At 66.9% G+C, this 55,908-nt stretch carries 53 protein-coding genes, 1 tRNA gene and 1 other RNA gene (1 of these 55 only partly in view); 26 read left to right on the forward strand and 29 right to left on the reverse strand.

Annotation, left to right across the window (positions count from 1 at the left end):
• Window positions 1-179: 179 nt before the first annotated feature.
• Complete coding sequence (locus SGR02S_RS02210) at window positions 180-1,052, reverse strand: sigma-70 family RNA polymerase sigma factor (protein ID WP_067105384.1); 873 nt, start codon at window positions 1,050-1,052, stop codon at window positions 180-182.
• Window positions 1,052-1,510: a carboxymuconolactone decarboxylase family protein gene (locus SGR02S_RS02215; protein WP_067105385.1), complete on the reverse strand. Its 459-nt coding sequence runs from the start codon at window positions 1,508-1,510 to the stop codon at window positions 1,052-1,054. The genes SGR02S_RS02210 and SGR02S_RS02215 overlap by 1 nt, the downstream gene beginning before the upstream one ends.
• A gap of 267 nt (window positions 1,511-1,777) precedes the next feature.
• Here SGR02S_RS02215 and SGR02S_RS02220 point away from each other — a divergent pair, with 267 nt between their 5' ends.
• On the forward strand, window positions 1,778-2,155 hold the full coding sequence (locus SGR02S_RS02220; protein ID WP_067105386.1) for a DoxX family protein: 378 nt from the start codon (window positions 1,778-1,780) through the stop codon (window positions 2,153-2,155).
• A 77-nt stretch (window positions 2,156-2,232) separates the two neighbouring features.
• Here the strand turns inward: SGR02S_RS02220 and SGR02S_RS02225 are convergent, their stop codons facing one another.
• The 12 genes from SGR02S_RS02225 to SGR02S_RS02275 all read right to left on the reverse strand — a co-directional run bounded on the left by SGR02S_RS02225 (window position 2,233) and on the right by SGR02S_RS02275 (window position 12,674).
• A complete protein-coding gene (locus SGR02S_RS02225; RefSeq protein ID WP_067105387.1) occupies window positions 2,233-3,207 on the reverse strand; it encodes a DUF6607 family protein in 975 nt (324 codons plus the stop codon).
• A gap of 26 nt (window positions 3,208-3,233) precedes the next feature.
• Window positions 3,234-5,504: a TonB-dependent hemoglobin/transferrin/lactoferrin family receptor gene (locus tag SGR02S_RS02230; RefSeq protein WP_255211370.1), complete on the reverse strand. Its 2,271-nt coding sequence runs from the start codon at window positions 5,502-5,504 to the stop codon at window positions 3,234-3,236.
• A 59-nt stretch (window positions 5,505-5,563) separates the two neighbouring features.
• Window positions 5,564-5,851, reverse strand: a complete 288-nt coding sequence (locus tag SGR02S_RS19890) for a hypothetical protein (protein WP_156482932.1) — start codon at window positions 5,849-5,851, stop codon at window positions 5,564-5,566.
• 132 nt (window positions 5,852-5,983) lie between these two features.
• Window positions 5,984-6,991: a PhoH family protein gene (locus SGR02S_RS02235; protein ID WP_067105388.1), complete on the reverse strand. Its 1,008-nt coding sequence runs from the start codon at window positions 6,989-6,991 to the stop codon at window positions 5,984-5,986.
• Between the two features lie 150 nt (window positions 6,992-7,141).
• Window positions 7,142-8,506 (reverse strand): tRNA (N6-isopentenyl adenosine(37)-C2)-methylthiotransferase MiaB, encoded by a 1,365-nt coding sequence (gene miaB / locus SGR02S_RS02240; RefSeq protein WP_082796903.1) that lies wholly within the window; start codon window positions 8,504-8,506, stop codon window positions 7,142-7,144.
• A 7-nt stretch (window positions 8,507-8,513) separates the two neighbouring features.
• Complete coding sequence (locus tag SGR02S_RS02245) at window positions 8,514-9,308, reverse strand: lysophospholipid acyltransferase family protein (protein WP_067105390.1); 795 nt, start codon at window positions 9,306-9,308, stop codon at window positions 8,514-8,516.
• Window positions 9,277-9,702: a Fur family transcriptional regulator gene (locus tag SGR02S_RS02250; protein ID WP_067105391.1), complete on the reverse strand. Its 426-nt coding sequence runs from the start codon at window positions 9,700-9,702 to the stop codon at window positions 9,277-9,279. The genes SGR02S_RS02245 and SGR02S_RS02250 overlap by 32 nt, the downstream gene beginning before the upstream one ends.
• A 126-nt stretch (window positions 9,703-9,828) precedes the next feature.
• Window positions 9,829-10,260, reverse strand: coding sequence for a Ros/MucR family transcriptional regulator (locus SGR02S_RS02255; protein WP_067105392.1), 432 nt, complete (start codon window positions 10,258-10,260; stop codon window positions 9,829-9,831).
• 110 nt (window positions 10,261-10,370) lie between these two features.
• The gene (locus tag SGR02S_RS02260) at window positions 10,371-10,847 is read right to left on the reverse strand and encodes a GNAT family N-acetyltransferase (protein WP_067105393.1); all 477 of its coding nucleotides are present in this window, start codon (window positions 10,845-10,847) and stop codon (window positions 10,371-10,373) included.
• Window positions 10,844-11,461 (reverse strand): tRNA (adenosine(37)-N6)-threonylcarbamoyltransferase complex dimerization subunit type 1 TsaB, encoded by a 618-nt coding sequence (gene tsaB, locus SGR02S_RS02265; protein ID WP_067105394.1) that lies wholly within the window; start codon window positions 11,459-11,461, stop codon window positions 10,844-10,846. Before tsaB ends, SGR02S_RS02260 begins: the two co-directional genes overlap by 4 nt.
• Window positions 11,462-11,476: 15 nt before the next feature.
• Complete coding sequence (locus SGR02S_RS02270; protein WP_067105395.1) at window positions 11,477-12,070, reverse strand: malonic semialdehyde reductase; 594 nt, start codon at window positions 12,068-12,070, stop codon at window positions 11,477-11,479.
• Between the two features lie 22 nt (window positions 12,071-12,092).
• On the reverse strand, window positions 12,093-12,674 hold the full coding sequence (locus SGR02S_RS02275) for a NifU family protein (RefSeq protein ID WP_067105461.1): 582 nt from the start codon (window positions 12,672-12,674) through the stop codon (window positions 12,093-12,095).
• 61 nt (window positions 12,675-12,735) lie between these two features.
• Between SGR02S_RS02275 and SGR02S_RS02280 the strand changes: the two genes are divergently transcribed.
• The 3 genes from SGR02S_RS02280 (at window position 12,736) to SGR02S_RS02290 (ending at window position 16,558) form a co-directional block, all read left to right on the forward strand.
• Window positions 12,736-13,608 (forward strand): hypothetical protein, encoded by an 873-nt coding sequence (locus SGR02S_RS02280; protein ID WP_067105396.1) that lies wholly within the window; start codon window positions 12,736-12,738, stop codon window positions 13,606-13,608.
• A 22-nt stretch (window positions 13,609-13,630) separates the two neighbouring features.
• Window positions 13,631-13,706, forward strand: a tRNA-Thr gene (locus SGR02S_RS02285).
• 59 nt (window positions 13,707-13,765) lie between these two features.
• A complete protein-coding gene (locus SGR02S_RS02290; protein WP_082796904.1) occupies window positions 13,766-16,558 on the forward strand; it encodes a M14 family metallopeptidase in 2,793 nt (930 codons plus the stop codon).
• An 18-nt stretch (window positions 16,559-16,576) separates the two neighbouring features.
• Here SGR02S_RS02290 and SGR02S_RS02295 read toward each other — a convergent pair whose 3' ends face one another.
• Entirely contained in the window at window positions 16,577-17,155 is a 579-nt protein-coding gene (locus tag SGR02S_RS02295) for a TetR/AcrR family transcriptional regulator (RefSeq protein WP_169799619.1), read from the reverse strand.
• Window positions 17,156-17,309: 154 nt separating this feature from the next.
• On the opposite strand from SGR02S_RS02295, the gene SGR02S_RS02300 reads away from it, so the two are divergent.
• The 4 genes from SGR02S_RS02300 (at window position 17,310) to SGR02S_RS02315 (ending at window position 24,022) form a co-directional block, all read left to right on the forward strand.
• Entirely contained in the window at window positions 17,310-18,497 is a 1,188-nt protein-coding gene (locus SGR02S_RS02300; protein ID WP_255211371.1) for an efflux RND transporter periplasmic adaptor subunit, read from the forward strand.
• A complete protein-coding gene (locus SGR02S_RS02305) occupies window positions 18,494-21,694 on the forward strand; it encodes an efflux RND transporter permease subunit (protein ID WP_067105399.1) in 3,201 nt (1,066 codons plus the stop codon). Before SGR02S_RS02300 ends, SGR02S_RS02305 begins: the two co-directional genes overlap by 4 nt.
• On the forward strand, window positions 21,694-23,106 hold the full coding sequence (locus SGR02S_RS02310; RefSeq protein ID WP_067105400.1) for an efflux transporter outer membrane subunit: 1,413 nt from the start codon (window positions 21,694-21,696) through the stop codon (window positions 23,104-23,106). Before SGR02S_RS02305 ends, SGR02S_RS02310 begins: the two co-directional genes overlap by 1 nt.
• A 70-nt stretch (window positions 23,107-23,176) precedes the next feature.
• Entirely contained in the window at window positions 23,177-24,022 is an 846-nt protein-coding gene (locus SGR02S_RS02315; RefSeq protein WP_067105401.1) for a hypothetical protein, read from the forward strand.
• Window positions 24,023-24,026: 4 nt separating this feature from the next.
• Here SGR02S_RS02315 and SGR02S_RS02320 read toward each other — a convergent pair whose 3' ends face one another.
• Complete coding sequence (locus SGR02S_RS02320; protein WP_067105402.1) at window positions 24,027-24,659, reverse strand: cation efflux transmembrane domain-containing protein; 633 nt, start codon at window positions 24,657-24,659, stop codon at window positions 24,027-24,029.
• A 68-nt stretch (window positions 24,660-24,727) separates the two neighbouring features.
• Between SGR02S_RS02320 and SGR02S_RS02325 the strand changes: the two genes are divergently transcribed.
• A complete protein-coding gene (locus tag SGR02S_RS02325) occupies window positions 24,728-25,141 on the forward strand; it encodes a MerR family transcriptional regulator (protein WP_067105403.1) in 414 nt (137 codons plus the stop codon).
• Window positions 25,142-25,149: 8 nt separating this feature from the next.
• Complete coding sequence (locus SGR02S_RS02330) at window positions 25,150-25,476, forward strand: YnfA family protein (protein ID WP_067105463.1); 327 nt, start codon at window positions 25,150-25,152, stop codon at window positions 25,474-25,476.
• A gap of 202 nt (window positions 25,477-25,678) precedes the next feature.
• Here SGR02S_RS02330 and ssrA read toward each other — a convergent pair.
• Window positions 25,679-26,036: a transfer-messenger RNA gene (gene ssrA, locus SGR02S_RS02335) on the reverse strand.
• 23 nt (window positions 26,037-26,059) lie between these two features.
• Window positions 26,060-26,473 (reverse strand): large conductance mechanosensitive channel protein MscL, encoded by a 414-nt coding sequence (gene mscL / locus SGR02S_RS02340; protein WP_067105404.1) that lies wholly within the window; start codon window positions 26,471-26,473, stop codon window positions 26,060-26,062.
• A gap of 123 nt (window positions 26,474-26,596) precedes the next feature.
• Between mscL and SGR02S_RS02345 the strand changes: the two genes are divergently transcribed.
• The 4 genes from SGR02S_RS02345 to SGR02S_RS02360 all read left to right on the forward strand — a co-directional run bounded on the left by SGR02S_RS02345 (window position 26,597) and on the right by SGR02S_RS02360 (window position 29,351).
• On the forward strand, window positions 26,597-27,193 hold the full coding sequence (locus SGR02S_RS02345) for a LemA family protein (protein ID WP_067105405.1): 597 nt from the start codon (window positions 26,597-26,599) through the stop codon (window positions 27,191-27,193).
• Window positions 27,194-27,308: 115 nt separating this feature from the next.
• Window positions 27,309-28,085 carry a TPM domain-containing protein gene (locus tag SGR02S_RS02350; RefSeq protein ID WP_067105464.1) on the forward strand — a complete coding sequence of 259 codons (777 nt, stop codon included), beginning with the start codon at window positions 27,309-27,311 and terminating at the stop codon, window positions 28,083-28,085.
• Between the two features lie 11 nt (window positions 28,086-28,096).
• Entirely contained in the window at window positions 28,097-28,777 is a 681-nt protein-coding gene (locus SGR02S_RS02355; protein ID WP_067105406.1) for a TPM domain-containing protein, read from the forward strand.
• 28 nt (window positions 28,778-28,805) lie between these two features.
• Window positions 28,806-29,351 carry an NUDIX hydrolase gene (locus tag SGR02S_RS02360; RefSeq protein ID WP_067105407.1) on the forward strand — a complete coding sequence of 182 codons (546 nt, stop codon included), beginning with the start codon at window positions 28,806-28,808 and terminating at the stop codon, window positions 29,349-29,351.
• Window positions 29,352-29,430: 79 nt separating this feature from the next.
• Here the strand turns inward: SGR02S_RS02360 and SGR02S_RS02365 are convergent, their stop codons facing one another.
• The 5 genes from SGR02S_RS02365 to carA form a co-directional block, all read right to left on the reverse strand.
• Entirely contained in the window at window positions 29,431-30,066 is a 636-nt protein-coding gene (locus tag SGR02S_RS02365) for a rhomboid family intramembrane serine protease (RefSeq protein ID WP_067105408.1), read from the reverse strand.
• Between the two features lie 13 nt (window positions 30,067-30,079).
• The gene (greA, locus tag SGR02S_RS02370; protein WP_067105409.1) at window positions 30,080-30,556 is read right to left on the reverse strand and encodes a transcription elongation factor GreA; all 477 of its coding nucleotides are present in this window, start codon (window positions 30,554-30,556) and stop codon (window positions 30,080-30,082) included.
• A 97-nt stretch (window positions 30,557-30,653) separates the two neighbouring features.
• The gene (gene carB, locus SGR02S_RS02375; protein ID WP_067105410.1) at window positions 30,654-34,010 is read right to left on the reverse strand and encodes a carbamoyl-phosphate synthase large subunit; all 3,357 of its coding nucleotides are present in this window, start codon (window positions 34,008-34,010) and stop codon (window positions 30,654-30,656) included.
• Window positions 34,010-34,657: a hypothetical protein gene (locus SGR02S_RS02380; RefSeq protein ID WP_067105411.1), complete on the reverse strand. Its 648-nt coding sequence runs from the start codon at window positions 34,655-34,657 to the stop codon at window positions 34,010-34,012. Before SGR02S_RS02380 ends, carB begins: the two co-directional genes overlap by 1 nt.
• Window positions 34,654-35,838: a glutamine-hydrolyzing carbamoyl-phosphate synthase small subunit gene (gene carA / locus SGR02S_RS02385; RefSeq protein WP_067105412.1), complete on the reverse strand. Its 1,185-nt coding sequence runs from the start codon at window positions 35,836-35,838 to the stop codon at window positions 34,654-34,656. The genes SGR02S_RS02380 and carA overlap by 4 nt, the downstream gene beginning before the upstream one ends.
• Before the next feature lie 132 nt (window positions 35,839-35,970).
• Here carA and SGR02S_RS02390 point away from each other — a divergent pair, with 132 nt between their 5' ends.
• The 7 genes from SGR02S_RS02390 to SGR02S_RS02420 all read left to right on the forward strand — a co-directional run bounded on the left by SGR02S_RS02390 (window position 35,971) and on the right by SGR02S_RS02420 (window position 43,892).
• Entirely contained in the window at window positions 35,971-36,423 is a 453-nt protein-coding gene (locus SGR02S_RS02390; protein ID WP_067105413.1) for a GatB/YqeY domain-containing protein, read from the forward strand.
• 98 nt (window positions 36,424-36,521) lie between these two features.
• Window positions 36,522-36,908: an endonuclease domain-containing protein gene (locus tag SGR02S_RS02395; protein WP_067105414.1), complete on the forward strand. Its 387-nt coding sequence runs from the start codon at window positions 36,522-36,524 to the stop codon at window positions 36,906-36,908.
• Entirely contained in the window at window positions 36,908-38,791 is a 1,884-nt protein-coding gene (gene dnaG, locus SGR02S_RS02400) for a DNA primase (protein ID WP_067105415.1), read from the forward strand. The genes SGR02S_RS02395 and dnaG overlap by 1 nt, the downstream gene beginning before the upstream one ends.
• A gap of 30 nt (window positions 38,792-38,821) precedes the next feature.
• Window positions 38,822-40,828, forward strand: a complete 2,007-nt coding sequence (gene rpoD, locus SGR02S_RS02405) for an RNA polymerase sigma factor RpoD (protein ID WP_067105416.1) — start codon at window positions 38,822-38,824, stop codon at window positions 40,826-40,828.
• 246 nt (window positions 40,829-41,074) lie between these two features.
• Window positions 41,075-41,869, forward strand: a complete 795-nt coding sequence (locus tag SGR02S_RS20520) for a PspC domain-containing protein (protein WP_255211372.1) — start codon at window positions 41,075-41,077, stop codon at window positions 41,867-41,869.
• A 256-nt stretch (window positions 41,870-42,125) separates the two neighbouring features.
• The gene (locus SGR02S_RS02415) at window positions 42,126-42,797 is read left to right on the forward strand and encodes a DUF6975 family protein (protein WP_082796907.1); all 672 of its coding nucleotides are present in this window, start codon (window positions 42,126-42,128) and stop codon (window positions 42,795-42,797) included.
• A 249-nt stretch (window positions 42,798-43,046) separates the two neighbouring features.
• Complete coding sequence (locus tag SGR02S_RS02420) at window positions 43,047-43,892, forward strand: AAA family ATPase (RefSeq protein ID WP_067105418.1); 846 nt, start codon at window positions 43,047-43,049, stop codon at window positions 43,890-43,892.
• A gap of 83 nt (window positions 43,893-43,975) precedes the next feature.
• Here SGR02S_RS02420 and SGR02S_RS02425 read toward each other — a convergent pair whose 3' ends face one another.
• On the reverse strand, window positions 43,976-45,373 hold the full coding sequence (locus SGR02S_RS02425) for a methyl-accepting chemotaxis protein (protein ID WP_067105419.1): 1,398 nt from the start codon (window positions 45,371-45,373) through the stop codon (window positions 43,976-43,978).
• Window positions 45,374-45,685: 312 nt separating this feature from the next.
• On the opposite strand from SGR02S_RS02425, the gene SGR02S_RS02430 reads away from it, so the two are divergent.
• The 3 genes from SGR02S_RS02430 to SGR02S_RS02440 all read left to right on the forward strand — a co-directional run bounded on the left by SGR02S_RS02430 (window position 45,686) and on the right by SGR02S_RS02440 (window position 48,697).
• Complete coding sequence (locus SGR02S_RS02430; RefSeq protein WP_067105420.1) at window positions 45,686-46,864, forward strand: vWA domain-containing protein; 1,179 nt, start codon at window positions 45,686-45,688, stop codon at window positions 46,862-46,864.
• Between the two features lie 161 nt (window positions 46,865-47,025).
• The gene (locus SGR02S_RS02435; RefSeq protein WP_067105421.1) at window positions 47,026-47,832 is read left to right on the forward strand and encodes a lipid II flippase Amj family protein; all 807 of its coding nucleotides are present in this window, start codon (window positions 47,026-47,028) and stop codon (window positions 47,830-47,832) included.
• Complete coding sequence (locus SGR02S_RS02440; RefSeq protein ID WP_067105422.1) at window positions 47,825-48,697, forward strand: DUF817 domain-containing protein; 873 nt, start codon at window positions 47,825-47,827, stop codon at window positions 48,695-48,697. Before SGR02S_RS02435 ends, SGR02S_RS02440 begins: the two co-directional genes overlap by 8 nt.
• Window positions 48,698-48,703: 6 nt before the next feature.
• Here the strand turns inward: SGR02S_RS02440 and SGR02S_RS02445 are convergent, their stop codons facing one another.
• From SGR02S_RS02445 to SGR02S_RS02455, 3 genes are read right to left on the reverse strand one after another with little or no spacing between them, the layout of a single operon-like run.
• On the reverse strand, window positions 48,704-49,954 hold the full coding sequence (locus SGR02S_RS02445) for a M24 family metallopeptidase (protein ID WP_067105423.1): 1,251 nt from the start codon (window positions 49,952-49,954) through the stop codon (window positions 48,704-48,706).
• Between the two features lie 12 nt (window positions 49,955-49,966).
• Window positions 49,967-51,166 (reverse strand): exo-beta-N-acetylmuramidase NamZ family protein, encoded by a 1,200-nt coding sequence (locus SGR02S_RS02450; protein ID WP_067105466.1) that lies wholly within the window; start codon window positions 51,164-51,166, stop codon window positions 49,967-49,969.
• A 2-nt stretch (window positions 51,167-51,168) separates the two neighbouring features.
• Window positions 51,169-51,726: a DOMON-like domain-containing protein gene (locus SGR02S_RS02455; RefSeq protein WP_067105424.1), complete on the reverse strand. Its 558-nt coding sequence runs from the start codon at window positions 51,724-51,726 to the stop codon at window positions 51,169-51,171.
• A gap of 32 nt (window positions 51,727-51,758) precedes the next feature.
• Between SGR02S_RS02455 and tyrS the strand changes: the two genes are divergently transcribed.
• On the forward strand, window positions 51,759-52,985 hold the full coding sequence (gene tyrS / locus SGR02S_RS02460; RefSeq protein ID WP_067105425.1) for a tyrosine--tRNA ligase: 1,227 nt from the start codon (window positions 51,759-51,761) through the stop codon (window positions 52,983-52,985).
• A gap of 90 nt (window positions 52,986-53,075) precedes the next feature.
• Window positions 53,076-53,417, forward strand: a complete 342-nt coding sequence (locus tag SGR02S_RS02465; RefSeq protein ID WP_067105426.1) for a PilZ domain-containing protein — start codon at window positions 53,076-53,078, stop codon at window positions 53,415-53,417.
• Window positions 53,418-53,434: 17 nt separating this feature from the next.
• Here SGR02S_RS02465 and SGR02S_RS02470 read toward each other — a convergent pair whose 3' ends face one another.
• Both SGR02S_RS02470 and recG read right to left on the reverse strand, forming a co-directional pair.
• On the reverse strand, window positions 53,435-54,634 hold the full coding sequence (locus tag SGR02S_RS02470) for an iron-containing alcohol dehydrogenase (protein WP_067105427.1): 1,200 nt from the start codon (window positions 54,632-54,634) through the stop codon (window positions 53,435-53,437).
• Between the two features lie 53 nt (window positions 54,635-54,687).
• Window positions 54,688-55,908: the 3' portion of an ATP-dependent DNA helicase RecG gene (gene recG, locus SGR02S_RS02475; protein ID WP_067105428.1), read on the reverse strand. 846 nt of this gene lie beyond the right edge of the window; only the last 1,221 of its 2,067 coding nucleotides appear in the window; its start codon lies beyond the right edge, outside the window; the stop codon is at window positions 54,688-54,690.

Raw genomic sequence — 55,908 nt, forward strand, 5'->3', positions numbered from 1 at the left:
TCGCTTCGCTCCTCGCGGGTGACGATTTCAACTCATGTCATCATGCTCTAAATCTGAACCGTTTGCCCTGAGCTTGTCGAAGGGCCGTTCTTTCTTTCCATCCATGCAGAGAAGGACGGTGCTTCGACAAGCTCAGCACGAACGGATGAAAGAGCGGTTCAGATTTAACGCCCGCTGCCCTAATGCATATGCTTCAGCTTGTCGGGATTGCGCATCACATAGATGGCGACGACCTTCCCCGCCTCGACCTCCAGCGCCGTGGTCTGATATTCGCCGTCGGCTTCGCGGGTGACGAAGCCGGGCAATCCGTTGATCGTCCCGACATGGACCAGCGTCGAGGCATGTTTGGCGAACAGCACGGCGAGGCTGCGATGCACCCGCATCACATGCGCGAAGCCGAGCACCGGCACCATCGCCGCGGGACGCTTGCCGCCGCCGTCGGACCACAGCCCGACATCCGCCGCAAGCAGCGTGCCCAACGCCTCCATGTCGCCGCCGCGCGACGCGGCGAAGAAGGCGTTGGCGATCGCGAGCCCCTGCTCGCTTTCGAGCCTGTAGCGCGGGCGCGCCTCGCGGACGTGCCTGCGCGCCCGCGCGGCGAGCTGGCGCGTCGCGGCGGCGTCGCGGCCGATCGTCGCCGCGACCTCGTCGAAGCCGACGCCAAAGACGTCGTGCAGCAGGAAGGCCGCGCGTTCGAGGGGGGAGAGCCGTTCGAGCGCGAGCATCAGCGGCAGCGTGACATCGTCGTCGGCCGCTTCCTCGACGAGCGGATCGGGCAGCCACGGTCCGATATAGGTCTCGCGTTGGCGCCGCGCCGACTTGAGCTGGTCGAGGCACAGCCGCGTCACGGTGCGGCGCAGCCACGCCGCCGGCGCCTCGACCGCCGCGCGGTCGGTGCCGAGCCAGCGGAGGAAGGCATCCTGCACCACATCCTCGGCATCGGCGACCGAGCCGAGCATGCGATAGGCGACGCGGGTCAGCAGCGGCCGCAGCGGGTCGAAACTTGCTGCCGCGTCCGCCGCCGCCACACCGGAGATGCCCGCGTCCGGCATCAGGCGGCCTTTACGGCCTTGCCGCCTTCGTACCACAGGCCGAAACCGACGACGAGGCGGTTCCAACCGTTGATGACGTTGATCATCAGGGTCAGCTTCACCTGTTCCTCGGGCGTGAAATGCGCCTCCAGCGCCTCCCGCGCGGGTTCGTGCGCATGGTCCTGCGACAGGCGGGTCAGGGCATCGGTCCACGCGAGCGCGGCGCGTTCGCGGTCGGTGTAGACAGGCGCCTCCCGCCATGCCGCGAGCAGGTAGAGGCGCTGCTCGCTTTCGCCCTTCTCGCGCGCTTCCGCCGTATGCATGTTGATGCAGCTCGCGCAGCCATTGAGGATCGACGAGCGGATCTTCACCAGTTCGATCAGGCTCGGCTCGAGGCTGTCCTGCGTCGCAAGCGACAGGCTCATCCATTGCTTCATCAGGGCCGGCGCGGCGGCAAAGGGGTCGGTCACAGAGGTCATCGCATGTCTCCTTGGCTTGAACATACGAACATGACGAGCGACGCGCGGACATTGTGACATGCCGGCGGAAAATAATCGCATTCGCACCGTCATGGTCCCCCTCCCGGTAAAGCCGCTCCCCGGCGAAAGCCCGGGTCCATGTTCGGTCGCGCTGCGCCACGTGGCCTGGCAAGCTCAAGGTCGTCTTCGAGGCTGCGCGCGCGGCGCTATGCAACGGGCCGCGCTTGACCTAACACATGCCATCGACAGCGAAGGAGGGATTTGGTCATGAAATTTCTCGATGGTTACGCCGAACAGGCCTATGCGCTGCTGCGCATCGTCGCGGGGCTGATGTTCCTCGCGCACGGGGTGCAGAAATTCTTCAATTTTCCGACGGCCTTCCCGATGCCGCTCAACCCGATGCTGAGCGCGGCGGGAGCGATCGAGCTGGTCGCGGGCGGGCTGATCGTCATCGGCCTGTTCACGCGTCCCGCCGCCTTCGTCGCCAGCGGCATGGCGGCGGTCGGATACTGGATGGTCCACGGCAGCAAGGATATCTTCCCGATCGTCAACGGCGGCGAGACGATCGCGCTCTATTGCTTCCTCTTCCTGTTCGTCGCGACCCGCGGCGCGGGCATCTGGAGCGTCGACGCGGCGCGCGGATAGCTGGGGGCCGGCAAAGATCGGGGGCAGCCCTTGCGGGCCGCCCCCAGTTGCGGGCTTCACATGCGTGAAGGGAGAGATCAAAGCGTCTTCGTGTTGGTCTCGATCAGCTTCTTCGCCTCGGCGATCGCCTTGGCTGTGGTCAGCTTCCTTTCCTGAACCTCGTCGGCGATCTCGAGCAGGCGGCCGCTGACGACGGTGCCGGTATCGGCCTGTTCCTCGATGGCGATGCCGCCCTTCTCGCGCGCGACGCGATCCCATTCGGCGCGCACGGCGGCCCAATAATCCCTGGTCGCGGCCCAATAATCGTCGGCCGCCTTCACATCGTAATCGTCATATTTGATATAGGTGTTGAGGACATATTCCTGGACGATCGGGACGAGCTTGCCGCCCTTGATCCCCATCTTCGTATTATCCTGCCAGTGGATCCAGCCATCGGGCGACAGTTGGTGGCGGTTGATCGAATAATAGCGGTCATAGGCGGGGTTGCGGACCGCGTCGCGGCGCGCGAGCGGGCGCCACGTCCAGTTGGAGCGCCAGCGGCGGATGCCGGCCTGCGTCTCGAACTGGCCCCAGCCGCCATAGCGCGGGCTGTCGTCGACCTGCCACACCGTCTGCGACCAGCGGCCGGTGCGCATCTTCTCGGGAACATCCTCCCATTGCCAGCGGTTGCGGTCGGCATAGACGAGCACCCGCGCCGGTTCGTATTCCCAATCCTGCCGCCAATGCTTGATGACGAAGGTCTTGTCGTTGTCGTCGGTGATGACCAGCATGTGCTGGAGCACGATCCGGCGCCCCGTGTCCTCGATCACCCGGACGACCTCGTTGCCCCCCGACCGCTTCGGTTCCAGCACCTCGTAGGTGGGGTCCCAGCGCGTCGATTCCTGCATGTTGAAGCCGACGTGATAATTGCCCGCCATCGCCAGGATGTCGGCCCGGTCGCGCTCGAAATTCGCGGCGGCTTCCTCGGCCGCGATCGGCGGATGCGCCGAAGCGGCGACGGGCAGCGCGGCGGCGAGGATCAGCGCGGCGGCGAACGGGCGAAATCGGGTCATGGTGCAGTCTTCTTCCGGTTTGACGATCAGAAACGATAGCTCAGCGACACGCTCGCGTTGCGGCCGGGCTGGGTATAGGCATCGGCGCTGGCGGGCGCGACGAAGGTCGGCGGCGTCCCCGGCGGCGATCCCGCCGGCGGCGGAACCGCGGTCATCGCCAGGCTGCGCACATCGCTCCACCAGCTGTATTTCCTGTCGAGGATGTTGAAGATGCCGCCGCGCAGCGTCAGCCCGTCGGTGATCCGCACGAAGGCGGTCGCGTCAAGGATGGTGAAATCGTCGGGGCGGAAACATTCGGTGGAACAGACACCCGCGGCGCGCGAGGCTTCCTTGCGGGCGCTGTGCGTCATGATGATCTGGCCGCCGAAGCGCCCCTGCCCCGGCTCGCGCCAGCCGACGCCGGCGACGAGCTTGAGCGGATCGACGCTCGACAGCGGCGAGCGGGCGCCAGACGGGTCGATCACGTCGCCCTTGGCATAGGATAGGGCGAGCGTCGTATATAGGCCGGACGACGCCCGCCCCTCGAACCGCGCCTCGGCCCCCTTGACCCTGACGCGATCGAGATTGACGAACTGGAATATGGTCGGGTCGGCCGCGGTGCCGCTGCCCCCCACATCTTCCTGACTGATGAAATCCTTGTAGCGCGCCGAAAAGGCGGTGACGTCGAGGCTGACATGGTCGCTTGAGAAACGCACGCCGCCTTCGAAGCTCTCGCTGCGCTCGGGTCCCAGGTCGGGGTTCGGCGCCGAGGTGTAGCCGAAAGCCAGATTCTCGAAGAACTGGTTCACCTCGCCCGGCTCGGGCGCCTTGAAACCGGTCGCATAGTTGGCGAACAGCCGCACCTCGTCGGTGATCTTCCACACCGCCCCGAACTTGGGCGACAGGCGCGATCCGTCCTGCCCGGCGCCGGTGAAGCCTGGAAGCAACGGGTCGTTGCGCGGCGACAGGTCGTACCAGTCGAAGCGCAACGCCGGATAGAGCGTCAGCCGTCCGTCGGCGATCGAAATCTCGTCGCCGACGAACAGGCCCGCGCGCGTGAAGTCGGTGGTCGGAAAGGCACGGGTCGGAAAGACCTCGCCCATCGGCGGGACGGTCCCGTCGCGCACGCCGCGCTGGCGCGTCTTGCTGATATCGCCGCCGAACACCAGCCGGTGCGCGATCGCGCCGGTGGCAAAGTCGGCGCGGGCGTCGGCCGATGCGCCGAACACGCGGTTTTCGAAGGTGTTCAGGCGTTCGCGGTCGACCGCCGGGGTGCGATCCTCGTCGGTGAACTGCCGGTCCTCGCCGTCCTGCCAATAGAGGGCGACCCGCGCGAAATCGATCGCGCCCTCGCCCTGCCAGCTCCAGTCGAGCGACACGCGCTTGCGCTGCCCCGTGTCGCGCGCCTCGAGCAGCTCGACCGTCGGGCTGAGCCCGGTCAGCCCCTCGGTGAACAGGCGCGTGTCGAGATATTCGCCGGTCAGCCGCAGCTTGTGGCCGTTCGCGGGATCATAGACGATGCGGCCGAGCAGCGCGTCGGAGCGGCCGTCCTGCGGATTGGGTTCGGTGCGCGCCGTGCCGGTGCCGCCGACCGTCCCCTTGTTGTCGAGTTCCTTGTAGTCGCGCCGCGTATAGGCCGCCATCGCCGACCAGTCGCCGCTACGCCCGGCGAGGATCAGTGTTTCGCTGAACTCCTCGTCGGCGCTGCTGTAGGCGGCGCGGGCGAGGCCGCCGACGCTCTTGCCACCCTCCAGGAAATCGGCCGGATCGGCGGTGATGAAGCTGACCGCGCCGGCGAGCCCGTCGCTGCCGTAGAGCGCCGACGAGGGGCCGCGCAATATCTCGACCGACTTGACGAGGCCTAGGTCGACATAGTCGCCGCGCCCCGCCGCCTGCGCGCCGAAACTGAAGCCGTCGGGAACGCGGACGCCGTCGACCTGGATCAGGACGCGGTTGCCGCCGATGCCGCGGATGTTGAAGCTGTCGTTGCCCGAGCGCCCCGTCGCGCTGAGCGCCGCGTTGAACCGCGCGGGCTGGCGCTGGACGCTGACGCCGGGTTCGAAGCGGACGAGGTCGCGGATGTCGGTGACGAGTTCGTCGGCCATCTGCTCGTCGGTCTTGACGGTGACGGTGGCCGGAACATCCTCCGCCTTCGTCGCGATGCGCGTCGCGGTGACGACGATGTGATTTTTGCGCGCGAGCCAATAGGCGCCGTCATTGTCCTGCGCGACCGCGGGCGCCGCCGTGACGGCGAGCGCGAGACCGAGCGCCGCGCCGGCGGCGAGACGGGCAGCGGATGACGGGCGGTGGCTGATCAATTCTCTTCCCCTAAATGATTGCGATTGATTCGCAATAGCGTCGCCCTAGAGGCGGCCGATCACAGGGTCAAGAATGATATTGAGAATCGTTTGCGTAATATTGTGGGGAGCAGGCGGAAAGACCCGCGGCCGTCTCCGCGGTTCGGGGCGATCTGAAAGGACTTTCCTAAAATATCGCGGCGTGCCAGCCTTCGCATGGCGCTTTCGCTTTTCGGACGAGCAGCTTTCGTTGAAAGCCATGCGGCAGGCCGCGCCGCCATGCCAAGAAAGGAAGCAAGCTCGCCAAGGCAGCGAGGACGAATTCCGTAATCATTGAAAAGACGAATCGCCTTGGCGTGAAAATCCACGTGCTCCCGCGAAGGCGGGAGCCCAGAGCGGCGAAAAGCCTGCGCCGGTGTCAGGATGCTCCGGCCCCCGCCTGCGCGGGGACACCCAGCCGCGAGCACCGGAAGACCGTCAGAGCGGAATGCTGACCGGCCCTAAGCCCCCGGCCCCTCATAGGCCTCGACGATCCGCCCGACGATCGGGTGGCGGACGACGTCGGCGGCGGTGAATCGGCTGACGTTGATCCCCTCGATCCCTTCGAGCCGCGCGACCGCGTCGGCCAGCCCGGACGTCGCGGGTGCGGGCAGGTCGACCTGCTTGGGGTCGCCGCAGATCACCATGCGGCTGTTCATGCCGAAGCGCGTCAGGAACATCTTCATCTGCGGGATGGTGGTGTTCTGCGCCTCGTCGAGGATGATGAAGGCGTCGGCGAGCGTGCGGCCGCGCATGAAGGCGAGCGGCGCGATCTCGATCTCGCCGCTCGCGATCCGGCGCTCGACCTGCTCGGCGGGCAGGCAGTCGTGGAGCGCGTCGTAGAGCGGGCGCAGATAGGGATCGACCTTTTCCTTCATGTCACCGGGCAGGAAACCCAGCTTCTCGCCCGCCTCGACCGCGGGGCGCGACAGGATCAGGCGCTGGACGCTGCCGGTGATGAGCTGCGCCACCGCCTGCGCGACCGCGAGATAGGTCTTGCCGGTACCCGCCGGGCCGAGCGCGAAGATCACGTCGTCGCGCGCGAGCGCCTGCATATAGGGGACCTGCGACGGCGCGCGCGGGACGATCGTCTTCTTGCGCGTGCGGATCATCACCGCCGGCGCCTCCGCCGCTTCGTGGCGGATGATGCCGTCGAGCGTCGGCTGCGCGGTCATCGCGATCACCGCGTCGACCAGCCCGACGTCGATCTCCTCGCCGCGCTCGATCCGGCCATAGAGTTCAGTGAGCACGTCGCGCGCGCGCGCCGCGGCCTCGGCCTCCCCCTCGATCTGCACCCGATTGCCGCGCGCCGAAATATAGACGCCGAGCCGGTTCTCGATCGCGACGAGATTGCGGTCGAACTCGCCGAAGAGGATGCCCAACAATTGTGTCCGCTCGAACTCCGCCGTCAATCGGACGCGGTCGCCGGGTTCGGCGGGCGTTGCGGCGGTCAGCGGGCGTTTGGACACGTGGGCAGGACTCCTTGAACCAAGTTCAGCGAAATAAAACCGTTCGCCCTGAGCTTGTCGAAGGGCCGTATTTTCTTTTGACGTCGCAACAAGAAGGACGGTGCTTCGACAAGCTCAGCACGAACGGAGTTTTTGTTTCAGCGGATCGCACTAGGCAACTTCTTCCATCAGCAGTTCGGCGCCGAGACTGTTCGGACCCGCCGAGGTGACCCGCACCTCGACCATGTCGCCGATCGCGAGGCCCGGCGCGGTGACGTGCACCGACTGGAGCCAGGGCGACTTGCCGATGAGCTGGCCGTCATGCTTGCCGCGACGTTCAAGGAGCAGGCGCGTCGCCCGCCCCACCGTCCGCTCGTTGAACGCCTGCTGCTGTTCGTTGAGCAGCGCCTGAAGCCGCTGGAGCCGGTCGTTCATCACCCCCTCTTCGACCTGTCCGTCCATCGTCGCGGCGGGGGTGCCGGGACGGCGCGAATATTTGAAGCTGTAGGCCATCGCATATTGCGTGGAGCGGACGATGGCGAGCGTCGCCTCGAAATCCGCTTCGCTCTCGCCCGGAAAGCCGACGATGAAGTCGCCGGAGATCGCGATGTCGGGCCGCGCGGCGCGGACGCGCTCGATGACCCGCAAATAGGATTCGACGCTATGGCTGCGGTTCATCGCCGCGAGGATGCGATCGCTGCCCGCCTGCACCGGCAGGTGGAGAAAGGGCATCAGCTTGTCGACCTCGCCATGCGCGGCGATCAGCCCGTCGGTCATGTCGTTCGGATGGCTGGTCGTATAGCGGATGCGTTCGAGCCCGTCCTCCTTCGCCAGTTCGCGGATCAGCCCGTCGAGCCCGATCGCGCGCCCCCGCTCGTCCTCGCCGTCCCACGCGTTGACATTCTGGCCGAGCAGCGTGATCTCCCGCACCCCGCCCGCGACCAGCGCGCGCGCTTCGGCGATCAGGTCCGCGAAGGGCCGGCTCGTCTCGGCGCCGCGCGTGTAGGGCACGACGCAATAGGTGCAGAATTTGTCGCAACCCTCCTGCACGGTCAGGAAAGCGGTCGGGCGCTGGCCGCCGGCGCGCTTCGGCAGCGCGCCGAACTTGCTGTCGAGCGGCATGTCGAGGTCGATCGCCTTCTCGCCCCGTTGGGCGCGGGCGATCAGGTCGGGCAGGCGGTGATAGGCTTGCGGACCGACGACGACATCGACGCTCGGCGCGCGGCGCGCGATCTCCGCCCCTTCGGCCTGCGCGACGCAGCCCGCGACCGCGATCGTCGGACGGCTGCCGTCCTCGCGCTTCAGCCGGCCGATGTCCGAATAAACCTTCTCGGCCGCCTTTTCGCGGATGTGGCAGGTGTTGAGGACGACGAGGTCGGCGTCGGCGCCCTCAGCGGCGGCGGCATAGCCCCCGGCCTCCAGCATCTCGGCCATGCGCTCGCCGTCATAGACGTTCATCTGGCAGCCGAAGGATCTGACGCGAAAGGTCTTGCCGGGACCCGGGACAGGCTTGCGGGCGGGAGAGTCGAATGTCATCGGCGCGCTATAGGCGATGCCGTGCCGTCGCGGAAGGGCGCGCCGTTTCCATGCGCGCGACGATCGCGCTGCGCGCCGCCTCGGCCAGCAGCTTGCGGTCGCTTTCCATCTCGTCGGGCAGCGGATCGAGATAGTGGATGGTCAGCGCGACCGGGCGCCGCCGCGCGAGCATTCGCTTGAAATTGTCGAGCCCCGATTCGGGGTCCAGCCACGCGATGTCGGGCGCTTCCTCGCCATAATCGAGGAACACCGGCTGGACCTGAAGCCGCGGCGGCGTCGGGATGACGGCCTGGAGCAGCGAGGGACGGAAGGACAGCAGGCCATCGCCCGGCCCCGTCGTCCCCTCGGGAAACAGCGTCACCGGCCTTCCCTGCGCCAATGCGCTGCGCAGCGCGTTCGTCTGGTTGTGGATCTCGCGCTTCGCCTCGCGCTGGATATAGATGGTGTGATTCTGGTCGGCGAGCCAGCCGACCAGCGGCGTCGTCCCCACCTCCGCCTTCGACACGAAGGCCGACCGCGCGGCGCCGCCCAGCGCCAATATGTCGAGCCAGCTCACATGGTTCGACACGAACAGCACGTCGCGGCGCAGGCGGGTGCCGGTGGTGCGGATGCGCAGCCCCGCGATCCAGCCCGCGGTGTTCAGGAAGGCCATGACCATCGGCGACGGCCGCCCCACCGCGCGATAGCAAAGATGCGGAACGATCAGGAACAGCAGCACTACCACCATCAGCGCCAGCCGGCAGACCGTGCGCCAGGTGACCGGAGCGCGATCAGTCGCGCTTGCGATCGATGGCGACGCCATAAAGCTCCATCCGGTGATCGACGAGGCGATAGCCGAGCCGCTCGGCGATCACCTTCTGCAACGCCTCCAGCTCGGGATCGACGAACTCGATGACCCGGCCGGTCTCGACATCGATCAGATGGTCGTGATGCGCCTCGGGCGCCGCCTCGTAGCGCGACCGGCCGTCGCCGAAATCGTGGCGGTCGAGAATCCCGGCCTCCTCGAACAGGCGGACGGTGCGATAGACGGTGGCGATCGAGATGCCGCTGTCGATCTTCGACGCGCGCTCGTACAGCGTTTCGACGTCGGGATGATCCTCAGAATCCGAAATCACGCGGGCGATGATCCGGCGCTGCTCGGTGATGCGCAGGCCCTTTTCGTGGCACAGGGCCTCAAGATCGATCGTACCGGACATGGGAGCCTTTCCTGCAAGAAGCAGCCGTGCCTGTTCTTATGCCGACTGTATAGGGTCGCCCGGGCGATAGGACAAGGGCGGCGGCCTTGCGGCCGTCGCCCCCTTCCTTTCCGCCGGCGCGAAAATTCAGGCTTTCTTGCGCTTGCGACCGCCGCCGCGCCCCTTGGTGCCGAGGCCGATCTCCTTCGCGAGCGCGCGCCGCTTCTCGGCATAGCTGGGGGCGACCATCGGATAGTCGGCGGGCAGGCCCCACTTGGCGCGATAATCGTCGGGGGTCATGCCGTAATGCGTCATCAGGTGGCGGCGCAGCATCTTCAGCTTCCGGCCGTCCTCCAGGCAGACGATATGGTCGGGCTTGACCGACGCACGGATCGACACCGCGGGGACCGGCTTTTCCTCGGGCTCCGGCTGGGTGCCGAGCCCCGACAGCGCGGCGTGGACATTATTGATCAGCATCGCAAGGTCCGAAATCGCGACGCTGTTGTTGCTGACATGTGCTGCGACGATATCGGCGGTCAGCGTCACGAGCATTTCATTGGTATCGGCCTGATCCGACATGAGCTTGTTCCTTATCGTATGAACCGGAGGCAGGAATGCCTCATAGTATATCTCTGCGTCCCGATGCCTATAGTGGCATCGGGATCGTTCCGTCGCAAGACGAATCGTATCTATTCTTCGGCTATGTCCGATCGCCGCATGGTAATCGCATCGCGGACCAATCCATCGCCGCCTCTATAATAGGCATTTCGCCTGCCACATTCAGAAAAGCCGGCGCGGGTGTAAAGATGAACGGCGTCATTGTCGGCGCGCATTTCGAGGAAATAGTCGGACACGCCCTGATCCGACGCCCATTGCCGCCAGTCGTCGATCAGGCGTGCGCCGATTCCGCGCCCGCGCCGGTCGGGTACGACGGCGAGCAGCAGCAGTTCGCTTTCGGGGCCCGCGACGCGCGCCGCATAGAAGCCGCAGGGCACCTCCTCGTCCCAGGCGAGCGCGACGCGTGCCGACGGCAGCGCGAACAGCGTGAGCATCTGCGCGCTGCTCCATGCTTCGCCATAGGCCGGATCGAACGCCGCCTCCATCACACGCATCACCGCGCCGATGTCGGCGATCTTAGCCGGCGCGAGGCGCAGCCCCCCCATCATCGCGCCACCATCGGTTTCGCATCGGGGTCGCGGCCATAGATCGGGCTGGGATCGTCGAAAAAGGCGGCGGGGGGTAACGCGGCGGCATGACGGGCGTCGGGCAGCATCGGCAGCGCCCGGCCCGACCCGCGCCGCGCGACAAAGGCTTCGGCGCGGTTGCCGACCGCCAGCGCCGCATCGAGCGTGGCCGCCTCGTCGGGCAGCAGCGAGTGCACCGGAGCGCGGGGCGCAAGGTCGGCGCCGAAGGGCTGCACGAACCATTGGCCGTGCCCGCCTTCCATCACCACCAGCGCGCCGTCCGCCGCCGCGACCGCTTCCGCCGCCCCTGCCGCGACCAGCGCCAATGTCGAAAAACCCTGCACCGGGATGCGCCAGCCGAGCGCCAGCGCGCGCGCCGCGGCGACGCCGATGCGCACGCCCGCGAAGCTGCCCGGGCCGCAGCCGACCGCGATCGCGTCGGCGCGGCCACCGTCCGCCAGTTCGGCGATCAGCGGCACCAGCCGTTCGGCATGGCCGCGTCCGATGATTTCATGCCGGAAATCGACGACCCGGTCCCCGTCCAGCAGCGCCGCCGAGCAGGCTTCGCTCGCCGAATCGATGACCAGGCGCCGCATCGATGCCGCGCGCGGTCAGGCGATGCGATTGAAGCGGCCAAAATCGGGCCGCGGGCTGCGCTCGAAGATGCTCGCCGGATCGCCATAGCCCAGCGTCGCAATGAAATTGCTCTTCACGTTCGGCGTATCGGCAAAGAAGGCCGCGTCGACCCCCGCATTGTCGAAGCCCGACATCGGGCCGGTATCGAGCCCGAGCGCGCGGGCCGCCATGATGAAATAGGCACCCTGCAGGCTTGCGTTGCGGAACGCCGTCGTCTGCGCCAGCGCCGCGTTGCCGACGAACCAGCTCCGCGCGTCGGTGTGCGGGAACAGTTCGGGCAGATGCTCGTAGAATTCATGGTCCATCGCGATGATCGCGGTGACCGGCGCCTTCAATATCTTCTCGGCATTAGCCGGCATGGCGAGCGCGGCCAGCTTCTGCTTCGCCGCGTCCGACACGCACCAGACGATCCGCGCCGGCAGACTGTTCGCGCTCGTCGGGCCATATTTCATCAGGTCCCAGATGGCGCGCAGTTGATCCTCCAATACCGGCCGGTCGAGATAAAAGTTATAGGTGCGCGCGGCACGAAAAAGCTGGTCGAGGGCGCTGTCGGCAAGCGGCTCGCTCATCGGGATACTCCTGTGGCTGGATTCAGATGGCGTGAACTGCCGTCACTTCGGGAACATAATGCTTGAGCAGCGTCTCGATCCCGTTCTTGAGCGTCGCGGTCGAAGACGGACAGCCCGAACAGGCGCCCTGCATCTTCAGATAGACATTCCCCTTGTCGAACCCGCGATAGATGATGTCGCCGCCGTCGTTGGCGACCGCGGGGCGGACGCGGGTCTCGATCAACTCCCTGATCTGCGCGACGATGTCGGCATCGGCTGGGTCGTCGGCGAACCCGCCTTCCTCTTCCTCCGCCGGAACCGCGATGCCCGTGGCGCTCGGGGGATGGAACAGGGGCATGTCGGCCAGGAAATGATCGACCATGATGCCCAGCACGTCGGGCTTCACATCGCCCCATGCGGCACCGGGCGCGATCGTCACCGAAATGAAGTCGCGGCCGAAGAAGACACCGGTCACGTCGCCGAGCGCGAACAACGCGGTGGCGAGCGGCGACGCTTCGGCTTCCTCGGGACTGGCGAAGTCGCGGGTTCCCATGTCCATCACCGGCCGGCCGGGCAGGAATTTGAGCGTCGCGGGGTTGGGCGTCGATTCGGTTTCGATCAGCATGGCGTGCATGTGGGACGCCCGCGCGCTTTGTGCAAGGAATGAGATAATTCTATGAAGGCGCATGCGCCGCTTTTCCCATTTCGCCGCCATCGACTGGTCGGGCGCCCGCGGCGCGCGGCACAAGGGGATCGCGCTGGCGGTAGCGAGCGGCGCGGCGGCGCCGCGGCTGGTCCGTCCCGGTCATGTCTGGTCGCGGGGCGAAGTGCTCGCATGGCTCGAATCGCTGCTGGCCGCGGACGCGGACATGCTGATCGGTTTCGATTTCTCGGCCGCCTTCGCCTTCGCCGACCGCGACGCCTATTTTCCCGGCTGGCGCGACAGCCCGGACCGGATTCGCGACCTTTGGGCGCTCGTCGAGCGGCTGGCGGCGGGCGATCCGCATCACGAAGCGGGCGGCTTCCTGGCTCACCCAGAGGCGCGGCGTCATTTCCGACACCCGGGGGGCGAGGTCGGCGATCTGTTCGAGCCCGGCGCCGGCCGGCTGCGCATCGTCGAGCATCACCAGCGCGCGACGCGCCAGGCGGCGAGCGTCAGCAACTTCAACCTCGTCGGCGCGGCACAGGTCGGCAAGGCGAGCCTCAGCGGCATGCGCCTGCTCCATCGTCTCGCCGGCCGCCTGCCGCTGTGGCCGGTCGATCCGGTGCCCGCGCACGGTCCGCTGCTCGTCGAAATCTATACCAGCCTCGCCGCGCGCGCGGCGGGCATGGCGCCGGGACGCAGCAAGATTCGCGACGGCACCACACTCGATGCCGCGCTCGCGGCGCTCGGGTCGCCGCCCGCGGGCTTCGTCGGCCCGATCAGCGACCATGCGAGCGACGCGCTGCTCACCGCCGCCTGGCTGCGCGCGATCGCGCCGGACGCCGCCCCCTGGTCCCCCACCCCGCTGACCGATGCCGTCGCACGCACCGAAGGCTGGACCTTCGGCATCATTTGAAGCAAAGGGCGAAACGCCGCGTGCCGGCTTAGCTCAGTTGGTAGAGCAACCGCCTTGTAAGCGGTAGGTCGTCGGTTCGAGTCCGACAGCCGGCACCAGCGATACGGCATTCCCCCGGTCGCGCTTTCGCCCGCCATCAGTTCAACCGGAGTCTTTCATGCGCCATCATCCTTCGGTCGCCATCGCCGCAGCCCTGTTCGCGGCAACGCTGCCGACCGGATCGGCGCTCGCGCAGCAAGCCGCCGAAGCGGGTACTACGACCGCCACCGTCACCGCGCCGGCCGATTTCTTCAAGCAGTCGCCGGGAAGCGACTATTATCTCGCGAACTACAGCGAATATGAGGCCTATCTGAAGCGCCTCGCCGGCGAGACGGACCGGATGAAGCTGGTCGACATCGGCAAGACCGCCGAAGGTCGTACACAGTGGATGGCGGTCATCTCCTCCCCCGCCAACCTCGCGCGGCTCGACGAATATCGGGACATTGCGCGAAGGCTGGCAAAAGCGGAAGGCGTCGACGAAGCCGAGGCGCACCGGCTGGCGGCGCGCGGCAAGGCCGTCGTGTGGATCGACGCCGGTCTCCATGCCACCGAGACGGTGACGTCGCAGGGGCAGATTCAGATCATCCACCGCATGCTCAGCCAGTCCGATCCCGAAACGCTGCGCATGCTCGACGACTGCATCATCCTGTTCGCACACGACAATCCCGACGGGATGGAACTGGTCAGCAACTGGTACATGCGCCACGCCGACCCGGCAAAGCGCGAATATGCGACGCTGCCGCGGCTCTACCAGAAATATGTCGGTCACGATAACAACCGCGACAGCTTCATGGCGGCGATGCCGGAGACCGAGAACGTCAACCGCGTCCTGTTCCGCCAATGGTATCCGCAGATCGTCTACAACCAGCACCAGACCGGCCCCGAGGGGATGGTGGTGTTCGTGCCGCCGTTCCGCGACCCCTTCAACTTCAACTATGATCCGATCGTGATGGCGATGCTGAACGAGGTCGGCTTCGCCATGCATTCGCGCCTGATCGCAGAGGGCAAGGCGGGATCGGGCACGCGCAGCGCGGCGCCCTATTCGACGTGGCACAACGGCATGGAGCGCTCGGTCTCCTATTTCCACAACAGCATCGGCCTGCTGACTGAGATCATCGGCGGCCCGACGCCGACGAAGATACCGCTGGTCCCCGCGACGCAATTGCCGCGCGGCGACGAGATGATGCCGATCGCGCCGCGCGCCTGGCATCTGCAGGATTCGCTCGACTATCAATGGACGCTCAACCGGGCGGTCATCGACTATGCGTCGCGCAATCGCGAGCGGCTGCTCTTCAACATCTGGCGGATGGGGGCGAACAGCATCGAGAAGGGCAGCAGGGACAGCTGGACGATGACGCCGACCAAGGTCCAGCGCCTCGCCGACGCCGCACCACTGGACCAGAAGGACGCGCGCCCAGGCAGCGCGAAGAAGGTCGACCCGGCGCTCTATGCCGCCCTGACGCAGCGACCCGAGGAGCGCGATCCGCGCGCCTATGTGATCCCGGCGGGACAGGCCGACATGCCGACCGCGGTCGCCTTCCTCAACGCGCTGATCAAGAACGGCGTCGATGTCGAACAGGCCGCCGCGCCATTCGCGGCGGGGGGGAAGACCTATCCGGCGGGCTCCTATATCGTGCGCACCGCGCAGGCCTATCGCCCGCATATCCTCGACATGTTCGAGCCGCAGGACCATCCGCACGACACCGAATATCCCGGCGGCCCGCCGAAGGCGCCCTACGACATCACCGGCTATACGCTCGCCTATCAGATGGGGATCGGCTTCGACCGCATCCTCGACGGCGTCGAGGGGACGTTCGAACGCGTGCCCGACCTGTTGCCCCCGCCCCCCGGCCGCATCGAGGGACAGGGCAAGGCCGGCTGGATCGTCGGCCACGAAACGAACAACAGCTTCGTCCTGACCAACCGGCTGCTCAAGGCGGGGGTCAGGCCGGCGTGGATCGACGCGCCGGTCACCGCGAACGGTCACGCGCTGCGGCCCGGCGCGATCTGGATCCCGGCCTCGCCCAGGGCGGCACCGGTCATCGAGCGGGCCGTCCGCGAGCTGGGGCTGGTCGCGATCGCCAGCGACCGGGCGCCCGAGGCGGGACTCCTGCCGCTGAAGCCGGTGCGCATCGGCCTCGTCGACCGGTACGGCGGGCTGATGTCGGCGGGCTGGACCCGCTGGCTGCTCGAACAGTTCGAGTTCGATTTCCGGCCCGTCTATCCCAGGCGGCTCGAGGCCGGAAACCTCGCGCGCGATTTCGACGTGATCCTGTTCACCGACGGCGCGCTGCCGCCGAAGGGGGCGTGGGGAACCGACCGGGCGGGCAAACAGCCGTCCGAACAGGACACGCCGCCCGAATATCGCGCAACGCTGGGAACACTCTCGGACGAGCGGATCGCGCCCGCCATCGACGGCTTCATCCGCGGCGGCGGGACCGTCGTCGCGATCGGCAACGCGGGACGGTTCACCGACCTTCTGTCGGTGCCGCTCGCCCCGGCGCTGGTGCGGCAGGTCGGCGGTGAGCGCAAGGCGCTCGACGCCAGGAGCTTCTATATTCCCGGGTCGATCCTGCGCGCGCGCGTCGACAACCGGCAACCGCTGGGATACGGCCTGCCCGAGGCGGTCGACATCTTCTTCAACCGCTCGCAAACCTTCACCCCGGCGCCCGGCGCCACGGATTACGGCAAGGTCGCCTGGTTCGAGGATCGCAACCCGCTGCGCAGCGGCTGGGCCATCGGCGAGGAAAGGCTGGCCGGCACGATCGCGGTGGCCGACATCGGCCTCGGCCGCGGAAAGCTGTTCCTGATGGGGCCGGAGGTCGCCCAGCGCGCGCAATCGCACGGCACCTTCAAATTCCTGTTCAACGGCCTGCTCTACGGTCCCGCCGCGGCAGAAGCGAAGCGGTAATCCGCCTCGCTCCGCACGTCAGCAGGTCAGTGCGGCTTCGAACAGGCAGCGAAAGCGTTCGGTGCATTCGGCCCGGTCGCCGTCGTCGAGCGACAGCGCATCGACGCGCATGATGCTTCGCAGCACGCCGATCCCGATCAGGATCGACAGCAGCATGTTGGCGCGCAGTTCGCCGTCCTTGCCGATCAGCTCGGCCAGCGGGCCGAGCACGTCGAGATGGACGAGGTCGCGGATGATTTCCCCCGCCTTGGGCGAGGAAGCGGAACGCAGCATGATGATGAACATTTCCATCCGATGCTGCCGATCCTCGTCGGCATCCTCGGCAACGAGCTGCGCGAGGAAGGCTGGCAGGTCGGCGGCGCTCTTCGGTTCACGGAACAGGTCGGCTTCCTTGTCGGCGAAGACGACTTCGCGGAACAGGCCCTCCTTGCTGCCGAAATAGCGGCCGATCAGCGCGACATCGACCCCGGCGTCGCTGGCGATGTCGCGCAGCCCGACGCCGTCATAGCTTTCGCGCACGAAGCGCTGGTGCGCCGCGGCCAATATCGTCGCGCGCGTCGCGACGGGGTTGCGTTTCCTTATGGGTGTGGTCCTCACCATGGCGCCGCCCCTAAAGCATTCCGCGAATAAATCAACAGGTGTTGACTTGCTTCGCAAGGACGATTAGTCGGCGTCCCCGGCGTCGCGCGGCCCCTTCCCCCTCCCTCGCCGCGCGATGCCGCATCGTCCTGACAGAAAAAAGATACAAGCCATGACCCTGCGCTTTCCTCTCGCGCTTTCGCTGATGCTTTCGCTGCTGCTGTCCGCCTGTTCGGGCGGCGACGACGCGCAGGGCGGTCCGCCCGCGCTGCCGGTTACGGCGGCCACGCCGCTGGTGCGCGAGGTTACCGAATGGGACGATTATGTCGGGCGGTTCGAGGCGGTCGACAGCGTCGAGGTGCGCCCGCGCGCCTCGGGCTATCTCCAGCGCTCGCACTTCACCGACGGCCAGTATGTCCGCGCCGGCCAGCTTCTCTTCACCATCGACGCGCGACCGTCGCAGGCCGTGCTCGACCAGGCGCGCGCGCAGCTTGCGCGGGCACAGGCGACGCTCGCCAACGCACGGACCGAACTGGCGCGCTCGCAGACGCTCGCCGCCTCGCAGGCCGCCAGCACCGAGGAGGTCGAACAGCGCCGCGCCGCCGTGCGCGCCGGAGAGGCCGACGTCGCTGCCGCGCAGGCCGCGATCCGTGCCGCCGCGCTCAACGTCGGCTTCACCCGCGTCACCGCCCCGATCTCGGGTCGCGTGTCGCAGCGGCTGGTCGACCCCGGCAATGCCGTCACCGCCGACCAGACGGTCCTGACGACGATCGTGTCGACCAGCCCGATGCATTTCAGCTTCCAGGGATCGGAGGCGAGCCTGCTCGAATATGAACGCCGCGGCGACACGCTGCAGAACGCACCGGTGCGCATCCGCCTGCAGGGCGAGGAAAGCTACACCCGTACCGGGCGCATCGACTTCGTCGACAATGCGCTGAGCACCGGGTCGGGCACGATCACCGTGCGCGCGGTGGTCGCCAACAGCGACGGCAAGCTGCGTCCCGGCCTGTTCGGCCAGCTCCAGCTCGCCGCTTCGGCGCCCCGCCCCACGATCCTCGTTCCCGACACCGCGATCGTAACCGACGCCGCGCGCCGCCTCGTCTATGTCATCGGCCCCAAGGATGTCGTGCAGGCACGTCCGGTGACGCTCGGCCCGGTGATCGACGGGCTGCGCGTCATCCGCTCGGGCCTGACCGCGCAGGATCGCGTCGTCGTCGGCGGCATCCAGCGCGCGATGCCCGGCAAGCCCGCCAAAGTCGAGGCAGGCCGCATCGCCCCCGATGGCAAGGTCGTCACCGCCAAGGGCCAGCCCGCGGCCCCGGCAAAGGGCGCGGCGGCGAAGAAGGGCGCCGACCAGTGAAATTCAGCCGTTTCTTCGTCGATCGCCCGATCTTCGCGGCGGTCATCGCGATCTTCATCACGCTGATTGGCGCCTTCGCCTATCCGCAGCTTCCGCTCGCCCAGTATCCGGAGATCGCGCCGCCGACGATCGGCATCACCGCTTCCTATCCCGGCGCCTCGTCCGAAACGATCGCCGAGACGGTCGCCTCGACGCTGGAGCAGGAGATCAACGGCGTCGAGAACATGCTCTATCTGCAGAGCAGCTCGACGCAGGGGATGGCGCAGATCACCGTCACCTTCCAGCCGGGCACCGACCTCGATGCCGCGCAGGTGCTTGTCCAGAACCGCGTCGCGCTCGCCGAGCCGCGCCTGCCCGAACAGGTGCGGCAGATCGGCGTGCAGGTGAACAAGCAGGAAACCGGCTTCCTGATGATCGTCGCGCTGACCTCGACCGATCCGGCGATCGACACCGATTATGTCGGCAACTACGCCAATTCGACGCTGCGCGACCGGCTGTTGCGGCTGAAGGGCGTCGGCGGCGTCCAGATCTTCGGCGGCGGCTTCTATTCGATGCGTGTGTGGATCGATCCCGACAAGGCCGCCGCGCGGAACCTGACCGCGACCGAAATCGTCGCCGCGCTGCAAAGCCAGAATGTCCAGGTTGCCGGCGGTTCGGTCGGCGCCCCGCCTTATGGTCAGGGCAATCCCGCCTTCGAGCTGCCGGTCGAGGTTCCCGGCCGCCTCGTCACCCCCGAACAATTCGCCGATGTCGTGATCAAGACCGACACGCAGAACGGCGCGATCACCCGGCTGAAGGACGTCGCGCGAGTCGAACTGGGCAGCCAGGACTACAGCGTGCGCGGCGTGTTCAACGGCCGGCCCGGCGTCGGCATGGCGGTGATCCAGCAGCCCGGCGCCAACGCGCTCGACGCCGCGAATCTCGTGCTGCAGGAAGTCGAAGCGGCGTCGAAGGATTTCCCGCCGGGGCTCGAATATCAGATTCCGTTCAACCCGACCGAATATGTCCAGGCGTCGGTGACCGCGGTGCAGGAAACACTGGTCGAGGCGCTGCTGCTCGTCGTGCTGGTGGTGATGGTCTTCCTCCAGACGTGGCGTGCCGCGATCATTCCGATCGTCGCAATCCCCGTGTCGCTCGTCGGCACCTTCGCGGTGCAGCTCGCGCTCGGCTTCTCGATCAACTCGCTGTCGCTCTTCGCGCTCGTGCTCGCGGTCGGCATCGTCGTCGACGACGCGATCGTCGTGGTCGAGGCAGTCGAGAAGCATGTCCGACAGGGCCTCAGCCCGCGCGAGGCCGCGCACCGGACGATGGACGAGGTGTCGGGCGCGCTGATCGCGATCGCACTGGTGCTCGTCGCGGTGTTCGTACCGACCGCTTTCGTCCCCGGCATCCCCGGCATCTTCTATCAGCAGTTCGCGGTGACGATCGCCGCCGCGACGGTCTTCTCGCTGCTCACCTCGCTGACGCTGTCGCCGGCGATGGCGGCGCTGCTGCTGCGCCCGCACGAAGAGGGTCGGCACGCGGAACCGAAGAACCCGGTGATGCGCTTCGGCCGCCGTGCGGCGGACCGGTTCAACGAAGGGTTCGACAAGCTGTCGGAACGCTATGGCCAGACGACGGCGAAGCTGGTGCGCAAGACCGGCGTGATGCTGGTCATCTATGCGGTGCTACTCGCCTTCACCGGCTGGCGCCTGACCGACACGCCGACGGGCTTCATTCCCGACCAGGATCAGGGCGTGCTGATCGGCGTCGTCCAGCTTCCTCCCGGCGCGTCGCTCGACCGCACCAGCGAGGTGCTGACCCGCGCCCAGCAGACAGTGGCGGCGATGGACGGTATCGAGAGCGTCTCGACCTTCGCCGGGCTCGACGGCGCGAGTTTCTCGACCGCATCGAACGCGGGCACGATGTTCATCCGCCTCGCCGACTGGAGCGATCGCGGCAAGGCGCTCAGTGCGACCGCGCTGTCGCAGCAATTGTCGGGCGCGCTCGCCGGCGCGCTGCCCGAAGCCAACGCCTTCGTCATCGCCCCGCCGGCGGTGCAGGGGCTCGGCAACGGTAACGGCTTCACCATGATGATCCAGGCGACCGGCGGCGGCAGCTATCAGGACCTCGAAAAAGCGACGCTGGCGATGATGGGCGGTGCGCAGCAGGTGCCCGACGTCACGCAGGTCTTTTCGCTGTTCAACACCGGAAGCCCGCGCATCTTCGCCGACGTCGATCGCGACAAGGCGCAGATACTCGGCGTCGACCCCAGCCAGGTCTATGCCGCGCTCGGCACCTATCTCGCCTCGACCTATGTCAACGACTTCAACTTCCTCGGCCGCACCTTCCGCGTGACCGCGCAGGCCGAACCGTCCGCGCGCAGCCGGATCGAGGATGTCGGGCGGCTTCAGGTTCGCTCCTCGTCGGGCGAGATGGTCCCGCTTTCGTCGGTCGCGAGCTTCCGCGACGACAGCGGCCCGACGCGCGTCGTGCGCTACAACCTCTTCCCCGCGGTCGAATTGCAGGGACAGGCGGCACCGGGCGTGTCGTCGGGCGCGGCGCTCGCCGCGATGGAGGGGCTCGCCGCGCAGACGCTGCCCGCCGGATTCGCCTATGAATGGACGGGCCTCGCCTATCAGGAGAAGGCGGCGGGAAGCAGTGCGGTGCTGATCTTCCTGCTCGCGGTCGTGTTCGTCTTCCTCGTGCTCGCGGCGCAATATGAATCGCTGCCGCTGCCGCTCGCGGTGATCCTGATCGTGCCGATGTGCATCCTGGCGGCGATGATCGGGGTGAACCTGCGCGGGATGGACAATAATATCCTGACGCAGGTCGGCCTCGTCGTCCTGATCGCGCTGGCGGCGAAGAATGCGATTCTGATCGTCGAATTCGCCAAGCAGGGCGAGGAGGAAGAGGGGATGAGCACGCTGGAGGCGGCGGTGCATGCCGCACGGTCGCGCCTGCGTCCGATCCTGATGACCAGCTTCGCCTTCATCTTCGGCGTGCTCCCGCTCGCCGTCGCCAGCGGCCCGGGACAGGAAATGCGCCAGGCGCTCGGCACCGCCGTCACCTTCGGCATGCTCGGCGTCACCGTGTTCGGCCTGATCTTCACCCCCGTCTTCTATGTCGTCTGTCGCCACCTCGGCGACCGCGTGAAGGCGCGGGTCCGGCGGCGGCGCGGCGGCGCAGGCGGCGAACAGCCGGTGGAGGCCCAGTGATGACCCGTTTGATCCTTCTCTCCGCATCGGCCGCGCTCGCGCTGTCGGGCTGCATGGTCGGTCCCGGCTATGTGTCGCCGACTCCGACCGCGCCCTCGCAGACGCCGTTCCTCGAAGCGGGCGCATCGCCCGCCTTCACCGGCGACCAGCCGCCGGGCGAATGGTGGAGCCTGTTCGGCGACCCGACGCTCGACGCGCTGGTCGAGCAGGCGCTGGCCGCCAACACCGACCTGCGCGTCGCCGCCGCCAATCTGGCGCAGGCGCGCGCGGTGCTCAAGGAAGCGCAGGCGGGCCGCCTGCCGACGACCAGCATCGGCGCCGGCGGCACCTATGCGCGCCAGTCGGGCGCGACCACCGGCGTCGGTCCGGTCGAGGGCGAAAGCTATGACGTCGGTCTCGACGTCGGCTACCAGGTCGACCTGTTCGGCCGCGTCGAAAGCGCGATCCGCGCGAGCCGTGCCGATGCCGACGCGGTGCAGGCCGCCTTCGACCTCACCCGCATCACCGTCGCGGCGGAAACCACGCGCGCCTATGCCGATGTCTGCGCGTTCAACCGCCAGCTCGCGGTCGCCAACGACACGCTGCGCATCCAGGAACAGACCTTCGACCTGACGCGCCGCCTGTTCGAGGGTGGCCGCGCGACGCGGCTCGACACCGGGCAGGCGGGCGCGCTGCTCGAACAGACGCGCGCGACGCTGCCGACGCTGGAAGCGCAGCGCGCCGCGGCGCTCTATCGCCTTGCGGTGCTGACCGGCAAGCCGCCGGCGGAGGCGCCGCAGGCGGCGCTGCAATGCCAGACGCCGCCCGAGCTCGACCGGCCGATCCCGGTCGGCGACGGCGCCTCGCTGCTCGCGCGCCGCCCCGACATCCGCCGCGCAGAGCGTCAGCTCGCGGCGGCGGCGGCCCGCGTCAATGTCGCGACGGCCGACCTCTACCCCAGCATCAGCATCGGCGGCGCGATCGGATCGACCGCAGGGTCGGTGTCGGGGCTCGGCCGTTCGGACAATTTCCGCTTCTCGATCGGCCCGCTGATCTCATGGAGCTTTCCGAACATCGCGGTCGCACGGTCGCGGCTGAAACAGGCGGAGGCGGGTGCCGACGCGGCGCTCGCGACCTTCGACGGGACGTGGCTGGCGGCATTGCAGGAAACCGAGAGCGCGCTCGCCAACTATGCGGGCGAACTCGACCGGCTGGCGGCGCTGCGCCGCGCCGCGGACGAGGCCGGCGAAGCGGCGCGCATCGCGCGGCTGCGCTATCAGGCGGGGCGCGAGGCTTTTCAGGTCGTGCTCGACGCCGAACGCTCGCTCGCGCAGATCCGGGCGAGCATCGCGCAGGCGGAACAGCAGCGTTCCACCAGCCTCGTCGCGCTGTTCCTCGCGCTCGGCGGCGGCTGGCAGGCGCCGGTGGGTTGATCGGCTACATGATCGGGCGGATGACCGCGCGCGCCGGGCATGCCATCATGCCCTTGCAGGAATCCACGGCTTGACCATCCTGATCGCCCTCGTCGCCGCGCTCGCCTTCGTTCCGCTCGCGGCGGGGCTTTGGCTGTTGCCGCAGGCACCGGGCGGCAAATCCATGCAGTGGCGCGGCTTCGGCGCATCGGCGCTGCTTTGCGCGCTCGCCTTCAACCTGACCTTCTTCGTACAGGAGGTCGGGCTCGTGATCCCCAAGGCGCTGGTTCCGGGGCTGCATCCGGTGCTCTACCACAATGATCACGACTGGCGCGGCGATGCGCCCATCGCCGAATTGCTGCAGGCCACGGGCGCGGTCGCGACGCTGGCAAGCGGGCTTGTCTTCCTCTGGCTGGCGCGGCGGATCGCGCCGGACCGACCCGGCTGGCGCCTGTTCGCCTTCTGGATGGCGTTCGAGGGGCTGTTCCAGTCGCTGAGCCAATGGGCGGTCGGCAGCCTGATCCCGGGCAACGACGTCGGCCGAGCGCTGGCCTGGCTCGGCGCCGGGGTCGGGATTCGCATCGCGCTGCTCGCCGGGACGGCGATCTCGCTGTTCGCCGCCGGGCGTGCATTGGCGCCGCTGTGGCCGCTGCGCCGCGGGTCCGCGAGCCGCGCGACAGTGCTGCCGGTCGCCGCCGCGCTAGCCGTCGCGGTGCTGCTGTGCATTCCGTTCCGCGCCCCGCGCGAACCGGTCGAGGTCGTGCTGATCCCGATCGTCGTGCACCTGATCGGGCTCGGCTGGCTGGCGCTCGGCTTCGCCATGCGGCGCGCCGGAACGGAAAGTCATGCTCTCGCGCACCCCGGCCCGCCGCTGGCAGCGCTGGCCCTGCTGCTCGCCTTCTTCCAGATCGTATTGCGACCCGGCATCGCATTCTGACGCCTCAACGCGCATCCTGCGCCGCGACCGTCAGGTCGCCGCGCGCATGGCGGAACACGTCGAGACTGCCCCAGATGGCGAGCGCCGCCATGATCGCGGCGACGATCAGGTCGGGCCACCCCTGCCCCGTCCCGAACACGCCCAGCGCCGCGGCAAGCACCGCGAGATTGCCGAGCGCGTCGTTGCGCGAGCAGATCCAAACCGACCGCATGTTCGCATCGCCGGTGCGATAGCGATAGAGCAGCAGCGCGACGATGACGTTGGCGGCCAGCGCAGCGATGCCGATGATCCCCATCGTTTCGGCATGCGGGCTGCTGCCGCTCAGAAATCCCCACAAGGTCGATGCGAGCACCCAGAGGCCGAAGGCGAGCATCGTCGCCGCCTTGAGCAGCGCGGCACGCGCCCGCCACGTCAGCGCCATGCCCGCGACGCCCAGGCTGATCGCATAATTGGCGCTGTCGCCCAGGAAATCGAGCGCGTCGGCCTGAAGCGCGCGCGAATCGGCGGCAACCCCGGCGACGATCTCGACCCCGAACATCGCGGCATTGATGACCAGCGCGATCCACAGGATGCGCCGCCAACGGGGATCGTTGAGCGCGCTGGTGCCGCTTTTGCCCGCGCAACATGAATCGGCCATCACCGAACCTCCTTGGGTTTTCGAGTCGGCGCCCTATATGCAGCCTGTAGCAACTACGGGGTCAAGCGATGAAAATCGGCGAGCTTGCGCGGGCCACCGGCACGCATATCGAGACGATCCGCTATTATGAGCGGATCGGCCTGCTTCCGGCGCCGGACCGCACCGCCGCCAATTACCGCAGCTATGGCGACGCGCACCGCGCGCGGCTGAGCTTCGTGCGCCATTCGCGCGAACTCGGGTTCACGATCGACGAGGTCCGGTCGCTGCTCGACCTTTCCGATCATCCGGCGCGCGACTGCGGCGAGGCCGACCGCATCGCGAGCACACATCTGGAGCAGGTGGAGAGCAAGATCGCGCAGCTCGCCGCGCTGCGCGACGAACTGGCGCGGATCGTTGGGCGCTGTCGCGGCGGGCTGGCGGGCGATTGCCGGGTGATCGAGGCGCTCGGCGACCACCGCCTGTGCGCGGCGGACCATCCGTGACCGCGCCGCTGTCCACCCTCGCCTTCTACATCCTCGCCGCCTTTGCCGAGATCGGGGGCTGTTTCGCCTTCTGGGCGGTGCTGCGCCTCGGCCGCTCGCCGCTGTGGCTGGCACCCGGCGCGGTATCGCTCGCGCTCTTCGCCTGGGCGCTGACGCGCGTCGACGCCGATGCCGCGGGCCGCGCCTTCGCGGCCTATGGCGGCATCTACATCCTCGCCTCGCTGGTCTGGCTGAAAATGGTGGAGGGGGTGGCGCCCGACCGCTGGGACCTGATCGGCGGCGCGATCTGCCTCGGCGGCGCGGCGCTGATCCTGTGGGGCCCGGGGCGCGGATAGGGCGCCCTCGGATCGGAAATCATCCCTGCCGACACAGACCTGTTCCCCGGCGCAAGCCGGGGTCCAGATGGCATGGCACTGCCCCGCGTGGACCCCGGCTTGCGCCGGGAACAGGTTAATCATGATGCGGAGAGCGCAATCGGCATGGACATATGTGGGGAAAGGTGGGACGATTCTGTTGCCCGGCTCGTCCCCAGCCGCTGGTATCCGATTCTGTTGCCCGGTTCGGTCCGAACCGCGTTCTATTTGTCTAACCTTAGGCCGTGAGGCTTATCGGTTAGGCAGCAAGAGCGAGTGCTTCGTTATCGTTAGCACTTATTGGTTTTGAGCCTTTAACGGGTTACTCAGCCCGGAAGAAAACATCGTCTTTGAACACACGTCGATCCTGGTTCGGCCCCGTCAGAAGCCCGCGCACCCCTTCAAAAGCGCGCGGGTTTGTGGTGGAGCCGCCGGGTACTGCCCCCGGGTCCGCTGTGTCTATTCCACGACACCATTTATCCTCATAGCCGGCCGAAACCGGCATTGCCGATATAGGGAGCCGCGGGGCGGTTTGCAACGTGGGCGGCCGACCGCCGCCGCGCCGCTATTTCCGCCGCAATTCGTCGCGGATTTCGGTGAGCAGGTCGACCTCGGTCGGCGCGGCGGCTTCGGGTCCCTTGCGCAGCAGCCGGTTCACCGCGCGCACCATCAGGAAGATGATGAAGGCGAGGATCAGGAAATTGATCACCGCGGTGATGAAGGCGCCATAGCCGACCATCGCCACCCCGGCTTTCTTGAGCGCCGCATAGTCGGTCGCCGCGATCCCGTCGGGCACACTGCCCAGCAGGATGAACTTGCTGGAGAAATCGACGCCGCCGAATATCCAGCCGACGAAGGGCATGATCAGGTCCTCGGTCAGCGACCCGGTGATCGTCGCAAAGGCGCCGCCGATGATGACGCCGACCGCCAGATCGATGACGCTGCCGCGTGCGATGAATTCCTTGAACTCGTTCAACATCTTCTCACTCCCGGGAAAATTGGGCGAACCGCCGAGTGGTGCCGCGACGATTGCGCAAAGGCAAGCGTCATCCTATTATGTGTATTGTTGCGGCAAAACGCCGCCGGAGGGAGTTTAGAGACCATGACCATGCGTTCCGCCCGCTGGATGATCGTCCCCGTCGCCGCGCTGTCGCTGTCCGCCTGCGGCATCAACAGCGTTCCCACCAAGGAAGAGGCCGCCAAGGCGAAATGGGCGAATGTCGAGGCCGCCTATCAGCGGCGCGCCGACCTGATCCCCAACCTAGTCGAGACCGCGAAGGGCGCGGCGAAGATCGAACAGGCGACGCTGGAAAGCGTCATCCAGGCACGCGCCTCTGCCACCCAGATCAAGCTGACCGCCGACGACCTCGAAGACCCTGCGAAGGTGCAGGCTTTCCAGCAGGCGCAGGGCAATGTCACCGGCTCGCTCAGCCGTCTGCTCGCCACCGTCGAGCAATATCCCGACCTCAAGAGCCAGGGTCGTTTCGCCGACCTGATGACCCAGCTCGAAGGCACGGAGAACCGGATCAACGTGACGATCCAGGACTATAATAACGCGGTGCAGGATTATAACACGACGATCCGCACCTTCCCCGACATCATCGGCGCCAAGATCGTCCACGGCGCAAAGCCGATGACGCCCTATCGCGCGGTGACGCCCAACGCCAACGTCGCGCCCAAGGTCGATTTCGGGCAATAGGGCCATCGCTATGCCATTTCCCCCGTTCGCCCAGAGCACGAACGGACGCGAGGGCCGCTTCGGTTTCGCGGGATTGTGGGCCGCCCTGACGTCGGCCCTCCTCCTCGCTTTGCTTATGGCGGTCCCCGCCGCTGCCCAGACCTTTCCCCAACTCACCGGGCGCGTCGTCGATCAGGCCGACATCATCCCGCCGGCCGAGGAAGCGAACCTCACCGCCCAGCTCGAACAGCTCGAAAAGACGACCGGGCACCAGCTCGTCGTCGCGACGGTCAACGACCTCGAAGGACAGGACGTCGCCGATTACGGCTACAGGCTCGGCCGCGCCTGGGGCATCGGGGGCAAGGAAGAGAATGACGGCGTCATCTTCCTGATCGCGCCCAACGAACGGCGGATGAACATATCGGTCGGCTACGGCCTCGAACCGATCCTGACGGACGCCCTGTCGGGGCGGATCATCCGCGATCAGGTGACGCCGCGCTTCAAGGATGGCGATTATCCGGGCGGCATCCAGGCCGGGGTGAACGCGATCGCGCAGCAGATCGCGCTCCCGCCCGAGGAGGCCGCGGCGCGCGCCTCCGCCGCTGCGAAGGCAGAGCGCGACCGCGCCGATGACGGCAGCTTCGGCGGCTTCATCTTCATCGGTTTCATCATCCTTTTCTTCTTCGTCCTGCCGATGCTCTCGGCCTTCGGGCGGCGCGGCCGTCGGCATCGCAAGCATCGCCCGTGGGGCGCCGCGCCGATCATCGTCTGGGGCGATCATGACTGGGGCGGCCGTGGCCGTGGCTCATCTTGGGGCGGGGGCGGCGGCTGGGGCGGCGGCGGCGGCGGATTCGGCGGTTTTTCGGGGGGCGGCGGCAGTTTCGGCGGCGGCGGCGCCTCGGGCGGCTGGTAGGAGGCGAACGCATGAAAGTCAGCCATGTCAGCGCCGCGGATCACGACCTCGTCACCGCCGCGGTCGCCGCGGCCGAGGCGCGGACGAGCGGCGAGATCGTCACCGTCATCGCCGCGCAATCGAATGATTACGACGATGTCGCGCTTGTCTGGGCGAGCGTGATCGCCTTCCTCGCCATGTCGGTGATCGCGCTGTTTCCCGATTTCTATCAGGGCCTCTACGACCGGCTGACCGGCGGCTGGGGACACGGCCTGACCGCCAATCAATGGCTTGGCGTCGTCATTGCAGTCGGCGTGCTCAAGTGGATCGCCATGTGGCTGATTCTGTTGTGGCGTCCGCTGCGTCTGTGGCTGACGCCGCGCGCGATCCTCGCCGGCCGCGTCCGCGCCCGCGCGATCGACCTGTTCAAGGTCGGGGCGGAGGCGAAGACGCTCGGCCGCACCGGCGTCCTCCTCTATCTCAGCCTGCGCGAACATCGCGCCGACATCGTCGCCGACGAAGCGATCGCCTCGAAAGTCCCGGCGGAAGTATGGGGCGACGCGATGGCGGCACTGATCGAACGCGTGCGCGCCGGCCGGCCTGGCGAAGGCATGGCGGAGGCGGTCGCGCATATGGGCGTCATACTCGCCGAACATTTCCCGCGCGGCAGCGAAAATCCGAACGAACTGCCCGATCGCCTGATCGAGCTTTGACGCGCTCCATCGCCGCGAAAGGAAAGCCATGTCCCGCCCCGCCCCCGACGCTCCCATCGAAACGCGATGGGAGGGCCGCTTCATCACCGTCCGGCAGCAGGGGACGTGGGAATATGTCTCGCGCTCGCGCGGCATCCACGCCGCGGTGATCCTCGCGATCGACGCGGACGAAAGCGGGCATCACGTCCTGCTGGTCGAACAATATCGCGTGCCGCTGGGGCGCCCCTGCCTCGAACTGCCCGCGGGCCTCGTGGGCGACGACAGCGCGGGCGAGGCGTCGGAAACGGCGGCCGAGCGCGAACTGGAGGAAGAAACCGGCTATCGCGCCGCGCACTGGCGCACGGTCGGCGAATTCTTCAGTTCGCCGGGCATGGTCAGCGAGAGCTTCACCCTGCTCGTCGCCACCGGATTGACCAGGGTCGGCCCCGGCGGCGGAGTCGGCGGCGAAGACATCATCGTCCACCGCGTGCCGCTGACCGGCATCGCCGATTTCGTCGCGGCAAAGCGCACCGAGGGATGCGGCATCGACGTGCGCGTCGCGATGCTGCTTGCGGGAGGCTTGCTGGAGGAATGAGGCTCGTTCGGAACGCGGTTAGCGGGTGCGGTCGGCTTAAACCGGACTCATCTTCCCGTTGATGCAGCTTTAACGCCGCTCACCGCCCCCCGAACCGCCAGCGCAGCAGCGGCCGCGCGAGCAACAGGCCCGCTAGGAAGCCGCCGACATGCGCCCAGATGGCGATGGCGCCGAAACCGGCGCCGCCCGCGAAACCGATCAGCAACTGGACGCCGATCCACGCTGCGGCGAGCCATAGCGCCCGCACCCAATGGCTGGGGATCGGCCCGAGCGCCGGCGCCTGCGACCGGCTGAAGATCAGCGCGAACACCGCGATCAGCGCCGAGATCGCGCCGCTCGCGCCGATCATCGGCACCACCGACGTGGGGTTGGAAAGCCATTGCGCGAATGCGCCGGCGCAGGCGCCGACGACCAACAGGACCGCGATGGCCTTCGTCCCCATCGGCGCTTCGAGCGGCCGCCCGATATAGAGCAGCACGACCAGGTTGAAGATCAGGTGCAGCAGGCTCCCGTGCAGGAAGGCAGAGGTCAGCGGCGTCAGCACGAAAGGCACGAACGGCCCCGGCGGCAGGATCAGCTCGCCGCTCCAGCGCGCCGGCACGAAGCCCGCGCGCACGATCGCCTCGGTCTGGAAACCGCTGAGCGTCAGCACGACGAACAGCGCCGCGCAGAGCAGCGCATAGCCCGTGACCAGCGGCGCGTCCTGCGGCTTCATGCGCGTCCGTCCGTCAGATGAATTCGATCTTCGTCACCAGATAATATTTGTCGCCCGACGGCACGGTGACCTCGATCTCGTCGTCGACGCGGCGGCCGATCAGCGCGCGGCCGAGCGGCGAATTATAGCTGATCCGCCCTTCCTTGGCGTCCGCCTCGGCCTGCCCCACGATCTGGTAGCGCACCGGCTTGTCGTCCTCGTCGGCCAGGGTGACCGTCGCGCCAAAGACGATGCGGTCGCCCGAAAGCGTCGTGGGGTCGATGATCTGCGCGCGCGCCAGCTTGTCCTCGAGATCGCCGATCGACGCCTCGACCTGGCCCTGGCGTTCCTTCGCGGCGTGATATTCGGCATTTTCCGACAGGTCGCCATGCGCGCGCGCTTCCTCGATCGCGTCGACGATCTGCGGGCGCTCGGCCTTCAGCGCGGCGAGTTGGGCGCTCAGCTTCTCATAGCCTTCCGCCAGCATCGGCACCTTTTCAACGCTTGCCATTATCCCATTGTCCTTCGTCAAAAATCCTGTTCCGGCGAACCGGGCGTCGGGCGGCTGAGCCGCTGTTTCCGTCAATGTCGGGGGGTGAAGCGGTGCGTCAATAATAGTCCTGAAGCGGCTTTACTTCAAGACTGCGCGCGCGCAGCGCGCCGATGGCGTGGGTCGCGGCATCGCTTCCCGCCGCCGTCGTGTAATAGGCGACGTCCGCCGCGAGCGCCGAGGCGCGGATCGACTGCGAATCCTGCAGGCTCTGCCACCCCTCGGTGGTGTTGAAAATGAGCTGGACGTCGCCGTCCTTGATCCGGTCGACGATATGCGGACGCCCCTCGGCCACCTTGTTGACGCGCTCGATCGCGATGCCCTGCTCGGCCAGATAGTCGGCGGTGCCGCCGGTCGCGATCACCTGCCACCCCCAGTCGGCGAGTTGCTTCACCGCGCCGACGATCCGCGGCTTGTCGCTGTCCTTGACCGACACGAACAGACGCCCCTCGGTCGGTAGGCTGTCACCCGCGCCGAGCTGCGCCTTGGCAAAGGCCAGGTTGAAATCACTATCGATTCCCATGACTTCGCCGGTGGACTTCATCTCCGGCGACAGAACCGGATCGGTGCCGGGGAAACGCGCGAAGGGGAAGACCGCTTCCTTCACCGCGACATGCGCGATGTCGCGATTGATCTTCGGCAGGTCGGCCAGCTTCTCGCCCGCCATCACGCGCGCCGCGATCTTGGCGATCGGCGATCCCACCGCCTTGGCGACGAACGGTACGGTGCGGCTGGCGCGCGGATTGACCTCGATCAGATAGACGCTGGCCCCGGCCGGCGATCCGGGATCGGCCTGCACCGCGAACTGGATGTTCATCAGCCCGCGCACGTTCAGCGCGCGCGCCAGCGCGTCGGCCTGCCGCTCGATCTCGGCGACGATGTCGGCGGACAGGCTGTAGGGCGGGATCGAGCAGGCGCTGTCGCCCGAATGGACGCCCGCTTCCTCGATATGCTGGAGCACGCCCGCGACCACGACATCGGTGCCGTCGCACAGCGCGTCGACGTCGACCTCGATCGCGTCGCGCAGATAGCGGTCGATCAGCACCGGCGAATCGCCCGATACCTGCACCGCGGTCTCGATATAATTTTCGAGCTGTTCCTGGTCGTCGACGATCTCCATCGCCCGCCCGCCGAGAACATAGCTCGGGCGCGTCAACACCGGGTACCCGATACGCGCCGCGACCGCGATGGCCTCCTCGCGGCTGCGCGCGATGCCGTTGGCGGGCTGCTTGAGGCCGAGCTTGTTGACGAGCGCCGCGAAACGCTCGCGGTCCTCTGCCAGATCGATCGCGTCGGGCGAGGTACCCAGAATCGGGATGCCCGCTTCCTCCAGCGCCTGCGCAAGCTTGAGCGGAGTCTGTCCCCCGAACTGGACGATCACGCCGACGAGCGTGCCCTTCGACTGCTCGACGTGCAGGATCTCGAGCACGTCCTCGGCGGTCAGCGGCTCGAAATAGAGGCGGTCCGACGTGTCGTAATCGGTCGACACCGTCTCCGGATTGCAGTTGACCATGATCGTCTCATAGCCCGCCTCCTCCAGCGCGAAGCAGGCGTGGCAGCAGCAGTAATCGAACTCGATCCCCTGCCCGATCCGGTTCGGGCCGCCGCCCAGGATGACGATCTTTTTCCGGTCGCTCGGATTGGCCTCATTCTCGGGCGCGCCGAAAGTCGGCGCTTCGTAGGTCGAATAGAGATAGGGCGTCTGCGCCTCGAACTCCGCGGCGCAGGTGTCGATGGTCTTGAACACCGGGCGCACGCCCAGCCGGTGGCGCAAGCTCCGCACCTCGGCCTCGGTGACGCCGCCGGTCATCGCCTTCACCGCCTCGTGGATCAGCCCGCCACCGCGCGCCGCAGCATGCCCGGCGCCCGGCTGGAGATTCGCCGACTGGAGCGCCAGATAGGCGAGCCTCTTGTCCGAAAAGCCCATCGCCTTCAGCCGCCGCAGTCCTTCGGCATCGCGCGGCAGGCCGTCCGCCACCACTGCCTTCTCGGCCGCGACGATCTCAGCGATGCGGTCGAGGAACCACATGTCATAGCCCGCGATGCGGTTGATCTCAGTCAGCGGCAACCCCTCGCGGATCGCCTGCGCGGCGACAAGCAACCGGTCGGGGGTGGGCTTCGCCAGTTCGATCTTCAACTGCTCCGCGCTCGCACCAACCAGCCGGTCGACGAAGTTGAAGCCCGACAGCCCGGTTTCCAGCCCGCGCAGCGCCTTTTGCAGGCTTTCGTGGATCGTGCGGCCGATCGCCATCACCTCGCCCACCGACTTCATCGCGGTCGACAGCGTCGCCTCGGCGCCCTTGAACTTCTCGAAGGCGAAGCGCGGAATCTTGGTGACGACATAGTCGATGGTCGGTTCGAACGACGCGGGCGTAACGCCGGTGATGTCGTTCATGATCTCGTCGAGCGTGTAGCCGACCGCCAGCTTCGCCGCGACCTTGGCGATCGGGAAGCCCGTCGCCTTCGACGCCAGCGCCGAGGATCGCGACACGCGCGGGTTCATCTCGATCACGATCAGGCGGCCATCCTTCGGGTTGACCGCGAACTGCACGTTCGACCCGCCCGTTTCGACCCCGATCTCGCGCAGCACCGCGATGCTCGCGTTGCGCATGATCTGATATTCCTTGTCGGTCAGCGTCAGCGCGGGGGCAACGGTGATGCTGTCGCCGGTGTGCACGCCCATCGGATCGACATTCTCGATCGAGCAGATGATGATGCAATTGTCCTTGCGGTCGCGCACCACCTCCATCTCGAACTCCTTCCAGCCGAGGAGCGATTCCTCGATCAGGACTTCGGTGGTGGGGGATGCGATCAGGCCGCCGCGAACGATGCCCTCGAACTCCTCGCGGTTATAGGCGATGCCGCCGCCGGTGCCGCCGAGCGTGAAGGACGGGCGGATGATCGCGGGCAGGCCGGTGCGTTCGAGCACCGCGAACGCCTCTTCCATCGTGTGCGCGATGCCGCTGCGCGCGCTTTCGAGGCCGATCTTGTCCATCGCATCGCGGAACTTCAGCCGGTCCTCGGCCTTGTCGATCGCCTCGGCGTCGGCGCCGATCATCTCGACCCCGAACTTTTCGAGCGTCCCGTCCTGCGCGAGCGCGAGCGCGGTGTTGAGCGCGGTCTGTCCGCCCATCGTCGGCAGCACTGCCCACCCCCCAGGAAACTCGGCGGTCTCCTTCTCGATGATCTTGGCGACGATCTCGGGCGTGATCGGCTCGACATAGGTCGCGTCGGCCAGTTCGGGATCGGTCATGATCGTCGCCGGGTTGGAGTTGACGAGGACGATGCGATAGCCCTCCTCCTTGAGCGCCTTGATCGCCTGCGTCCCCGAATAGTCGAACTCGCACGCCTGACCGATGACGATCGGGCCGGCGCCGATGACGAGGATGGATTGGATGTCGGTTCTTTTGGGCATTATATATTATCCAAATCGATGCCTGTGATATTCTTCACGAGGGATTTCAACGCATCTACGATCAAAGCAGCAACGGTTGCCTTGGTGGTTGCGGCCAATGTGACCTGAGCATCTTCCACAGCCATGAGGATGCCCACTTTTACCTGAATTACTTTAAGCTGGCCCGCTTCCCACAGGGCCTTCGCGCTTTTGAGTGAACTCAGAAGACGGCTTCGTTCCATCCCATCAATCGGGAGATCATTGGTAGCCCGTATCGTTTCGTAGAGTTCTGCAAGGCCGTCTTTTACTACATAATATTCTTGGGAGTTGTGGTCGAGTGACACCAATCTATCCGATGCGGGCACGCCGATCCTGGCCCCATGCTGCTCAAGGAATGCCACCACATTCTCGCTGAGTTCATCCTCAACCCATCGGAATCCGTCGGGTGAAAGCGCAACTCTCTGCTCACTGATCGGTCCGAGGTGCCGGCGCACATTGACCAAGTTGGAAAAAGTATAATCCGCAAAAAATGTATCCCGCCACGCAGGGTTAAATGTCAGATTATACTTCTCCAGAATCTCCCCTATCTGAAAATGCGTCTTATTGGAGGTGAGAGTTTCGTTGTACAACGCGACAACAAACACCTCTATAAAGGTGGAGAGTTTCACTTAAGCCCACCCACGAACTTCTCGAACAGATAAAAGCTGTCCTGCGGCCCTGGGCTCGCCTCAGGGTGATATTGCACGCTGAACGCCTGCTTGCCCGTGATCGCGATGCCGCAGTTCGATCCGTCGAACAGGCTCTTGTGCGTCTCGACCACGCCCGCGGGAAGCGTCGCGGCGTCGACCGCGAAGCCGTGGTTCATGCTGGTGATCTCGACCACGCCGTCTTCCGCGCGCTGCACGGGGTGGTTCGCGCCGCGGTGGCCTTGATGCATCTTCACCGTCCTGGCACCGACCGCGATGCCCAGCATCTGGTGGCCGAGGCAGATGCCGAACAGCGGAATGTCGCGGTCGAGCAGCCCGCGGATCACCGGCACCGCATATTCCCCCGTCGCCGCGGGGTCGCCGGGGCCGTTCGACAAGAACACGCCGTCGGGCTTGTGGCTCAGCACCTCGTCCAGCGTCGCGGTCGCGGGAACCACGGTGACGCGCGCGCCGGCCTTCACCAGGTTGCGGAAGATATTGTCCTTCGCGCCATAATCGATCGCGACGACATGCGGGCGCGCATCGCCCCCGGCGCTCGCATAGCCCTGTCCCAGCGCCCACGCGCCGCCGGTCCAGTCGCCCGTGTCCGCGCGGCTGACGCCCTTCGCCAGATCGAGGCCTTCCAGCCCAGGCCACCCCCGCGCCATGGCGAGCAGTTCGTCGATGTCGAACCGGCCGTCGGGGCTGTGTGCGATCACGCCGTTCGGCGCCCCCGCGTCGCGGATGCGGCGGGTCAGCGCGCGGGTGTCGATCCCCGCCAGCCCGATCACGCCCTGTTCGGCCATCCATTCGGGCAGCGGCTGGACGCTGCGGAAGTTGCTGGGCGTCGTCGGCAGCTCGCGCGTGATGCAGCCGACCGCGCCGTGCACGCCGCGCTCCATATCCTCCGGGTTCGCGCCGACGTTGCCGATGTGCGGAAAGGTGAAGGTGACGATCTGCCCGGCATAGCTCGGGTCGGTCAGTATCTCCTGATATCCCGTCATCGCGGTGTTGAAGCAGACCTCGCCCACCGCCGCCCCGGCGGCGCCATAACCGATGCCCCACAGCAGCGCGCCGTCGGCGAGGACGAGTACGCCGGTGGCGCCGGCGGGCTGTTTTGCGGGCGCGACTTCAGGCGCGGCGGACGGGGTGGCTGGTGCCATCGAGCATGCTCCGGTGGGAAGGCTAAACGGCCGATCACCTATGCGCCAAAAAAGTGATTCACAAGCTATCGGATTATGAATCTTCCCGCTAAGGGTGCTCCTTTCCGAAATGGCAGCGCAAGAGGACACGCAATGATTCGCGAGGACATCAAGGCTGCGCAGGTTGCCGCGATGAAGGCCGGCGACAAGGCGCGTCTGGGCACCATCCGGCTGATGCTGGCCAAGATCAAGGATCGCGACATCGAGCTTCGCACCGGCACCCCGCCGGCCGACGACGACGTGCTGGTCGTCGACGTGCTGCAGAAGATGGTCAAGCAGCGGCGCGAATCGATTGCGATGTACGAACAGGGCGGCCGCCAGGAACTCGCCGACGCCGAAGCGGCCGAGGTCGCGGTGATCGAGGATTTCCTTCCCACGCAGCTGGACGAGGACGAAGCCAGGGCCGCGATCGCGGCGATCGTCGCCGAACTCGGCGCGACGAGCGTCAAGGACATGGGCAAGGTCATGGCCGCGGTGAAGGACCGCCACGGCAGCCAGCTCGACATGAGCAAGGCGAGCGGTTGGGTGAAGGCGGCGCTGGGCTGAAAAGGCTCTAACTCCTCCCGCAAGCCGGAGGGGGACTGGTCGGGTGATCGAGCGCACATCTCCCCTCCCGCTTGCGGGAGGGGTCGGGGGAGGGCCTGTTGGACAAGGGCTACAAACGACCGACCGCACGCTCCCGCGAACTACGGCTGAACGCCACCGACGCCGAACGAAAGCTTTGGGCGCAAATCAGCGCGCGAAAGGTCGCAGGCGTCCGCTTCAATCGCCAGCTCCCGATCGGGCCCTTCATCTGCGATTTCGTGTCGCGCGGCACCAGGCTAGTCATCGAAGTCGATGGCGGGCAACACGCGGTTGATGTAGCGAAGGACGAAGCACGCACGGCCTATCTGGAAGCGCGGGGTTATCGGGTGATCCGGTTCTGGAACAATGATGTGTTGGAACGGATCGAGGGGGTCGTGAGCGAGATCGAACACCTGCTTGCAACATGCCCTCCCCCGACCCCTCCCGCAAGCGGGAGGGGAGATTAGTGGCCCTCACCCCGCAATGGCTCGACGAACTGCGCTCGCGCGTCACGCTGTCCACGCTGATCGGACGGACGGTGAAGATCACGCGCGCGGGGCGCGAGTACAAGGCCTGCTGCCCCTTCCATAACGAAAAGACGCCCAGCTTCACGATCAACGACGAAAAGGGCTTCTATCACTGCTTCGGCTGCGGCGCGCACGGCGACGCGATCCGCTGGATGACCGACCAGCGCGGCCTGTCGTTCATGGACGCGGTCAAGGAACTCGCCGCCGAAGCGGGCATGGAGGTCCCCGCCCCCGACCCGCGCGCCGCGAAGAAGGCCGAGGCGCAGGCCAGCCTGCGCGACGTCGTGCAGGCCGCCGCCGACTGGTTCGCGCAGCAGCTCGGCAGCGGCAACGGCGCCCCGGCGCGCGACTATCTGGCGAAGCGCGGCATTTCGGACGCGACCCGCGACGCCTTCGGTTTCGGCCTCGCCCCCGACAGCCGCAGCGCGCTAAAGGAGGCGCTGAAGAAATTTCCCACCGCGATGCTCGTCGAATCGGGGATGCTGATCTCGGTCGAAGAGAAAGAGCCATACGACCGTTTCCGCGGCCGCCTGATGATTCCGATCCGCGACGCGCGCGGGCGGGTGATCGCGTTCGGCGGGCGCATCCTGGGCGACGGTGAGCCCAAATATCTGAACTCGCCCGACACGCCGCTGTTCGACAAGGGGCGCACCCTGTTCAACCTCGACAAGGCGAGCCCGGCATCGCGCCGCACCGACCGCATCATCGTCGTCGAGGGCTATATGGACGTGATCGCGCTCGCAGAGGCGGGGATCGCCGACGCGGTCGCGCCGCTCGGCACCGCGCTCACCGAAAGCCAGCTCGGCCTGCTGTGGCGGATGGTGCCTGTGCCGCTGCTCTGCTTCGACGGCGACGCGGCGGGGCAGAAGGCGGCGATGCGCGCCGCGACACGCGCGCTGCCGCTGCTCCGTCCCGGCTTCAGCCTTGCCTTCGCGACCCTGCCCGCCGGGCAGGACCCCGACGACCTCGTCCGTGCGAAGGGCGCCGAAGGCTTCGCCAGCGTGCTCGACGACGCCCAGCCGCTCGTCGAACGGCTGTGGATGCACGAGGTTGCGGCGGCGGCGCTGAACACGCCGGAGGAGCGGGCGGCGCTCAAGGCGCGGCTGCTGGCCCACGCCGACGCGATCCAGGATCCCGACGTGCGCCACCATTATCGCGAGGCCTTTCGCGAGCGGCTCGACACGCTGTTCGCGCGCGCGCGGCCCGAACGCGGCCCGCGCGTCCCGTGGGCGCCGCAGGGGCAGCGCGGCGGCGGGCGGCGCTTTCAGCCCGACCCGCGGCTGCAGCCGCCCGCCGACGAGACGCGGTCGATCGGACAGGCGGGAATCGCCACCCCGCTCGCGGCGGCGCTGATCGGCGGATTGCTGCGCTATCCCGAGGTGTTGCGCCGCCACGAGGAGGCGCTGGCGCGACTCCCGGTGCCCGATTCCGCCGACGCCGAACTGCTCGGCCTGATGCTTGACATCGCGATGCGCGAAGAAGGGCTTGATACCGAGGGGTTGCTTGCCATATTGGAGCCGATGAAAGTGTATAATAGGGCGATGGCATTGCTCAGAGCCGACCGAATGCACTTCTCGTTCAATCGACGGCTGGAAGGCGATGAAGGGGTTGCTAAGGCGCGGGAAACCGCGCTGCGCGACCTTGACGAATATATCGGCGTGCTGGTGACGCAGCCCGAAATCCGTGCCCGGCTGGCCGAGGCGACCGCGGATTTCCAGCGGACGATGGACGACGAAGGCCTGGCGCGGCAGCAGAAACTGCGCGCGATGGACGAGGAACTGACCCGCAGGCTGGCCGCGCTGTCCGACAGCAGCCAGCTCTGACCATTTGATGCCCCAAGGCAGGAACAACGCATGGCAACGAAGAATACCGCCGAAACCGACGCTCCGCTGATCGACCTCAACGAGGCCGACGTCAAGAAGCTGATCGCGCGCGGCAAGAAGCGCGGTTACCTGACCTACGACGAGCTCAACGAGGCGCTGCCGCAGGACCAGATGTCGTCCGAGCAGATCGAGGACATCATGTCGGCGATTTCCGACATGGGCATCAACATCGTCGAAAGCGACGAGGACGTGCAGGAGGAAGCCGAGCAGGAGGCCGACGACGACATCGACGTCGCCGCCAATTCGGGTTCGGTGTCCGCGCCCGCGGTCGAGAAGAAGAAGGAAACGGTCGACCGCACCGACGACCCCGTGCGCATGTATCTGCGCGAGATGGGCGCTGTCGAACTGCTGAGCCGCGAGGGTGAGATCGCGATCGCCAAGCGCATCGAGGCGGGCCGCGACACGATGATCCTCGGCCTGTGCGAAAGCCCGCTGACCTTCAACGCGATCATCGAATGGTCGAACGCGCTCAACAACGGCGACATGCAGCTTCGCGAGATCGTCGACCTCGAAGCGATGCTGACCAAGGACCCGGCGCCCGAGAATCTCGAGGACGAGGAAGAGGTCGACGGCGAGATCAGCGAGAAGAACGCCGGCGTCTCGTTCAAGGACGAGGACGAGGTCGAGGAGGAGCCCGAGGCCGACGGCGACGACGAAGAGGGCGGCGCGGCCAAGAAGCGCGAGAATTACGACGACGACGACGAGGACAATACGCTGAGTCTCGCCGCGATGGAGGAATTGCTCAAGCCCGACGCACTCGAAAAGTTCGCCGCGATCACCAAGAGCTTCAAGGCGTTTCAGAAGCTTCAGGAAGCGCGGCTCGACGCACTGTCGGCGGCCGGCGACTTCCCCGCGGCGTCGGAGAAGAAGTATCACAAGCTGCGCGAGGAACTGACCGCGCAGGTCGAAAGCGTGCAGTTCCACGGCACCAAGATCGAATATCTGGTCGACCAGCTCTACAGCTACAACCGGCGCCTGACCGCGCTCGGCGGCCAGATGCTGCGCCTGGCCGAGCGCCACAAGGTGGCGCGCAAGTCGTTCCTCGACCATTATGTCGGGCGCGAGCTCGAGGAGAATTGGCTCGACGAGGTCGGCAAGCTCGACAAGAAATGGGCCGCCTTCGCCGAGAATGAGGCGGTCGCGGTCGATCGTATCCGCACCGAGATTTCGGAGATCGCGCAGGCGGCGGGGATGAGCCTCGTCGAATTCCGCCGCGTCGTGAACATGGTCCAGAAAGGCGAGCGCGAGGCGCGCATCGCCAAGAAGGAAATGGTCGAGGCGAACCTGCGCCTCGTCATCTCGATCGCCAAGAAATACACCAACCGCGGGTTGCAGTTCCTCGACCTGATCCAGGAAGGCAACATCGGGCTGATGAAGGCGGTCGACAAGTTCGAATATCGCCGCGGCTACAAGTTCAGCACCTATGCGACCTGGTGGATCCGCCAGGCGATCACCCGCAGCATCGCCGATCAGGCGCGCACGATCCGCATCCCGGTCCACATGATCGAGACGATCAACAAGCTGGTGCGGTGCAGCCGCCAGTTCCTGCACGAAAGCGGCCGCGAGCCGACGCCGGAGGAAATGGCCGAACGGCTGTCGATGCCGCTCGAAAAGGTCCGCAAGGTGATGAAGATCGCCAAGGAGCCGATCAGCCTCGAAACGCCGATCGGCGACGAGGAGGATTCGCACCTCGGCGATTTCATCGAGGACAAGAACGCCGTGATCCCGGTCGACGCCGCGGTGCAGTCGAACCTCAAGGAAACGGTGACGCGCGTTCTGGCGTCGCTGACCCCGCGTGAGGAGCGGGTTCTGCGTATGCGCTTCGGCATCGGCATGAACACCGACCACACGCTGGAGGAGGTCGGCCAGCAGTTCAGCGTCACCCGCGAACGCATCCGCCAGATCGAGGCGAAGGCGCTGCGCAAGCTCAAGCACCCGTCGCGCAGCCGCAAGATGCGCAGTTTCCTCGACCAGTAAGCGCGCGCGTTCCGGCGGCGGGGCCCGGGCTGAACCGCCCAAGCCCTCTCCTCTTCAGGGGGTGACACATCATCTCGTGTCCCCGCGCAGGCGGGGACCCAGAGCGGCCCGACGCCACCTTGTTGCTATCCGCTCTGGGCCCCCGCCTGCGCGGGAGCACTCGGCTGCTCGATCCGGACCCGAATTCGGATGCCCCCACTCGCGTCGTTGCGAGCGGAGCGAAGCAACCCAGGGCGGTTACCGCCAATGACCATCTTGAATATGTTCGGGAATCATCATTTTCCGGCAAGGAACCGTTCCCCGGCGAAAGCCGGGGTCCACGCGAGGCAATATTACGCCATCTGGACCCCGGCTTTCGCCGGGGAACAGGCCCGAGTATTTGCAGCGGAGAAGCCGCGCGGCAATCCGGAGCGGGCAGTAGCGTCCGGAAAACCCGAATCCCAACGCGGCATAAAGTTTTGCCCCACCGCTATGCTGCACCGCACAAATATTTTGCCGCCACGGTCTTCAAATTTTCATCTTCGCGCCCCAGATAGCGACCCGCCGGATGGATCGGGCTTCATTCGCCATTCATTAGGCACCCATCAAATGGTGATCCTTCCCATTCGTTGGGAATCGATGCATCGAAAAAGGCACCGGATGGCGCATATCAGCCCGAAAACGCCCGAAAACGGAGAGAAAGCCCGAATTGGCACGCCCGTTGCTTTGGAACGGACATGGGTGGGGAACGGCCCACCGCCAGGACGAAAGACGAACAAGATGGAACAGGAAACCACCAATCTCTTCCGCCGCCGCGATACCTTCTTCGGCATCTGCGAGGCCGTGGGCCAGGATTTCGGCTTCAACCCGCTGTACCTGCGGCTCGCCTTCATCGCGCCGCTCTTCTTCTTCCCGGTGCAGACCTTCGCCGCCTATTTCGCGCTGGGGGGCATCGTGCTCGCCTCGCGCCTGATCTTCCCCGCCAGGACCGCGCCCGCGGCGACAGAGGCGGAAACGGAAACGCGCACGCCGCAGACCGAAGAGATGGCCCTCGCGGCTTGAGGGCTTGCGGGGCGGGGCCGCCCCTCTCTGGCCCCGCCCCGCTTCCCCGATCCCGCGGCGTTCCACTGGCGCCGCGGTCCCTGGGGACCGGCAGTTCCCTTGCCTGCCGGTCCCCTTGCTTCTGTCCCGTGCGGGGACAGGCGCGCGGCACTTTGCCGGCGCCTCATAAACGCGACGTTTACGACGATGCTCTAGGACTGGCCTTCGCATATCCAACGGCGCGACCCGACCATCGCGCCCCAGAGAGGATGAGACGTTGAGCCAGTCGCCCCAGCAAAAGCTGCCGACGCGCGGTATCGCCGAACTGCTCGATTCGCTGGTCGCGAGCGAGGGAACGGGCGCGCATCCGCATGTCCGGTCCGGCCGCCTCAGCCAGGGCGGCGACGCGATGCGCAACCTGGCCGATGCGGTCCATTTCCTGTGCCTGCTGCACGGGCGCCACCCCGGGGTGGTCGACAGCGCGGCGCGCAAGGCGGTCGATCCGGCATCGCGCGCCTGGATGGAGGAGGCCGCGCAGGCCTTCGCCGACGAGCGCGCCTTCCTGTCGCAGGTCGCCGCCGCCGCCGGCCCGGTGCCGAGCACGCCGGGGCAGGACCAGTGCGAGGCCGCGGTCGCGGCCCAGTGCAAGGCGCTCGATATGCTCGCCGAATCGGACCGCCACGGCTGCGCGGTCGGCGCCGCGATCGCGCTGGCGCTCGACTGGCGCACGATCCGCGTCCTGCTCGACATCAGCGCGCAGCGGCTCGACCTGTCGCCGCCAGGCTGCGCGCTGCCCGACCTGCCGGGCACCGCGCGCCTCGCGGGCGCGATCGCCCAGACCCCGGCAATAGAGCGCGCGCTCACCTTCGGCGCCCAGCAGCTGCTCGCGCAGCACAGCGGCCTGTGGGACCTGCTCGCCGCCCGCGCTGCCGCGCGCACGCATTCCTGAAACGGGATATCCGGACTCGTCATTGCGAGCGGCGAAGCCGCGCGGCAATCCAGAGCGGGCGTGGACCGCGCTAGGGTCAGGACCCAAAGCCATCCCCATGACGGCGCCACTGCAAAGGCTGGGGACGCTGGCAGCCGCGCACGACATCACCGCATGGCCGGGCGGCGACGTGCCTGCTTGCACCCCTCCCCCGCCCCCGCTATGCCCAACGCGAGTTGACGTTCACGTTAAGGGAAAGGCAGCGAGCCGATGCGTTTCGAAGGTACCAGCGCCTATATCGCGACCCAGGATCTGAAGATCGCGGTCAACGCCGCGACAATGCTGCGCCGTCCGCTGCTCGTGAAGGGCGAGCCGGGCACCGGCAAGACCGTGCTCGCGGAAGAGATCGCCAAGGCCTTCGACGCCCCGCTCATCACCTGGAACGTCAAGTCGACGACGAAGGCGCAGCAGGGCCTCTACGAATATGACGCGGTCGCGCGCCTGCGCGACGGCCAGCTCGGCGAGGAGCGCGTCCACGACATCCGCAACTATATCCGCAAGGGCAAATTGTGGGAGGCCTTCACCAGCCCCAAACTGCCCGTGCTGCTGATCGACGAGATCGACAAGGCCGACATCGAATTCCCGAACGACCTGCTTCAGGAACTCGATCGCATGGCGTTCCACGTCTACGAGACCGACGAGACGATCACCGCCCGGGAACGCCCGATCGTCGTCATCACCTCGAACAACGAGAAGGAACTGCCCGACGCCTTCCTGCGCCGCTGCTTCTTCCACTACATCAAATTTCCCGACCGCGACACGATGGCGGAGATCGTCGAGGTCCACTTTCCCGGCATCCAGAAGACGCTGGTCAGCCGCGCGATGGACATCTTCTACGACGTGCGCGACGTGCCGGGGCTCAAGAAAAAGCCGTCGACCAGCGAGCTCATCGACTGGCTCAAGCTGCTGCTGGCCGAGGAAATGCCGCTGGAGGTGCTTCAGAACCGCGACGTCGGCAAGGCGATCCCGCCGCTGCACGGTGCGCTGCTCAAGAACGAGCAGGACGTGATGCTGTTCGAAAAGCTCGCCTTCATGGCCCGCCGCCAGGGCAGTTGAACGTCATCCCGGCGAAAGCCGGGATCGCTCGCTCTCCGGAGCCGCGCCTGTGGGGACCACGGCTTTCGCCGGGTTGACGAAATCTACAGCTGATACGCGACCTCGACGTCGCCCCAGCGGCGCCCGCCGATCACCACCGGCATATAGACGTTGCGCACGGTCACATAATTGGTGCCGTCGCCCTCCTGCCGATAGACCGCCATGAAGAAGGGCGCGTCGCTGCGCTTCGCCGCGGCGTCGATCGCGTCGAGCAGGATGCGCCCGTTGCGGCAGTGCGCGGTGTCATGTTCGAGGTCGCCGGTCGGCGCGCGCGAACAGGCGCTGATGTGCGTCGGCAGAAATCCGTTCATGTCGCCCGCCGACGACATCTTCACCTCAGGATGCTCGGCGACGATGCGGTCGAACAGCGGCCGCCAGTTGGCGTCGGCCCAGTCGCTCAGCGTCGTGCGAAAGCGTTCGGGATTGGAATGCGGCACCCGCACATAGTCGGTGTCGAAAAGCTGCTCCATCGTCAGCGTCCCGGCCGCTAGCCCGCGTTCGGCGATGGCGACGAATTCGTCGCGCACCCGCGCCGCCAGCTCGACCACCGCCGAATCGCGGGGGGACACGCCGGCCGAGATCACCGCGTTGAACATGCGGTTCGACACCTGCTCCATCGTCAGGATCGAATCGCGCGTCGCGCCCAGCGTCGCGCCATTCTCGCGCACCGACGCGACGACGCCGTCGAGCGCCTCGCGCACCTTGGCGCCGTTGGCATGCACCATCGCGCTCGACTGTGCGATGCGGTCGCTCTGATCGTCGAGCAGCGCGACGAGATGCGTCGCGTCGTGCAGCGCGTCGGTGATCGTCTCGAACTGCGCCTCGGCGCGGCTCGACTGTTCGACCCCCGACTGGATTTCGGCGACGAGCCCGCCCGCCTCGGCCGCGAGGCTGCCGATCGAGCGGCGGATCTCGTCGGTGGCGCCGCGCGTGTTCTGCGCCAGCTTCTTCACCTCGGCGGCGACGACCGCGAAGGTGCGCCCGGCATCGCCCGCGCGCTCGGCCTCGATCGCCGCGTTGAGCGCGAGCATGTTGGTGGTCTTGGCGATCGATTCGATCGACTGGCTGACCTGCTGGACCTGCTCCATCACCGCCGCGAAATTGGTGACATGCGTGCCGAGCCGCGCGACGAGGTCGATCACGGCGCGAAACTCGGTCACCGCCGAATTGACCCGTTCGGCCCCGGCGTCGAGTTGTTCGCACGCCCGCGCCGACAGCAGCTTCGCCTCGTCGGTCGAATCGGCGATCTGGCGCTGGTCGGCCTCGAGGCTGACGACATATTGTTCGAGCCGGCCCAGTTCGGCGATCTGGCGATCCATCTGGTCGGTGGTGCGCTTGATGCGCCCGGCCGCCTCGCTGCATCCGACGGCCAGCTCGCCGCAATCGCTCGCGACCGACTGGTCGAGGATCGGCCGGGCCGGATTGATCGGATCGAATGTCATTACGCACTCACGTCCCTGAATGATCGCGCAACCATGCCGGACATTGGTTAACGCGGCGTCAATGGATCGGAAGCGGAACCGACCGCGAACATCGGGTTCGGGCATCCGCGGCCTCCTTGAAGCCACAAAAGCCTCGATTTCGCACCCGACATGCGGGGCTTTTGTGGCTTCAAGCGACCGGCCCTCCGACGCACCGCCGCGCATCGCGCGTGAAGTCGCGCGGTTTTCCACCGCTTTCCTTTCCCTCCCGCCCTTGCTTTCCGTAAACGTAAAGTGATTGCGCCCGCCGCCCCGACAGGATAATCCTGCCCCATGTTTTTCGGCTTTCTCGACGAGCTTCGCGCCGCGGGCATTCCCGCCAGCCTGAAAGAGCATCTGTTGCTGCTGGAGGCGCTCGACCGCGAGGTGATCGACCGCACCCCCGAGCAATTCTATTATCTCTCGCGCGCCATCTACGTGAAGGACGAGGGGCTGCTCGACCGCTTCGACCAGGTGTTCAACAAGGTCTTCAAGGGCCTGCTCACCGACTACGGCCAGACCCCCGTCGACGTTCCCGAGGACTGGCTGAAAGCGGTCGCCGAGAAATATCTGACGCCCGAGGAGATGGAGGCGATCAAGTCGCTCGGCTCGTGGGACGAGATCATGGAGACGCTGAAGAAGCGGCTCGAGGAACAGCAGAAGCGCCACCAGGGCGGCAACAAGTGGATCGGCACCGGCGGCACATCACCCTATGGCAATTCGGGCTACAACCCGGAAGGTGTGCGGATCGGCGGCGAGAGCAAGCACAAGCGCGCGCTGAAGGTCTGGGAAAAGCGCGAGTTCCAGAATCTCGACAACACCAAGGAACTCGGCACCCGCAACATCAAGATCGCGCTTCGCCGCCTGCGCAAATTCGCGCGAGAGGGCGCGGCGGACGAGCTCGACATTCCGGGCACGATCGACGGCACCGCGCGGCAGGGCTGGCTCGACATCAAGATGCGGCCGGAACGGCGCAACGCGGTCAAGCTGCTGCTGTTCCTCGACATCGGCGGGTCGATGGACCCGTTCATCAAGCTGTGCGAGGAATTGTTCAGCGCGGCGACGAGCGAATTCAAGAATCTCGAATTCTTCTATTTCCACAACTGCCCCTATGAGGGCGTGTGGAAGGACAACAAGCGCCGCTGGTCCGAACGCACCCAAATGTGGGACATCCTCCACAAATACGGCCACGACTACAAGCTGGTGTTCGTCGGCGACGCGTCGATGAGCGCCTATGAAATCAGCCATCCGGGCGGCAGCGTCGAACATTTCAACGAGGAAGCGGGCGCTGTGTGGCTGCAACGGATGACGAACGTCTATCCCGCCGCGGTGTGGCTGAACCCGGTGCCCGAGGCGCACTGGGGCTACACCCAGTCGATCAAGATGATCAAGCAGCTGATGAACGACCGCATGTATCCGCTGACGCTGGCAGGCCTCGACGACGCGATGCGCGAGTTGACACGCAAGCATTGACGAAGCACCCGAGCGGTTTCGCCGTGACGCGGCCGGGCCGATCCCCTAGTCCCGTTCGTGTCGAGCGAAGTCGAGACACCCCGCAGGCGAGCGCCGCCGATGGGCATCTCGACTTCGCTCGATGCGAACGGATTCCCTGAGTCCTTGTCCCGGACGCCTCCATGCTCGACCTCCCCCTCGTCGTCATCCTCCTGCTCACCGGCTTCATCAACCTGATCGGCGCGCTCGCCTATGCGGCACGGATCGCGGGGGTGCGGACGGGACGGATCGCCATGTCCTTCGCGCTGTTCAACATCCTCCTGCTCTTTTCGCGAACCTCGAACAGCTTTCTCGGCCCCTTCCTCGCCAAGCGGATCGAGACGCGCATCCACGACGGCACCGGCGCCTCGCTCTTCCTCGACATGCAGTTGGTCCTCGCCGCGGCAAGCATCGCGACGCTGGCCGGCATCCTGCTCGTCCCCACCGGCCAGCGCCTGTTCGCCGCGGCGATCGGCTGGTATCAGGACAACCGCTCGACGACGAAGCTCGCGCTCAAGGCCGCCAGCCCCGCCGGGCTGCGCACGCTCCGCCGGTCGTTTCGCCTTCCGGGCCTTGTGCATCTCAAGGGCTGGCACATGCCGCAGGGGATCGGCTGGGGCGTACTGGTCGCCAATTGCCTCGCGCAATCGCTGCTCGCCGTCGGCGTCGTCGCCTCGCTCTATGCCGGCTATCTCGCCCCCGAATTTCGCGTCACGGCCTCGCAGCTTTCGGCGCTGATCAACGGTTTCGCGACGATCCTGCTTTTCGCCTTCATCGACCCGCAGCTTTCGGTGATGACCGACGACGCCGTCGAGGGCAGCGTCGGAGAGGCCGACTTCCGCCGCGCCATCGCGCTCATCTCGCTCAGCCGGCTGGCGGGAACGGTGCTGGCGCAGGCGCTGCTGCTGCCCGCCGCGCTGCTGATCGCGCTCGTCGCCGTCCATGTCTGAACCGCGCCGCGCGCACAGCCGTTTCCACCGGGTCCGCCTCCGCCTCGAGGCGATGGCGGTCGTGCCGGGGCCGCGCGGCTGGTTCCTCGAATTCCTCGTCTTCGGTTTCAAGCAGGGCTGGGCCTGCCTGTTCGGCGGCCTGATGCTGGCGCTGCTGCTCGGCACGCATCTGTTCTGGCCCGAAGGCGCGCCGGTCCACCGCTATGACGCAATCACCGTCGGCGCGGTGCTGATCCAGCTCTCGATGCTCGCCTTCCGGCTCGAAACGCCGCGCGAGGCCGTGGTCATCCTGCTCTTCCACATCGTCGGCACGGTAATGGAATTGTTCAAGACCGCCGCCGGTTCGTGGCAATATCCCGAAGCGAGCCTGCTCCATATCGGCGCGGTGCCGCTCTTCTCGGGCTTCATGTATGCGGCGGTCGGCAGCTATATCGCGCGCGTCTGGCGCATCTTCGATTTCCGCTACACGCGCTATCCGCCCGCAGGGGCGACATGGGCGCTCGCCGCGGCGATCTACGTCAATTTCTTCGCGCACCATTGGCTGCCCGACATCCGCTGGCTGCTGTTCGCGGCGACCGGGCTGCTCTTCGGGCGCTGTCAGGTGTGGTTCCGCCCGCTGCACGTCCATCGCCGCATGCCGCTGCTCGTCGGCTGGGGTCTCGTCGCGCTCTTCATCTGGTTCGCGGAGAATATCGGCACCTTCGCGCGCGCCTGGACCTATCCCAGCCAGAAGGACGGCTGGCACATGGTCGGGGTCGAAAAGTTGGGGAGCTGGTACCTGCTGATGATCATCAGCTTCGTGCTGGTGAGTCTGGTGCAGCGGCCGAGTAAGCCCGATGCCATCATCCTGACCCGTTCGCCCTGAGCTTGTTCAGCCGAACGGCCTATCGATCGAAGGCGGCGGTTCGCTGAACCACTCCGGTCCGCCATCGGTCATGTGGAAGCAATCCTCCAGCCGGATACCGAACTCACCGGGGATGTAGATACCCGGCTCGTTCGAGAAGCACATGCCGGCGGCGAGCGGTGTCGTCTCGCCGCGCACCAGATTGACCGGCTCGTGACCGTCGAGGCCGATGCCGTGCCCGGTGCGGTGCGAGGTGCCGGGCAGCTTGTAGCCGGGACCATAGCCCAGGCTTTCGTAATAGGCGCGCACCGCATCGTCGACCGCGCCCGCCGGCGCGCCGATCCGCGCGGCGGCAAAAGCGACGTCCTGCCCCTTGCGCATCTGGTCCCACACCTGCCGCTGGCGCGGGCTCGCCTTGCCGAAAACGAAGCTGCGCGAAATGTCGGACTGATAGCCGTGAACGGTCGCGCCACAGTCCATCAGCACCACCTCGCCCGGCCGCACCGCCTGCGGCTTGCCGCTGCCGTGCGGATAGGCGCTCGCCTCGCCGAGCAGGATCAAATTGAACTCGCCGCGTCCGCCCAGCGCTTTCGTCGCCGCGCCCATGATCGCATCGATGTCGGCGGGCGTCATCCCCGCCTCGATACGCGGCGCGGTGTGGCGATAGGCGGCAATGGTGATGTCGGACGCGAGTCGCATCAGCGCGATTTCGGCCGCCGACTTGATCATGCGGCAACCCCGCACGACGGGCGCGCCGTTGACCACCGTAACGTCCGGCATCGCTTTCTGAAGCCCGTCGACCGCGAAGAAGCGCACCGTTTCCTCGACGCCGACCCGCCCCTTCGCCAGACCGCGCTTGCCGAGCCAGTTCGCCACCGCGGCGAGCGGATTCTCGTCCTCGTTCCACGTCAGCACCTCGGCCGCGACACCCAGGCTCTCGCGCACCGACGGCTCCTCGAAGAAGGGGGTGACGATCGCCACCTCGCCTTCGCGCGTCAGCACGGCGGCGGTCAGCCGCTCGCTGCGCCACCATTCGACGCCGGTGAAATAGATGAGGCTCGATCCCGGCTCGATCAGCAGCGCATCCATGTCGTGCGCCCGCAGCAATCCGGCCGCCTTGGCGATCCGCGCCTTGCGCTCTTCAGCGCCGATCGGCACCGCCCTCGCCGCCAGGTCGGGAAGGCCTGCCGCGTCGGCGGCGATGACAGGAGCGGGCAAGGCCGCCGCCAGTCCGCCGAGCGCCGCGGTGCCCAGAAATTGCCGTCGCTGCATCGTCATTCCCCTCGCCTTTCAGTAAAGAAGCAGGCCCGCGATCGCCTCGCGCCACGCTGCCTCGTCGGGCAGCGCCAGCGCGTCGAGGTCGCCCGGCGCCGCGCCTGCATCATCGACCCATTCGCGCAGCAACGGCGACCCGTTGATCACGTCGATCGCCAGCACGTCGTCGGTATATTCATATCGGAAATCCTTGCCGCGCCAGATCGGATAGTCCGGCCACAGCGAACGGATCGCCTTGAACGCCAGCGCCTGCACGCGCCACGGGCGAAAGGCGGCGGGGTCGTACCACGGCCCGTCGGCATGGATATGCACCCCGCCGCACAGGGCGCCGACATGCTTGTGAAAGGTCGGCTGGAACCAGATATCGCGCAGCTTGCAGCCCCCCAGCCATTGCGGCGCAATCCGCCGCATCTCGGCGATCAGCGCCCGCGCGTCGATGTCGGGGGCACCGAACAGTTCGAGCGGCCGCGTCGTCCCGCGCCCCTCGCTCAGCGTCGCGCCCTCGACCATCACCGTGCCGGCATAGGCGCGCGCCATATTGACGTTGGGCGCATTGGGGCTGGGGTTGATCCAGACGCGCTCCGCGGGCCAGCCGAAGCTTGGGCTATCGGGTTCCCAGCCCTCCATCCCGATCACGCGATAATCGACGTCGAGCCCGAAATGGCGGATGAACCAATGCCCCATCTCGCCCATCGTCAGCCCGTGCCGCATCGCCATCGGGCCGGCGCCGACGAAGCTTTCCCAGCCGCTGCGCAGCAGCGTCCCCTCGACCGGGCGGCCCGCCGGGTTCGGCCGGTCGAGCACCCAGACGGCCTTGCCGTGCGCGGCCGCGGCCTCCAGCACATAGAGCAGCGTCGTGATGAAGGTGTAGATCCGGCAGCCGAGGTCCTGCAGGTCGACCAGCAGCACGTCGAAGGTCTGCATCGACTGGCCGGTCGGCCGCCGCACCTCGCCATAGAGACTGAAGCAGGGCACGCCATGGACCGGATCGGTGAAGTCGGGCGACTCCATCATATTGTCCTGCAGGTCGCCGCGCACGCCGTGCTGCGGCCCGAAGACAGCGCTGATGGTCACCCCCGCCGCGACCAGCGCGTCGAGGCTGTGGACGAGGTCGGCCGTCACCGACGCAGGATGGGCGAGCAGCGCGACGCGCCGCCCTTCGAGCGGCCTGCGCAGCGCGGGGTCGGCGAGCAGGCGGTCGATGCCGAACTGGATGGTCATGGCCGTTCGGGTGCCCCAAGCGTCAGGCGAAAGCAATCGGGATGATGGAAGTCGGGTTTCCCCGGCGGATGCGCGAGCGCCCAATAGCTTCGGGTGCCGTCCAGTTCCTCGACGACGGCGGACAGGCCCAGCCGGCTGCCGCGCTCGGGATAGATGCCGGGTTCGACGCGCAGCGCATAGAGCGCATGCCCCCGCTCGCTCGTCATGTCCCAGGGGGCCAGGTCGTCGGATTTGAACAGCGAGCGATAGTCGTCGAACTGATAGCAGGCCCAGCGACCGTCGGGGGCATAGTTGAACTCGGTATAGTCGGGCTGCCCTTCCTCGCTCAGAAAGGCCTCGAAACAGCTGCTCTGCCAAAGGCCGTCGGTCGCGGTATCGGCGATGACGAGTTGTGCGTCGCCCTGCGGCAGCGCCAGCGCGTCGACATCGCCTTCGATCCCGAAGCGCAGCGCGAAGCCTTCGTCGAAAGACAGCGACACCTCCACCCACACGGCGCGCGCGGCGCGCGCCGGCGTGTCGGGATGACAGATCAGGTCCTTCCGGATGCTATCCAAACCGCAAACCCCATGCTAAGCGCGCCCGCGCCATGACCACCTACAAATCCGACCTGCTGCGCCTGCTCGACGAGCGAGGCTATATCCACCAGATGACCGACGCGGAAGGGCTCGACGCCCTCGCGGCGAAGCAGGTCGTCCCGGCCTATATCGGTTTCGACGCGACCGCGCCCTCGCTCCATGTCGGCAGCCTCGTCCAGATCATGATGCTGCGCCGTCTGCAACAGACGGGGCACAAGCCGATCGTGCTGATGGGCGGCGGAACGACGCGGATCGGCGACCCGACCGGGCGCGACGAGAGCCGCAAGATGCTGTCCGACGCGACGATCGAGGCGAATATCGCCTCGATCTTCAGCATCTTCCAGCAATATCTGACCTTTGGCGACGGTCCGACCGACGCGGTGATGGTCAACAACGCCGACTGGCTCGGCAAGCTCGGTTATATCGAGTTGCTGCAAGAGGTCGGCACCCATTTCACGATCAACCGCATGCTGACCTTCGATTCGGTGAAGCTGCGGCTCGAACGCGAACAGCCGATGACCTTCCTCGAATTCAACTACATGATCCTGCAGGGCTATGATTTCCGCTATCTGTCGCGCGAGATGGGCGTGCGGCTCCAGATGGGCGGGTCCGACCAGTGGGGCAACATCGTCAACGGCATGGAACTGGGCCGCCGTATGGACGGCACTGAATTGTTCGGGCTGACGACGCCGCTGCTGACCACCGCGGCGGGCGCGAAGATGGGCAAGACTGCCGCCGGCGCGGTGTGGCTCAATCCCGCGCAATTGTCCCATTTCGACTATTGGCAATATTGGCGCAACTGCGACGACCGCGACGTCGGCCGCTTCCTGCGCCTGTTCACCGACCTGCCGCTGGACGAGATCGCGCGACTCGAAGCACTCGAAGGCGCCGACATCAACGAGGCGAAGAAGATATTGGCGAACGAGGCGACCGCGCTGTGCCGCGGCGCCGACGCGGCAAGGACCGCGGCCGAGACCGCCGCGCAGACCTTTGAAAAAGGGCATATCGGCGGCGATCTGCCGCGCGTCGCGGCCCCGGCGGAGGGAATCGGCATCCTCAATGCGCTGCGCGATCTGGGCTTTACCGCATCGAACAAGGAAGCGCGCCGCAAGCTGGAGGAAGGCGCTGTGAAGGTCGACGGCGCGGTGATCCGCGACCCCCATCACCTGATCGTGCCGGGCGATGCGGAGGTTCCGGTGAGCCTCGGCAGCAAGAAGCACGGGCTGGTGACCCGCTGAACGGGGTTGCCGGGAACGAAGCAACAGCGTTTACCGTTTCTTCAGCAATCGGACCGATTCTATTCGGTCAGACCAGCAAGGCTTTTTGGTATGCGCAAGATCGACACGAACAAGGCCCATTATGTCGGGCTCGACCAGCGGATCGCGCCGCGCAGCGACGTCTATTGCCGCCTGCCCTTCGTGCTGCCCGACGGGCGGCAGGAAATGTGCACCTGCGTCAACATCAGCGCCGACGGCCTGCTGATGCGCTATGAGCGCAGGCTCGAGCCCGGCGACCTCGTCGTGTTCCGCATGCCGATCATCGGTCGCACCGCCGCCAAGGTCATCTGGTCGCTGGGCGGCAAGACCGGCGTCCAGTTCGAAAAGTCGATCGTGGCGGAGGATTATCTGCCGATGCTGCGCGCCATGGGTGCCCGCGGCGACGTCAACTAAGGTCGACACGCGCGACGTTACGCCGCCATCCGCAATATCTCCAGCACATCGTCCTGCGATTCGATCGGCCGCGGGTTCGACCGCAGCCAAAGGTCATGCATCGCATAGCGGGCGACGGCGCCGAACTGGTCCTCGCCGACGCCCACCTCCGCCAGCGTGCGCGGCATGCCGAGCCCGCGGACGAAGGCGTCGAGCGCCGCCGAAGCCGTGGCATGGCCGCCGCCCAGGCATTGCAGGATGCGGCGCTGCCTGCTCGCGTCATCCTGGGCGTTCCAGGCCAACACGACAGGCGACAGGATGCACGAGGTATAGCCGTGCGGCACCCCGCAGGTCCCGCCGAGGACATGACCGATCGCATGGCTCGCCCCCATCGGGACACCGGCGAGCACCGGCATCATCGCCTGCCACGCGCCGATCTGGCACTTCAGCCGCCCTTCGAGATCGCGCGCGTCGGCCTTGGCCCGCCGCAGCCCCTCGACGAGCAGCCGCAGCGCGCTGTCGGCGAGCCCGTCGGCATAATCGTTCGACCGGAACGAGGCGAGCGTCTCGATACAATGGTCGACCGCACGCACCCCGGTCGAAAGCCAGACCCATTCGGGCGTGTGGACGGTCAGCGCCGGGTCGAGGACGATCGCGATCGGGACCATCGCCGGATGGCCATAGCCCTGCTTGTGCCGCGTCGCTTCGTCGGTGGCGCCCGAACGCGGGTTGAATTCGCCGCCCGACAGCGTCGTCGGCACGCAGATGACGCGAACGTCGGGCCCTTCGGTGAGCGGATTCACCGCGCGGCCCTGGTCGTCGACGCGCGTGCGCAACGGCTCGAAATCCTCGACACGGCGCACCCCATGCCTGAGCGCCAGCGCGACGATCTTGGTCGCGTCGGTCACCGATCCGCCGCCGACCGACACGATCAGGTCGGCCCGTGCTGCGCGCGCCGCTTCGACCGCGCGCAGCACATCCGAGCGCGGCGCGTGCGGCGCGATGCCGTCGAAGGTCGCCGCGTGCCGGTCGCCGAGCGCGCTCTCGATCCGCGCCACGGCGTCGGTCTGTTTGCGAAGCGAGGTCGAGACGATCAGCAGCACCCGCCGCGCGCCCATCGCCTCCGCCTGCTCGCGGAGCGCTTCTCCCGCCGGTCGCCCGAAAACGACGCGCTTCGTTTCGGTGAAGGTCACTTCGCCCGACGACAGTTGCACTGCAGTTCCTCCATCTTCGCTCATCAGATGGTTAGGATACAAAGTATTTCCGCTCCAGCCAATGGGCGGGGAGTCGGTCAGCCGCTGCGCAGGAGCGGCACCGCCGCGTCGCGCTCGAACAGATAGAGGCACAGGCGCACCGCCTCGCCGCGCGGGCCGTCCATGCCGCCGTCGCGTTCGACGAACAGGCGCGCGTCGTCGTGCGCGACGGGAAGCAGGCGCACCAGTTGCTCGGGTGTCGCAAGGCGATAGTCGGCGTCGCCCGACTGCTTGAGCCCGAGCAGTTCGCCGCCGCCGCGCAGTTCCAGATCGCGCTCGGCGATCACGAAGCCGTCGTTCGTCTCGCGCATCAGTGCGAGGCGCTCGCGCGCCGTCTCCGACAGATTCTGGGAGCGCAGCAGAAGGCACACCGATTTCGCGGTCCCGCGCCCGACACGCCCACGAAGCTGGTGGAGCTGCGCGAGGCCGAAGCGATCGGCGTGCTCGACGATCATCAGGCTCGCCGCTGGGACGTTGACGCCGACCTCGATCACCGTCGTCGCGACGAGGACGCCGATCTCGCCCGCTTCGAAGCGCGCCATCACCGCATCCTTGTCGGGCCCCTTCATCCGTCCGTGGACGAGCCCGACCGCGTCGGCGCCGAAGCGTTCGCGCAGCAACGCCGCGCGATCCTCTGCCGCCGCGAGTTCGCTCGCCTCGCTCTCCGCAACCAACGGGCAGACCCAATAGGCCTGCGCGCCGCTCGCCAGATGGCGCCCGAGCCCGTCAACCACCTCATCGAGCCGGTCGACCGACACGACGCGCGTGTCGACCGGCGTGCGCCCCGGGGGCATCTCGTCGAGCCGCGACACCTCCATCTCGCCATGATTGGCGAGCAGCAGCGTGCGCGGGATCGGCGTCGCGGTCATCACCAGCAGGTGCGGCGGCCGCGCGCCCTTGTCGGTCAGCATCAGCCGCTGCGCAACACCGAAGCGATGCTGTTCGTCGACGACGACCAGCGCCAGGTCGCGGTAGCCGACCGCCTGCTGGAAGATCGCGTGGGTGCCGACGAGGATATCGATGCTGCCGTCGGCGAGGCCCATCAGCGTCGATTCGCGCACCTTGCCCTTGTCGCGCCCGGTCAGGATCGCGAGGTTGACCGGCAGGCTCGCGAGCATCTGCTGCAAGGTCGCATGATGCTGGCGTGCCAATATCTCGGTCGGCGCGAGCAACGCCGCCTGCGTCCCCGCCTCGACCGCCGTCAGCATCGCGCGCAGTGCCACCAGCGTCTTGCCCGACCCGACGTCGCCCTGCAGCAT

Origin of the sequence: Sphingopyxis granuli NBRC 100800 (assembly GCF_001591045.1) — a bacterium.
In the GTDB taxonomy this organism is placed as follows: Bacteria; Pseudomonadota; Alphaproteobacteria; order Sphingomonadales; family Sphingomonadaceae; genus Sphingopyxis; species Sphingopyxis granuli.

Excerpts from the sequence above, each read along its gene's own strand:
- SGR02S_RS02210 (WP_067105384.1), bottom strand. The coding sequence starts at position 1,052 with ATGCCGGACGCGGGCATCTCCGGTGTGGCGGCGGCGGACGCGGCAGCA.
- SGR02S_RS02215 (WP_067105385.1), bottom strand. The coding sequence starts at position 1,510 with ATGACCTCTGTGACCGACCCCTTTGCCGCCGCGCCGGCCCTGATGAAG.
- SGR02S_RS02220 (WP_067105386.1), top strand. The coding sequence starts at position 1,778 with ATGAAATTTCTCGATGGTTACGCCGAACAGGCCTATGCGCTGCTGCGC.
- SGR02S_RS02225 (WP_067105387.1), bottom strand. The coding sequence starts at position 3,207 with ATGACCCGATTTCGCCCGTTCGCCGCCGCGCTGATCCTCGCCGCCGCG.
- miaB (WP_082796903.1), bottom strand. The coding sequence starts at position 8,506 with ATGACATTCGACTCTCCCGCCCGCAAGCCTGTCCCGGGTCCCGGCAAG.
- SGR02S_RS02245 (WP_067105390.1), bottom strand. The coding sequence starts at position 9,308 with ATGGCGTCGCCATCGATCGCAAGCGCGACTGATCGCGCTCCGGTCACC.
- SGR02S_RS02250 (WP_067105391.1), bottom strand. The coding sequence starts at position 9,702 with ATGTCCGGTACGATCGATCTTGAGGCCCTGTGCCACGAAAAGGGCCTG.
- SGR02S_RS02255 (WP_067105392.1), bottom strand. The coding sequence starts at position 10,260 with ATGTCGGATCAGGCCGATACCAATGAAATGCTCGTGACGCTGACCGCC.
- SGR02S_RS02260 (WP_067105393.1), bottom strand. The coding sequence starts at position 10,847 with ATGATGGGGGGGCTGCGCCTCGCGCCGGCTAAGATCGCCGACATCGGC.
- tsaB (WP_067105394.1), bottom strand. The coding sequence starts at position 11,461 with ATGCGGCGCCTGGTCATCGATTCGGCGAGCGAAGCCTGCTCGGCGGCG.
- SGR02S_RS02270 (WP_067105395.1), bottom strand. The coding sequence starts at position 12,070 with ATGAGCGAGCCGCTTGCCGACAGCGCCCTCGACCAGCTTTTTCGTGCC.
- SGR02S_RS02275 (WP_067105461.1), bottom strand. The coding sequence starts at position 12,674 with ATGCTGATCGAAACCGAATCGACGCCCAACCCCGCGACGCTCAAATTC.
- SGR02S_RS02280 (WP_067105396.1), top strand. The coding sequence starts at position 12,736 with ATGCGCCGCTTTTCCCATTTCGCCGCCATCGACTGGTCGGGCGCCCGC.
- SGR02S_RS02290 (WP_082796904.1), top strand. The coding sequence starts at position 13,766 with ATGCGCCATCATCCTTCGGTCGCCATCGCCGCAGCCCTGTTCGCGGCA.
- SGR02S_RS02300 (WP_255211371.1), top strand. The coding sequence starts at position 17,310 with ATGACCCTGCGCTTTCCTCTCGCGCTTTCGCTGATGCTTTCGCTGCTG.
- SGR02S_RS02310 (WP_067105400.1), top strand. The coding sequence starts at position 21,694 with ATGACCCGTTTGATCCTTCTCTCCGCATCGGCCGCGCTCGCGCTGTCG.
- SGR02S_RS02320 (WP_067105402.1), bottom strand. The coding sequence starts at position 24,659 with ATGGCCGATTCATGTTGCGCGGGCAAAAGCGGCACCAGCGCGCTCAAC.
- SGR02S_RS02325 (WP_067105403.1), top strand. The coding sequence starts at position 24,728 with ATGAAAATCGGCGAGCTTGCGCGGGCCACCGGCACGCATATCGAGACG.
- mscL (WP_067105404.1), bottom strand. The coding sequence starts at position 26,473 with ATGTTGAACGAGTTCAAGGAATTCATCGCACGCGGCAGCGTCATCGAT.
- SGR02S_RS02345 (WP_067105405.1), top strand. The coding sequence starts at position 26,597 with ATGACCATGCGTTCCGCCCGCTGGATGATCGTCCCCGTCGCCGCGCTG.
- SGR02S_RS02350 (WP_067105464.1), top strand. The coding sequence starts at position 27,309 with ATGGCGGTCCCCGCCGCTGCCCAGACCTTTCCCCAACTCACCGGGCGC.
- SGR02S_RS02355 (WP_067105406.1), top strand. The coding sequence starts at position 28,097 with ATGAAAGTCAGCCATGTCAGCGCCGCGGATCACGACCTCGTCACCGCC.
- SGR02S_RS02360 (WP_067105407.1), top strand. The coding sequence starts at position 28,806 with ATGTCCCGCCCCGCCCCCGACGCTCCCATCGAAACGCGATGGGAGGGC.
- SGR02S_RS02365 (WP_067105408.1), bottom strand. The coding sequence starts at position 30,066 with ATGAAGCCGCAGGACGCGCCGCTGGTCACGGGCTATGCGCTGCTCTGC.
- greA (WP_067105409.1), bottom strand. The coding sequence starts at position 30,556 with ATGGCAAGCGTTGAAAAGGTGCCGATGCTGGCGGAAGGCTATGAGAAG.
- carB (WP_067105410.1), bottom strand. The coding sequence starts at position 34,010 with ATGCCCAAAAGAACCGACATCCAATCCATCCTCGTCATCGGCGCCGGC.
- carA (WP_067105412.1), bottom strand. The coding sequence starts at position 35,838 with ATGGCACCAGCCACCCCGTCCGCCGCGCCTGAAGTCGCGCCCGCAAAA.
- SGR02S_RS02390 (WP_067105413.1), top strand. The coding sequence starts at position 35,971 with ATGATTCGCGAGGACATCAAGGCTGCGCAGGTTGCCGCGATGAAGGCC.
- rpoD (WP_067105416.1), top strand. The coding sequence starts at position 38,822 with ATGGCAACGAAGAATACCGCCGAAACCGACGCTCCGCTGATCGACCTC.
- SGR02S_RS20520 (WP_255211372.1), top strand. The coding sequence starts at position 41,075 with ATGACCATCTTGAATATGTTCGGGAATCATCATTTTCCGGCAAGGAAC.
- SGR02S_RS02420 (WP_067105418.1), top strand. The coding sequence starts at position 43,047 with ATGCGTTTCGAAGGTACCAGCGCCTATATCGCGACCCAGGATCTGAAG.
- SGR02S_RS02425 (WP_067105419.1), bottom strand. The coding sequence starts at position 45,373 with ATGACATTCGATCCGATCAATCCGGCCCGGCCGATCCTCGACCAGTCG.
- SGR02S_RS02430 (WP_067105420.1), top strand. The coding sequence starts at position 45,686 with ATGTTTTTCGGCTTTCTCGACGAGCTTCGCGCCGCGGGCATTCCCGCC.
- SGR02S_RS02435 (WP_067105421.1), top strand. The coding sequence starts at position 47,026 with ATGCTCGACCTCCCCCTCGTCGTCATCCTCCTGCTCACCGGCTTCATC.
- SGR02S_RS02440 (WP_067105422.1), top strand. The coding sequence starts at position 47,825 with ATGTCTGAACCGCGCCGCGCGCACAGCCGTTTCCACCGGGTCCGCCTC.
- SGR02S_RS02445 (WP_067105423.1), bottom strand. The coding sequence starts at position 49,954 with ATGACGATGCAGCGACGGCAATTTCTGGGCACCGCGGCGCTCGGCGGA.
- tyrS (WP_067105425.1), top strand. The coding sequence starts at position 51,759 with ATGACCACCTACAAATCCGACCTGCTGCGCCTGCTCGACGAGCGAGGC.
- SGR02S_RS02465 (WP_067105426.1), top strand. The coding sequence starts at position 53,076 with ATGCGCAAGATCGACACGAACAAGGCCCATTATGTCGGGCTCGACCAG.
- SGR02S_RS02470 (WP_067105427.1), bottom strand. The coding sequence starts at position 54,634 with ATGAGCGAAGATGGAGGAACTGCAGTGCAACTGTCGTCGGGCGAAGTG.